At 32.1% G+C, this 42,751-nt stretch carries 47 protein-coding genes and 1 tRNA gene (2 of these 48 cut by a window edge); 13 read left to right on the forward strand and 35 right to left on the reverse strand.

Translation table 11 applies throughout. The features are described 5' to 3' along the window. The 4 genes from bsdE14_RS09495 to recQ all read right to left on the reverse strand — a co-directional run. Positions 1-269: the start of a hypothetical protein gene (locus bsdE14_RS09495; protein WP_264849694.1), read on the reverse strand. Its footprint begins 271 nt before the window's first position; 269 of the gene's 540 nt are visible here — the first part of the coding sequence; it begins with the start codon at positions 267-269; the stop codon falls past the left edge of the window. A 155-nt stretch (positions 270-424) separates the two neighbouring features. Further along, positions 425-904 (reverse strand): GNAT family N-acetyltransferase, encoded by a 480-nt coding sequence (locus tag bsdE14_RS09500; protein WP_264849695.1) that lies wholly within the window; start codon positions 902-904, stop codon positions 425-427. 244 nt (positions 905-1,148) lie between these two features. Continuing rightward, positions 1,149-1,224 (reverse strand) — tRNA-Thr (locus tag bsdE14_RS09505). Positions 1,225-1,441: 217 nt separating this feature from the next. Then, a complete protein-coding gene (gene recQ, locus bsdE14_RS09510; protein WP_264849696.1) occupies positions 1,442-3,568 on the reverse strand; it encodes a DNA helicase RecQ in 2,127 nt (708 codons plus the stop codon). A gap of 243 nt (positions 3,569-3,811) precedes the next feature. Here recQ and hsp18 point away from each other — a divergent pair, with 243 nt between their 5' ends. Next, positions 3,812-4,267 (forward strand): heat shock protein Hsp18, encoded by a 456-nt coding sequence (gene hsp18 / locus bsdE14_RS09515; protein WP_264849697.1) that lies wholly within the window; start codon positions 3,812-3,814, stop codon positions 4,265-4,267. A 38-nt stretch (positions 4,268-4,305) separates the two neighbouring features. On the opposite strand, the gene bsdE14_RS09520 is transcribed toward hsp18, so the two are convergent. The 6 genes from bsdE14_RS09520 to bsdE14_RS09545 all read right to left on the reverse strand — a co-directional run bounded on the left by bsdE14_RS09520 (position 4,306) and on the right by bsdE14_RS09545 (position 11,415). Further along, positions 4,306-5,646 carry a replicative DNA helicase gene (locus bsdE14_RS09520; protein ID WP_264849698.1) on the reverse strand — a complete coding sequence of 447 codons (1,341 nt, stop codon included), beginning with the start codon at positions 5,644-5,646 and terminating at the stop codon, positions 4,306-4,308. A gap of 18 nt (positions 5,647-5,664) precedes the next feature. After that, positions 5,665-7,560, reverse strand: a complete 1,896-nt coding sequence (gene lonC, locus bsdE14_RS09525) for a Lon family ATP-dependent protease (protein ID WP_264849699.1) — start codon at positions 7,558-7,560, stop codon at positions 5,665-5,667. 72 nt (positions 7,561-7,632) lie between these two features. Beyond that, entirely contained in the window at positions 7,633-8,076 is a 444-nt protein-coding gene (gene rplI / locus bsdE14_RS09530; RefSeq protein ID WP_264849700.1) for a 50S ribosomal protein L9, read from the reverse strand. Then, a complete protein-coding gene (locus tag bsdE14_RS09535; RefSeq protein ID WP_264849701.1) occupies positions 8,076-10,070 on the reverse strand; it encodes a DHH family phosphoesterase in 1,995 nt (664 codons plus the stop codon). Before bsdE14_RS09535 ends, rplI begins: the two co-directional genes overlap by 1 nt. 14 nt (positions 10,071-10,084) lie before the next feature. Next, complete coding sequence (locus bsdE14_RS09540; RefSeq protein WP_264849702.1) at positions 10,085-11,086, reverse strand: YybS family protein; 1,002 nt, start codon at positions 11,084-11,086, stop codon at positions 10,085-10,087. Between the two features lie 11 nt (positions 11,087-11,097). Further along, positions 11,098-11,415, reverse strand: coding sequence for a MazG-like family protein (locus tag bsdE14_RS09545; protein ID WP_264849703.1), 318 nt, complete (start codon positions 11,413-11,415; stop codon positions 11,098-11,100). Positions 11,416-11,858: 443 nt separating this feature from the next. Here bsdE14_RS09545 and bsdE14_RS09550 point away from each other — a divergent pair, with 443 nt between their 5' ends. Next, on the forward strand, positions 11,859-12,731 hold the full coding sequence (locus bsdE14_RS09550) for a cation diffusion facilitator family transporter (protein WP_264849704.1): 873 nt from the start codon (positions 11,859-11,861) through the stop codon (positions 12,729-12,731). 25 nt (positions 12,732-12,756) lie between these two features. On the opposite strand, the gene bsdE14_RS09555 is transcribed toward bsdE14_RS09550, so the two are convergent. The 12 genes from bsdE14_RS09555 to yedF all read right to left on the reverse strand — a co-directional run bounded on the left by bsdE14_RS09555 (position 12,757) and on the right by yedF (position 20,485). After that, positions 12,757-13,584: an ABC transporter permease gene (locus bsdE14_RS09555; RefSeq protein ID WP_264849705.1), complete on the reverse strand. Its 828-nt coding sequence runs from the start codon at positions 13,582-13,584 to the stop codon at positions 12,757-12,759. A gap of 11 nt (positions 13,585-13,595) precedes the next feature. After that, on the reverse strand, positions 13,596-14,420 hold the full coding sequence (locus bsdE14_RS09560) for an ABC transporter permease (protein ID WP_264849706.1): 825 nt from the start codon (positions 14,418-14,420) through the stop codon (positions 13,596-13,598). An 8-nt stretch (positions 14,421-14,428) separates the two neighbouring features. Then, complete coding sequence (locus bsdE14_RS09565) at positions 14,429-15,427, reverse strand: ABC transporter ATP-binding protein (RefSeq protein WP_264849708.1); 999 nt, start codon at positions 15,425-15,427, stop codon at positions 14,429-14,431. 24 nt (positions 15,428-15,451) lie between these two features. Then, positions 15,452-16,240, reverse strand: coding sequence for a polymer-forming cytoskeletal protein (locus bsdE14_RS09570; protein WP_264849709.1), 789 nt, complete (start codon positions 16,238-16,240; stop codon positions 15,452-15,454). Positions 16,241-16,288: 48 nt separating this feature from the next. Beyond that, entirely contained in the window at positions 16,289-16,909 is a 621-nt protein-coding gene (locus tag bsdE14_RS09575; protein ID WP_264849710.1) for a YhbD family protein, read from the reverse strand. 305 nt (positions 16,910-17,214) lie between these two features. Then, positions 17,215-17,481, reverse strand: a complete 267-nt coding sequence (gene rpsR / locus bsdE14_RS09580; protein WP_264849711.1) for a 30S ribosomal protein S18 — start codon at positions 17,479-17,481, stop codon at positions 17,215-17,217. Between the two features lie 20 nt (positions 17,482-17,501). Then, positions 17,502-17,936, reverse strand: coding sequence for a single-stranded DNA-binding protein (locus tag bsdE14_RS09585; protein ID WP_264849712.1), 435 nt, complete (start codon positions 17,934-17,936; stop codon positions 17,502-17,504). 12 nt (positions 17,937-17,948) lie between these two features. Next, positions 17,949-18,236, reverse strand: a complete 288-nt coding sequence (gene rpsF, locus bsdE14_RS09590) for a 30S ribosomal protein S6 (protein WP_264849713.1) — start codon at positions 18,234-18,236, stop codon at positions 17,949-17,951. A gap of 98 nt (positions 18,237-18,334) precedes the next feature. Continuing rightward, complete coding sequence (locus bsdE14_RS09595) at positions 18,335-18,538, reverse strand: DUF951 domain-containing protein (RefSeq protein WP_264849714.1); 204 nt, start codon at positions 18,536-18,538, stop codon at positions 18,335-18,337. Positions 18,539-18,540: 2 nt separating this feature from the next. Beyond that, positions 18,541-19,419 (reverse strand): mechanosensitive ion channel family protein, encoded by an 879-nt coding sequence (locus bsdE14_RS09600; RefSeq protein ID WP_264849715.1) that lies wholly within the window; start codon positions 19,417-19,419, stop codon positions 18,541-18,543. Positions 19,420-19,630: 211 nt separating this feature from the next. Continuing rightward, positions 19,631-19,882 carry a putative Se/S carrier protein gene (locus bsdE14_RS09605; RefSeq protein WP_264849716.1) on the reverse strand — a complete coding sequence of 84 codons (252 nt, stop codon included), beginning with the start codon at positions 19,880-19,882 and terminating at the stop codon, positions 19,631-19,633. A 24-nt stretch (positions 19,883-19,906) separates the two neighbouring features. Continuing rightward, a complete protein-coding gene (gene yedF, locus bsdE14_RS09610) occupies positions 19,907-20,485 on the reverse strand; it encodes a sulfurtransferase-like selenium metabolism protein YedF (protein WP_264849717.1) in 579 nt (192 codons plus the stop codon). Between the two features lie 184 nt (positions 20,486-20,669). Between yedF and bsdE14_RS09615 the strand changes: the two genes are divergently transcribed. From bsdE14_RS09615 to yyaC, 4 genes are all read left to right on the forward strand, one after another. After that, positions 20,670-21,323, forward strand: a complete 654-nt coding sequence (locus bsdE14_RS09615) for a LysE family translocator (RefSeq protein WP_264849718.1) — start codon at positions 20,670-20,672, stop codon at positions 21,321-21,323. 24 nt (positions 21,324-21,347) lie between these two features. Further along, the gene (locus bsdE14_RS09620; RefSeq protein ID WP_264849719.1) at positions 21,348-22,502 is read left to right on the forward strand and encodes an aminotransferase class V-fold PLP-dependent enzyme; all 1,155 of its coding nucleotides are present in this window, start codon (positions 21,348-21,350) and stop codon (positions 22,500-22,502) included. 5 nt (positions 22,503-22,507) lie between these two features. Continuing rightward, the gene (gene ytvI, locus bsdE14_RS09625) at positions 22,508-23,560 is read left to right on the forward strand and encodes a sporulation integral membrane protein YtvI (RefSeq protein ID WP_264849720.1); all 1,053 of its coding nucleotides are present in this window, start codon (positions 22,508-22,510) and stop codon (positions 23,558-23,560) included. A 66-nt stretch (positions 23,561-23,626) separates the two neighbouring features. Continuing rightward, positions 23,627-24,223, forward strand: coding sequence for a spore protease YyaC (gene yyaC / locus bsdE14_RS09630; protein WP_264849721.1), 597 nt, complete (start codon positions 23,627-23,629; stop codon positions 24,221-24,223). Positions 24,224-24,226: 3 nt separating this feature from the next. Here the strand turns inward: yyaC and bsdE14_RS09635 are convergent, their stop codons facing one another. From bsdE14_RS09635 to rpmH, 13 genes are all read right to left on the reverse strand, one after another. Further along, positions 24,227-24,478 carry a YkuS family protein gene (locus tag bsdE14_RS09635; protein ID WP_264849722.1) on the reverse strand — a complete coding sequence of 84 codons (252 nt, stop codon included), beginning with the start codon at positions 24,476-24,478 and terminating at the stop codon, positions 24,227-24,229. Positions 24,479-24,538: 60 nt separating this feature from the next. After that, positions 24,539-25,036 (reverse strand): DUF4446 family protein, encoded by a 498-nt coding sequence (locus tag bsdE14_RS09640; protein WP_264849723.1) that lies wholly within the window; start codon positions 25,034-25,036, stop codon positions 24,539-24,541. A gap of 64 nt (positions 25,037-25,100) precedes the next feature. Beyond that, entirely contained in the window at positions 25,101-25,943 is an 843-nt protein-coding gene (locus tag bsdE14_RS09645; RefSeq protein ID WP_264849724.1) for a ParB/RepB/Spo0J family partition protein, read from the reverse strand. Further along, on the reverse strand, positions 25,936-26,718 hold the full coding sequence (locus tag bsdE14_RS09650; protein ID WP_309298117.1) for a ParA family protein: 783 nt from the start codon (positions 26,716-26,718) through the stop codon (positions 25,936-25,938). The genes bsdE14_RS09645 and bsdE14_RS09650 overlap by 8 nt, the downstream gene beginning before the upstream one ends. A gap of 158 nt (positions 26,719-26,876) precedes the next feature. Further along, complete coding sequence (noc, locus tag bsdE14_RS09655; protein ID WP_264849725.1) at positions 26,877-27,656, reverse strand: nucleoid occlusion protein; 780 nt, start codon at positions 27,654-27,656, stop codon at positions 26,877-26,879. Between the two features lie 211 nt (positions 27,657-27,867). Next, the gene (gene rsmG, locus bsdE14_RS09660; protein ID WP_264849726.1) at positions 27,868-28,587 is read right to left on the reverse strand and encodes a 16S rRNA (guanine(527)-N(7))-methyltransferase RsmG; all 720 of its coding nucleotides are present in this window, start codon (positions 28,585-28,587) and stop codon (positions 27,868-27,870) included. Between the two features lie 65 nt (positions 28,588-28,652). After that, entirely contained in the window at positions 28,653-30,548 is a 1,896-nt protein-coding gene (mnmG, locus tag bsdE14_RS09665; protein WP_264849727.1) for a tRNA uridine-5-carboxymethylaminomethyl(34) synthesis enzyme MnmG, read from the reverse strand. An 8-nt stretch (positions 30,549-30,556) separates the two neighbouring features. After that, positions 30,557-31,936 carry a tRNA uridine-5-carboxymethylaminomethyl(34) synthesis GTPase MnmE gene (gene mnmE / locus bsdE14_RS09670; protein ID WP_264849728.1) on the reverse strand — a complete coding sequence of 460 codons (1,380 nt, stop codon included), beginning with the start codon at positions 31,934-31,936 and terminating at the stop codon, positions 30,557-30,559. 94 nt (positions 31,937-32,030) lie between these two features. Continuing rightward, entirely contained in the window at positions 32,031-32,657 is a 627-nt protein-coding gene (gene jag / locus bsdE14_RS09675; RefSeq protein WP_264849729.1) for an RNA-binding cell elongation regulator Jag/EloR, read from the reverse strand. Positions 32,658-32,709: 52 nt separating this feature from the next. Further along, complete coding sequence (locus bsdE14_RS09680; protein ID WP_264849730.1) at positions 32,710-33,381, reverse strand: membrane protein insertase YidC; 672 nt, start codon at positions 33,379-33,381, stop codon at positions 32,710-32,712. A gap of 20 nt (positions 33,382-33,401) precedes the next feature. Then, positions 33,402-33,650, reverse strand: a complete 249-nt coding sequence (gene yidD, locus bsdE14_RS09685) for a membrane protein insertion efficiency factor YidD (RefSeq protein ID WP_264849731.1) — start codon at positions 33,648-33,650, stop codon at positions 33,402-33,404. Then, entirely contained in the window at positions 33,622-33,993 is a 372-nt protein-coding gene (rnpA, locus tag bsdE14_RS09690) for a ribonuclease P protein component (RefSeq protein WP_264852254.1), read from the reverse strand. Before rnpA ends, yidD begins: the two co-directional genes overlap by 29 nt. 57 nt (positions 33,994-34,050) lie before the next feature. Beyond that, the gene (gene rpmH, locus bsdE14_RS09695) at positions 34,051-34,185 is read right to left on the reverse strand and encodes a 50S ribosomal protein L34 (protein ID WP_264849732.1); all 135 of its coding nucleotides are present in this window, start codon (positions 34,183-34,185) and stop codon (positions 34,051-34,053) included. Between the two features lie 573 nt (positions 34,186-34,758). Between rpmH and dnaA the strand changes: the two genes are divergently transcribed. From dnaA to gyrA, 7 genes are all read left to right on the forward strand, one after another. Then, a complete protein-coding gene (gene dnaA / locus bsdE14_RS09700) occupies positions 34,759-36,108 on the forward strand; it encodes a chromosomal replication initiator protein DnaA (protein ID WP_264849733.1) in 1,350 nt (449 codons plus the stop codon). Between the two features lie 259 nt (positions 36,109-36,367). Continuing rightward, positions 36,368-37,471 (forward strand): DNA polymerase III subunit beta, encoded by a 1,104-nt coding sequence (gene dnaN, locus bsdE14_RS09705; protein WP_264849734.1) that lies wholly within the window; start codon positions 36,368-36,370, stop codon positions 37,469-37,471. 90 nt (positions 37,472-37,561) lie between these two features. Beyond that, a complete protein-coding gene (gene yaaA / locus bsdE14_RS09710) occupies positions 37,562-37,768 on the forward strand; it encodes a S4 domain-containing protein YaaA (RefSeq protein ID WP_264849735.1) in 207 nt (68 codons plus the stop codon). 75 nt (positions 37,769-37,843) lie between these two features. Continuing rightward, positions 37,844-38,953 carry a DNA replication/repair protein RecF gene (gene recF / locus bsdE14_RS09715; protein WP_264849736.1) on the forward strand — a complete coding sequence of 370 codons (1,110 nt, stop codon included), beginning with the start codon at positions 37,844-37,846 and terminating at the stop codon, positions 38,951-38,953. 49 nt (positions 38,954-39,002) lie between these two features. Next, positions 39,003-39,266: an extracellular matrix regulator RemB gene (gene remB, locus bsdE14_RS09720; protein WP_264849737.1), complete on the forward strand. Its 264-nt coding sequence runs from the start codon at positions 39,003-39,005 to the stop codon at positions 39,264-39,266. 22 nt (positions 39,267-39,288) lie between these two features. Further along, a complete protein-coding gene (gene gyrB, locus bsdE14_RS09725) occupies positions 39,289-41,196 on the forward strand; it encodes a DNA topoisomerase (ATP-hydrolyzing) subunit B (protein ID WP_264849738.1) in 1,908 nt (635 codons plus the stop codon). Positions 41,197-41,217: 21 nt separating this feature from the next. After that, on the forward strand, positions 41,218-42,751 hold the 5' portion of the coding sequence (gene gyrA / locus bsdE14_RS09730; protein WP_264849739.1) for a DNA gyrase subunit A. The gene runs 980 nt beyond the window's last position; only the first 1,534 of its 2,514 coding nucleotides appear in the window; its start codon is at positions 41,218-41,220; the stop codon falls past the right edge of the window.

A 42,751-nucleotide genomic window follows, 5' to 3' on the forward strand; every position in this document is an offset into this window, starting at 1 on the left:
TCCACCTTAGTACCTTCAGTATTACTGCTAGTTTCCTTCTTGACTTCTTGCTCCTTCTTTGTTTCTTGCTCTTTCTTAGCTTCTTCGTCTTTTTTAGTATCTTCTACTTTAGTATTTTCTGCTTGAACAGTAGCCTTATCATTACTATTATTTTGACTTAAAACCTGACTGCTTCTTTTCTGTGATTCATTGTACTCATAAGCTGCAAATGCTGAGCCAGTAAAAACAAAAATTATTATGATTATTATCATTAGTTTTCTTTTTTTCATTGTAAAATCATCCTTTCGCTAATACTAGTTTATCAAAATTATAGCTAATATATCTATAAAATAAAATATATTTTTTATTAATATTCGTTCTTACATTATTAAATAACAAAAAAACATAATGGTTTTCCCACTATGTTTTAAAAACACTCAATTAATTAAATAGCTTTATCCATACGTCTAATTTCCTTTAGGAAATAAAAACTTATATCATTTTTATTTACAATTTTATATCCTAACTTCTCAAATAATTCGGTAGCTGTGGCATTATCAGCTGGAATAAATGAAGCCATGCTGTTGCAGCCCTCATATTTCACCCAGTTTTCTGCCTCAATTATTAATAACTTTCCTAAACCCTTATTTCTATAGTTAGAATCTATATACCATCCTTCAATATATCCAACACGGTCATTAACCATTCCGTCAAACTTTTTTATAGAAACTTCAATAAAACCAATAAGTTGTCCTTTATCCTCTGCTACAAAAATATTCCAGCCTAATTCACAATCAGAGCTTCCACCTTCTGAATCAACTTCTGTCCCATTCTCATTGTGTGCTTTGTTTTCTCTAGAAAATAATTTCATCCTTAATTTTTCACAGTTGTCTAAATCTGATTGTTCATATTCTCGTATTATCATCTTTACTAAAAACCCCCATTATTGATTTCACAATAATACACTTTATTATTTTAAAACTTTTAATTGTTATTCTTTTAAAACAAGTAAAGTTACAACAAAGCTCCTATACCTCCTAATCGTACTTTTTAAAAGAATATAACAAAAATATTATACACAATTTAAATATTTTAGCAAGCATAATTTAATTAAGTATTATTAAAGCAAAAATAAAGCTAGAAATAGCTTTATTTTAATACTATAAAATTGGAGCTGAAAAAGGGAATCGAACCCTCGACCTACGCATTACGAGTGCGTCGCTCTACCGACTGAGCTATTTCAGCTTAATCATATAGATGCATATATTAAATTTATATTTAAAATCCAAAATACATTGCTATAATTAAATACTTGAAGATTAGTTATGCTGCTTTATTTAATAATTTATGCTAATATCCTCTTCACCTCATCAATTCTACTACTATTACATAATTTATTCAATAGGCTTTCCATTAATTCTAATAATCTTCTAATTACAGCTCAAACCTTATGAAAATATTACTATTTATACTTTGCAATGACAGCTTTTATAGCCGCATAATCTACTTCTTCAGGTAGTGCTTCCTTAAGAGGCTTTAATTTTGCTGCACCAATTTCTTTAATTTTATCTAATATAAGCTTTTCATGCTCTTTAGGAATTAATCTATCTAAATCGACCTCATGTCCTTCTACTGAGCACTGTATTATATGATTTTGTATAGTAAGATTAGTAACATTTCTTTCCTTTGCTATGTCTTCTATGGATTTACCTTGTCTATATAAATCTAGAGAAATTATATGGCTAGGGGTTGCCTCTTCCTTCTTTCCCTTAGCTACTTTGCTCTTCTGCTCACTTTCCGTGTCTATAACAATGCTCTTGCGTTCCTTATACTTATTTACAGCTTCTAAAAATACTTCTCCATATTTTGCAAGCTTAGCTTCTCCTATACCCTTAATGTTCAACATATCCTCCAAACTGCTAGGCATATATTGACTTAGTTCCTTAAGTGTACTATCTGCAAAAATAATATAAGGCGGAACCTTTTCTCTCTCTGAAATTTCTTTTCTCAGTGCCCTTAACTCCTCAAATAGGGAATCCTGAGTTACAGTTTTTTGCTTCTTCTTTCTTACCTTTTGGAATACTTGTTCCTTTAGCTTTAAAACATCAATTGCCTTTTGCCTCAATCTAACCATTGGAAACTGTCCTTCAGTCATTATTAAGTATTCATCTGCTATAAGTACATTTATTAAATCCTTAATTTCTTGAACTGTGTAATTTTTCATTATTCCATAAGTAGATAATTCATCAAACCCAAGCTCATAAATTTTCTTATTTTTAGAGCCCCTAAGTACCTCTGCTATTAGTGTTGTTCCATAGCGTTCTTTCATTCTAAGTATGCAGGAGAATATCTTCTGAGCATCTATTGTAATATCAACCAGCTCTCTGTCATCATTACAGGTGCTGCAGTTGCCGCAGTTTTCCTTAACATTCTCTTCGCCAAAGTATTCTAATATATATTTTCTAAGGCACTTTGGTGTATGGCAATAGTCAACAACATTCTGCAGTCTTTTATATTCAAATCTCTTTCGTTCTTCATTCATCATGTTTTGTTCTATAAGATACTTTTGGAGAAGTACATCCTGCGCGCCGAAAAGTAAGATACACTCACTAGGTTCACCATCTCTTCCAGCACGACCAGCTTCTTGATAATAAGCCTCCATATTTTTAGGCATATTATAGTGGATTACATATCTTACATTAGATTTATCAATACCCATTCCAAAAGCATTAGTAGCTACCATAATCTTAATATCATCATATAAAAAAGCTTCTTGATTGTTTACTCTTTCCTCATCGGATAAACCTGCATGGTACTTGCCTACTGAAAAGCCTTTATCCTTAAGCCATTCATAGGTTGATTCTACCTCTTTTCTGGTGGCACCGTATATAATACCAGTTTCAGCTTTATTTTCTTGCAGGTATTGAAGTATATATTCTCTTTTATTCTCTCCTCTTATTACTGAAAAGGTTAGGTTTTCTCTATCAAAGCCAGTGGTAAATACCGCTGGGCAATTTAGCTGAAGTAATCTTATGATATCATATTTAACTTCTTCTGTTGCAGTAGCTGTAAAAGCTGTAACCACTGGCCTAGTGTCAAGTGCTTTTATGAATGAGGCTATTTGTCTATAGCTTGGTCTAAAATCATGCCCCCATTGTGAAACACAATGAGCTTCATCAATTGCTACTAGTGATATATTTAAAGTTTTTACAAGAGAACAAAACGCTTGTGACTCTAATCTTTCTGGAGCCACATAAATTAGTTTAAAATCCCCCTGGGCTGCATTAAAAATTCTTTCTTCTACTTCAATATTGCTTAAAGAACTATTTATATAAGTTGCTGGTACTTCAAGTTCGTTTAGTGTATCAACCTGGTCCTTCATCAAGGATATAAGTGGTGATATAACAAGAGTAACACCCTCAAATAAAAGTGCTGGCACTTGAAAGCAGATGGACTTTCCTGCTCCTGTGGGCATTATAGCTAAGGTATCTCTATTATTTAAAATACTTTCAATAACTTTTTCCTGTCCTGCTCTAAAGTTATCATATCCAAAATATTTTTTTAAAACAGCTTTTGCGTTCTCTATCATTTATTTTCTCTCTTTCCCTTGTTTTTCACATATAATTATATCCATTAAAAATTTTTTATTCAAATTGAAATATTACTTTTATTATTGGGATTAATCTTTTCTTAGTTAAAAATAAATATATAAATATTAAAATATATAAATATTTACTGTAAAAATCTAAATTTAACTAAAAACTCCTAGTTTAGATTTAACAATATTACTTAAAATAATATGTGTAGAGAAATAACTCAAGGAGGTTTTAATATGTTTGAAATGGCTCCTTTCAGAAGAAACAATAATTTAGCTAAAGGAAATGACTATTTTACCAAGCTATACACAAACTTCTTTGATGATGACTTTTTTAATTCTATGTCTGAATTTGATAACGCCACTGAAGGAAATTTGAGAATTGATTTAAAAGAAACTGATAATAACTATTTAGTTGAAGCTGACCTTCCTGGTGTTAAAAAAGATGCTATTGATATTGAGTATTCCAACAATTATCTAACCATAAATGCTAAGAGAGATGAAACTGCAGAAGATAAAGCCGAAAACTATGTAAGAAAGGAAAGACATTACGGAGAATATAAAAGAAGATTTTATGTGGATAACGTAGATGAAAACAAAGTTGATGCTTCCTTTACTGATGGTGTCCTTAAAATTACTCTACCAAAAGTTCATAATGAATCAGTTAATAGAAAAAAAATTAATATTCATTAAACGAAAGAGGTGCAGCCAAGGCTGCACCTCTTATGTACTTATTCTTGATGAATAACATCCAATCTTCCAAACTTACTGAACTGTCCAAGCCATGCAAGCTTTACAGTTCCAGTTGGACCATTTCTCTGCTTTGCTATTATACACTCAGCTACGCCTCTATCTTCTGATTCCTTATTATAGTACTCATCTCTATATAAGAACATAACTAAGTCAGCATCCTGCTCAATAGATCCAGATTCTCTAAGGTCTGACAGCATAGGTCTATGGTCTGCTCTCTGCTCAGGAGCACGAGAAAGCTGAGAAAGTGCTATAACAGGGCACTGCATTTCTTTTGCTAAAGCCTTTATAGATCTTGATATTTCTGAAACTTCCTGCTGCCTGCTTTCGCCTCCGCTTCCAGTACCAGCGGTCATAAGCTGAAGGTAGTCTATAAGTATCATGTCTATACCATGCTCCATTTTTATTCTTCTACATTTAGAACGCATTTCCATTACAGAAACACCGGCAGTATCATCAATAAATATCTTGGAACCTGCTAATGGTCCTGAAGCTTTAGCTATATTCTCCCAATCCCTATCGTCCAGATTACCTGTTCTAAGCTTAAGCATATCTACGTTAGCCTCTGCACATAAAAGCTTATAAGCAAGCTGCTCCTTTGACATTTCTAGAGAAAATATTACTATGCTCTTATTTGCTCTTAGCGCAGCATATTGGGCAAGGTTAAGTGCAAAAGTTGTCTTACCCATAGAAGGTCTGGCAGCTATAAGCACCATATCACCCTTTTGAAAACCTGAGGTCTTACCATCAAGCTCTGGAAAGCCTGATGGTACACCAGTAAGGTCTCCCTTATTGTTAAACATCTTCTCAATTTGAAGAAAGCCTCTTTCAAGCACTACATTCATAGGCTCAAAGTCACTGCTGCTCTTTTTCTCAGCAATATTAAAAATTCTTTTTTCAGCTAAATCCATTACGGAATCCACATTATCCTGCTTATTATAGCTCTCCTCAATTATTTCAGTTGAAGCTCTAATGAGCTTTCTAAGAGTAGCCTTGTCTTCTACAATCTTTATATATGAATTTAGATTAGCTGTTGTAATAACAGAAGTACAAATTTCACTAATATAAGTTAGTCCTCCTGCTGCCTCAAGCTTTTGAGAAGCATTCAATGCTTCTGTTAATGTTACAAGGTCTACTGGAATATCCTTTTGATAAAGCTCTAATACTACATTAAAAAGAATCTTGTGAGCATCTCTATAGAAATCCTCGCTTTTTAGAGCTTCCGCAGCTGAAGCTATGGCAGTTCTATCAATAAGCATGGCACCAATTACGCATTGCTCTGCTTCAATATTATGAGGTAAACTTCTGAGAGGAGTCTCCATTTAAATCCCTCCCTTAGCCTAAAATACTATTTTCATTAATTGTTCAATATTATCTACAGATTTAACTTCAATATCTGTAAGTCCACTTGGAACCTCTTTTAAGTTATCCTGTGGCACAATAACTGTCTTAATACCTTTTCTTCTGGCTCCATAAATCTTTTCAAATATTCCACCTACAGGCTTAACCTTCCCCCTCAAGGAAATCTCACCTGTTATTGCGATATCTTGTCTTAAAGGCTTTTCTAAAAGTGCACTTACTACACATACTGTAATTGCAGCACCAGCTGAAGGTCCATCTATTTTACCTCCACCTATTACATTTACATGTATATCATAGTCTTTAATATCCTTATCAGTTAACTTTCTGATTACTGAGGCAGCATTAAATACAGAATCCTTTGCCATACTGCCAGCAGTATCATTAAACCTAACCTGTCCAGTTCCATTTTCTTTAGCAGGGAAAACTGCTGCTTCTATCTCTAGAGTAGAACCTATATAACCACTAACTCCTAGTCCATATACATGTCCTATCTCTCTGCTGCTAGCTTCCTTAATATCCTCATAAGGTGTTAATCTGCTAATAGCTATTACTTCGTTTAAATCCTCATGAGTAAGCTTTATCTTATCATCAGCCTTATCTTCATTATTATAAAGTACATATCCATATACATCTGCAAGGATATTAACGGCTTTTCTTCCCTCTATGGTATATCTGCTTATTTCCTTAGCTAATCCTTCTTCTAGCTCAATATTGAGCTTATCAGCAGCATTTATTACTATTTGCTCTATGTCTACTGCTGAAAGAGGTTCAAAATATACTTCTGTGCACCTTGAGCGAAGTGCTGGGTTTATATCTCCTGGTTCTCTTGTGGTAGCACCAATAAGTACAAAATCTGCTGGTGCTCCATTGTCAAATAAATATTTTATATATTTAGGAATATTCTCGTCATCTGGGTCATAATAAGAAGATGTAAATTCTACTCTTTTATCTTCTAATACCTTTAAAAGCTTATTTTGAAGTATTTCGTCAAGTTCTCCAATTTCATCGATAAATAGTACCCCGCCATGAGCTTCTGTAACTAATCCTGGTTTTGGTTCTGGAACCCCTACCTCAGCCAAGTCTCTTTTGCTTCCTTGATATATAGGATCATGAACAGAACCTAGCAGTGGATTAGTAATCTCCCTTGGATCCCATCTCAAGGTAGTTCCATCAACCTCAACAAACTTTGCTGTTTCTAAAAAAGGAGTATGCTTTAATCTTTTAGCTTCCTCTAATGCAAGCCTAGCCGCAGTGGTTTTTCCTACCCCTGGAGGTCCATAAAGTATTATGTGCTGAGGATAAGGTGAAGCCATTTTTGATAATAGAGATTTAATAGCTCTTTCCTGTCCAACAATTTCACTAAAACACTCAGGCCTTAACTGAGACATAAGACTTTTCGTAAGCTTTCTAGAATCTAAAACCTCTAATTGAGCATACTTTTTAAGAGTCTTTGCATTTTCTGGACCCTTTTGCTTTCTAAGTATCCCCATTCTTATTTCATCTACATACTTTTCTTGCTTTTCAAGTAAGCTGGCTTCAACTTCCTTTTCCAGCTCATTTTGTATATATCTTTTAGCTGTAGCATCAACTATATACTTATTTGTACTTTCTATAGCCTCATGAATATTCTTTTCAGTTGGAATTTCACTAAGCCCTTTGCCATCACTAACTATTTTATTTAGAGCATAAATTCTCTTATATACATCTCCACTATGGATATAACCCTGAAGTTTGTACTTTATTATTCTTGACTTTACAGCCCCTTCATCAAGTACTCTATTTATAATTTCAAATAATACATCTATTTGTGACTCCAATGGTATAGTATCTAGTGCATCTTTATTTTCTAAATCGATTTTAAACTGTGACTTCACTGTTTTTCCCCCTCTAGTTTCTGTGGAGTATATACTATTTATCCTTGCTCTAAACTTAAGTCTGTTGACCTATTACTGTTCTAAAATAACAACTTTTATTTTAGTAGAAACTTCAGGATAAATCTTAACTTCCACTTCATATGTTCCTAATTGTCTGATTGTATCAGTTACAATTTTTTTCTTATCTATACTTACTTTATATTGTTTATTTAGCTCATCTGCTATATCTTTGCTTGTTATGGAACCAAATAGTCTTCCGTTATCTCCGGATTTACCTATAATTTTAACTTCTTTTCCTTTAAGCTCATCAGCAAGCTTTTGAGCAGCTTCCAGTTCTGCAAGCTTCTTTCTTCTATCTGCTTCCTTCTTTTGATTTAAAACATTCATATTTGCAGTTGTAGCTTCCTCTGCTAATTTTCTTGGAAACAAGAAATTTCTTGCATGCCCGTCTGAGGCATTTACTATATCACCTTTTTTACCTAAACCTTTTACATCTGCTAATAAAATTACTTTCATTATTTGTCACCTTCCCCTAAGTTTTTATCTATAGCTAATTGCAATTTATCTAATGCATCTTCAGTAGATACATTTTCAAGCTTTGCTCCAGCCATAGTCATGTGCCCGCCTCCGCCTAAAGCTTCCATCATAAGCTGCACATTTATGTCTCCAAGTGACCTTCCGCTGATAAATACCTCATTATCTATTTTAACAATAACAAAGGACGCTTGGATACCTGTAATATTTAGCAGCTCATCCGCTGCTTGTGCAGCTAATACAGTATCTTCAATTTCTGGAGGACATATTGCTATGGCTATGTTATTTTTTACCTTGGCAGCTTTTATAATTTCTGCTCTCTTTAGGTAAGTATTTAAGTCTTCAGAGAATAACCTCTTAATTTCTATAGTGTCTGCACCTAACCTTCTTAAAAATCCTGCTGCCTCGAAAGTTCTTACACCTGTTTTAAAATAAAAGTTCTTGGTATCTACACAAATGCCAGCAAGTAGTGCCTCTGCCTCTATAGGTTTTATTTTAGGATTCTCTATCATATATTGCAGCATTTCAGTAACCAGCTCTGAGGTTGAAGAAGCATAAGTCTCTATATAACTTAGCACTGCCCCCTCAATAAAATCTGGCGAACGCCTATGATGGTCTATTATTACTATCTTTTTGCATTCCTTAACCACATCGATATTTTGTACATAGCTTTTATTATGGACATCTACCACAATTAATAAACTATTCTCATCCATTATATCTCTGCAGTAATCTCCATCTACAAACACATTATCGTAATCTGGATCCTCTTTAAGCTTATTAAGTTGATATTCTATATTACTATTGTTTTTACCTTCTAAAATAATATAGCATTCCTTATTGAGAAGTCTTACAGCACTATAAATTCCAATAGAAGCCCCAAAGCAATCAGTATCAGGCATCTTATGTCCCATTATAAACACTTTACTGCTGCCCTTAATTAAATCCATAAGTGCATGGGATATAACCCTTGCTCTTACCTTAGTTCTCTTTTCCACTTCTTTAGTCTTTCCACCATAGAAAGAGAGCTTCTCAACATTTTTTACAACAACTTGATCACCACCTCGACCAAGTGCTAATTCCTTAGCAGAAGTGGCAAGTGCAAAATTCTCCTGTGGAGTTTTTCCTCCACGGCCTACTCCCATACTTATGGTTACTGCAAGTGTATTCCCATCATTGATTTCTCTTATTGTATCTAATATATCGAACTTCTTATCCATTTCTTTATTGATAGTTATTTCATGAGCAACAAGTACATATTTACTGCTTGAGTACTTTTTCAGCATTCCATTTATACTCTGCGCATAATTATTTATTGTTCTTTCTATATCAGCTATAAGCTGAGGTCTTTTATCTTCCTCAGTAGTCTTAACTACTTCATCTAAATTGTCTACCTCTAAAAGCATTATAACTTCTCTTGAATCCTCTATACTCTTTTCCAGTTTTACTTGTTCAGTAGTATCATAAAAATATAATAGAATTATCTTTTCAGTATCGCCCTTATTGTCGTCAGTATCAACTACACTTGAATGAATATCATAGTATTTATTTTTAAAATTAACATGTCTAAAAACACTCTTCTTTTCATCCAAAATATATCTTACATTTATATCTTTAATAGTATCATTTATACTTCTGCCAAGAATTTCCTCACCCTCAAGCATATTAGAGAAGTTTTGATTATACCAAGCTACATCGCCTTTAGTACCTACTATAACCAAAGGAAATGGAAGATTAACCAGAGTGCTTCTTGTAGCAATATCAAGCTTTGAGGAAAAATCCTCAATGAACCTATTCCATTCATCTTTTTTTACTTTAGAGTGTTTAATATTATACACAACGAGTACTGTATATAATGCCAGTGCTGCAAAGCCAACAATAAAGTGGCCATAGAAAAACATCACTAAAATGCCTAATGCAATAATCAGCATATATACTCTATTACTAGTGGTAAAATCATTATATTTATTATCCATCACATTTCCCCCAATTAAATTCCGAAAATCCTATTTGGGTTTATTTTTCTAAAATCCATAAGCATGTCAATTAATCCTACATAAAAGAATATTTGTGAAAAAACAGGATTAAGGGCTGTAAAAACTATTATTAAAATAATAATAGGTCTTTGAAGATTAAATTTATTTTTTAAGAAATATACTACAACAGACATCCCTATTATGAGAAATACAAGTTGCATAATATATGTTGCTGAATAAAATATATACTCACCTGCAGGAATACTCTTTTTCATAAGAATGATTCCTATTAAAACCGGCAGCAATATTATAACACCAACTCTGCTGTCTAAATATAACCTTGAAAATGATGTCATAGGCTTCATTTCATATTTGAATCTTTTTAATATAGCCTTTGAAAACACATAGTTAACATAAGCAGACATAAATGCTTGAATTATAAATCCTGCCCCTAGAAGCCTCATTATATTTTCAACAGAAAACATTGAAGTTAACATATCAAGCTGCTTTAGCTGGTCCTGTGTCATTCCAATATTCTTATACATATCTTTAAGCATATCACTGGACATTTTCATAGCAGTATTCATATCATTTATGCTTTTAGTAATAAATGAAGTAAAAGTAGTTTTTTGTATAAGTGCTATAGTTAATACTATAGTTAATACAGAAACTACTAAAGAAACCAAACTTAACAATAGTATAGTAGTTGAAGCTTTAGTTTCTTTTTTAATACAATATCCAAGAGTAATTCCGATTAATCCAAATGACAGGGCTGATAAAAGCGCCGTAACTGGATTAAACATCATAGCTGTTAATACTGTACTTACTACTATGGCTGTTATAGCAACTTTATATCCATGACGGATATAAAGTAAAGTAACAGGTACCGGAAGCATTAATGTTCCAACCACAGAGATAACTGGAACATACCCTGTAATAAGCATTAATATTACGATGATACCAGAAATTAAACCTGCCTCTACAATTGCTTTTGTGTTGTAAACTCTATTCTGCATTTTTTCCTCCGTTAATTTCTCTCTTTAAGGTGATTATATAATCTGCTTAGATGCCTCCCATTTTTCTCAATCTCATCTTCTGCAATTATGCCCACTTTTAAACTTTTTTTCGTATTTTCATCAACTTCAAGAAAGGAATAGCCTAATTTTTCTGCAAGTATATATAATATTATTATTGCCCCGGAAATGCAATCTAAAATTGCTTCCTGTGCAACATTACTACCTCTTGTTAATAATTGAAAGAACTCACCTATTGTAACAAGGAGCTGCGCCTTTAACTGCTCTATAACCTTTACATTAGACATTATGTTAAATTCTTCTCTCTTCATTTGAATATCCCCCTCTAAAGCCCTATAAATCTATTTTAGTTATTTTTGAATATTAATGCAACTATGTATTGCTTTAAATACCAAAAACTTGAAATTGTATAAAATATGTCTCTCACTTTTTACAATAATACTACAATTTTCTTTTTCTTTATTTTTAGATTATACAGCTAAATGGCTAATAATAATATACATCTTAAATAAAATGCACATAAAAAATATTATGCAAAGCCCTATACACTTGTATTTATCTATTATAAGAGCCTTCCTTGGTAATAAAAATCTCTATCTATTGATATTGAATTGCATATTTACCTATATTCATTTATCAATTGATAATTAATGTTCATATATAAATCGCTAAAATTGTTGAAAAATAGTGCTTTTCTTTTTATATAAAAGTGTGTTATATTATTAGTTGATAAAAAAATGAAGGAGATCTTAATATGGGTAAACATCAAGCGGCTTTATTGTCTATTTTTTCAAATTCTATACTCATTATATTTAAATTAATAGCCGGTATATTCATGGGTTCTATCAGTGTTATTTCTGAGGCCCTCCATTCTGGTATAGATTTATTAGCAAGCATTATAGCCTTTTTCTCAATCAGAGAAGCTTCGAAGGTTCCTGATGATGAACATCCCTTTGGCCACGGAAAATATGAAAACGTATCAGGTTTTGTTGAAGCGATTTTAATCTTTTTAGCAGCTATATTAATTATTTTCGAAGCTGTAAAAAAGATATTACATGGAGCTACTATTGAAAATACAGGTGCAGGTATTTTAGTAATGCTTGTTGCCACCTTAGCAAATTTTATTATATCAATGCTTCTTTTAAAAATAGCAAAGAAGACCGATTCAATAGCTCTTGAGGCAGACGGAATGCACCTTTTAACAGATGTTTTTACTTCCATGGGAGTACTTGTAGGTTTAGTTTTAGTTAGATTTACAGGATTAAAAATAATAGATCCAATAGCTGCTTTACTTGTAGCTATTCTAATAATAAAGACTTCAATAGACATGACTAAAAAGTCCATTGTTGACTTAGTAGATAGCAAACTTCCCGAGGAAGAAGTTAATAGAATAGTAGATATAATAAGCACTTATCCTCAAGTAAAAACCTATCACAAATTAAGAACTAGAAAAAGCGGACAAAGAAGAGAAGTTGATATTCATCTTAAGTTAGACGACTCCACCTCACTAACCGAGGCACACAGTCTCTGCAATGCTGTTGAACAAGATATCAAAGCTCTTTTCCCTGAATGCTATGTGCTCATACATATTGAGCCCTATAACAATTTAAACTATTCAGAAGTATAAAAAAACGGCACTAAGTGCCGTTTTTTTAATGTGTTCCTAATATTCCAAGTTCTCTACATTTCCTTTCTACCCTCATAAATATCCAATTTCCAATAATACAAAAGCCAAACATTGCAATTATTATAATTAAAAACTCATTTTTTAGTGGTAACAAGGAAGTTTGATTTATTAATATAGCTCTGCTGCTATCATAAATATAGGTAAGCGGAATTGCCATTGATATAAAGAAGAACCCTCTTGGCATTACTTTTACCGGAAAATACCCCCCCGAAAAAGCTGATATTAGAGAATTTGCTATATCTATTATTCCATTAGCTTCTTTAGCCAAAAGTACTAAAGCTCCTATAGCCATTCCAAGTCCCAGCATTCCTATTATTCCTGGTATAAGAAAGGCTATAGCCATAAGCATTCCATTAGTTATCCTAAAGCCAAAGGCAAAGTAACATACAACTCCGGTTAGAATTATTTCGAAGGTAGTGGCACAAAATTGAAATAAGCTTTTACTTATCATAAGTACTATCCTATTTACTGGAGCACTCCAATTTGACTCCAATACCCCCTGTCTCATCTCTTCCTTCATAGAAAACCCCATTACCCAGAACACTGTAGAAATATAAGAAGATATCATATATCCTATAACTAAAAAGCTCATGTAGTCTGAGTTGCCAGAATATTTTTCAAAGCCAATTAGTCTCCCTCCGTTGGAGAAGCTTTTACTCATAAAGTAAAAAGGAGTAAGCCATATCAAAGGATCAAACAGTGTCATTATAAAATTCACAGGATATCTAAAATATATTTTCATGCTTATTTTAAATCTTGCCCTAAAAACCCTTAAAATATTTTTTATATTCATAGCCACTCCCCCTAAAACCTTTCTAGCGACCCAGATTCTTTTACTTTGTTTTCTATAAGAATAAACGCTAGCCTGCCTAGTATCAAATAAATAACCCCTTCAATAATGCACATCAATATGTTGTTTGATGCTTCATATAGGCTTTCACCATTGACCATAATTTGTCTTGTTGCTTCAATTCCAAAAGTAAATGGAAGTCCTTTTGCTAAAACATTCATCCAGTGAGGCATTATACTTACAGGAAATGTTATGCCGCAGAGTATCATCATTAATCCTCTAGCCAAATTAACAGCAGCATTTGCTTCCTTAGCCCATAATATTAAGCTTGCAAACACTGAACCAAATCCATAAACCCCTGGCAGCATTATAATGAACATAAGCAGCCATAATGCAGCATTACCAGTAAAATGTACTCCATAAATAAACCTGTATTCTATTACAGATATTACCGTTATAATAATTGATTGAAAAATGCATATCATACCGCTGCCGATAAGCAAATCAAATTTATTTATTGGACACAGCCAATTAGACTCTAGTGTTCCCCTCATCTGTTCATCTCTAAGACTAGTACTAAAACTCCACATTGTAGTATTCACCCACATCCACGCCATAGTTCCCACAACTATAAAACCCACAAAGCTATTACTGCTTGTAATGTTCTCAAACCCTTTAAGTCCCGATCCATCAGGACCCACCATGCTTAAAGCACTTAAAATATACATTAGCGGAAAGATTAGCGGCCATATAATTAGCTGTATAATCCAGGTTGGGTATCTTACTAATTGGACAAATTCTTTCTTTGCAACAGCATATATTGCTCTTACTCTTCTCATGCTTTCACCTACTCTCTTAAGCTCTTTCCTGTTAGATGAATAAAAACATCCTCAAGTGAAGGTTCCAGCACATTAATATTTAAAATTTGGGACTTATTTTTAGATATGATGTCAATTATCTTTTGAATTATGGTGTCTCCATTGGTGTGATGTATTGTAAGTGTATAATTTCTCTTTTCAGAATCATAATCGCTTTTTACCTTTTCTATTTTTGGTATATCCTTTAATTCATTTATTAGTTTATCTTCAGCCTTATTTACCTCTATTTTTATGCATTTTACTTCATTTAAACTCTTCTTTAAGTTTTCTGGAGTATCTAGAGCTATGACCTTTCCCCCATCTACTATTGCAATCCTATCACATAAGAAGTCCGCTTCTTCCATATAGTGAGTAGTTAAAAGCACAGTTCGCCCTTCTCTCTTTATGTCTAGAATTATTTCCCTTAAGTTGAGAGCTGACTGTGGGTCTAAGCCTAAGGTTGGCTCATCCAGCAAAACTACAGGAGCATTAGGTATTAGCGCTTTACCTAATGCCACCTTTTGCTTCATTCCAGTAGAAAACTTTTCTACTAATACATCTGCTTTATCGGATAACTCAAGCCTATTAATTATATCCTCAGCCCGTTTCTTTCCTTCTTTTTTACTGCAGCCGTATAGAGATGCAAAGTACTCTAAGTTTTCTCTTGCAGTAAGTTTCCAGTACACGCTTCTATCCCCTGCCAGTACTGTTCCTATATTTGAGAGAGCTTCCATTGGTTTTTTATCTACATCTTTGCCCATTACTGTTATTTTTCCGCTGGTTGGTCTCAAAAGTCCCGTAATCATCTTAATTGTAGTAGTTTTTCCTGCCCCATTAGGACCTAGAAGCCCAAATATTTCACCCTTAAATATATCAAAACTTATACCATCAACAGCTTTGAATTCTTTCTTTTCTATAGTCCTTAAAAGTTTTTTCTTTCTAGTAATGAAAGACTTTCTAATATCTTTAACCTCTACTGCCTTTTCCAATTCCCATACCCCCAAAAGTGTTAATTACAATCTAACTTGGTTATTTACCTTTCCGTCACCTTCAATATTCAAGTTCTCTTTGTATTCAACTGTCTCTATTACACAGCCCTTTCCTACAACTACCCTATTACCCCTTACTATCTTAGCATTAGTATATTCTATATATATGTCATCGCCTTCAATAACATCAGTATTTAAACATCCGCAATGCCCCAAGAATAATGCTTTAAAAACCTTATTTAGAGCAAATAACCCATCATTTGATTCTCTTACCTTTATAGTTTCTCCGCCTATCTCTTTAGCAGTACATTTTCCTCCAACTCTTATATCGATATTTCCAGCATTAAGAAGTCCACCAATATTAAAACCACCCCTTGCACTAAAGGACTCTGACTCACAGTCACCTTTAACAGATATACTTCCTGATATTTCTACGCTATCCGCATTTACATTTCCATTTATATTAGAAGAGCCTGATACTCTTAACTCTCTAGCTTTTAAGTCCTTCTCAACATGAGCCGAACCAGATACCCCAAAGATCTTTACATTTACATTTCCATCAATATTTGATGATCCACTTACTTTAACTTCACCGCCAACTATATCTCCAACAACCTTTGATGATCCACTTGTTTTAAAATCTTCACACTTTAAGTTTCCTTCTAATCTACCTGATCCGCTTATATGAAATTCATTGCAGTCCACATCTCCATTTATTTTTCCAGATCCACTTATCTTTACCTCATCATATAATCCTCCGCCAGCTGAACCTGAACCAGATATCTTTAAATTTTGTCTTTGAATATTTTCCATAATATAACCCTCCTATTTTATACCTCTTAAATATTTTTTTAATTTGACTTATATCTTTAGCTTTAATTCTTCGATTGCTTTTCCTACATTAATGTTAATGACTAGCTTTGCTGCATCTTCTATGACTAACTCATAAGGATATAAAGTAATAATACATATAGAAATACCAAACTTCCTAAATAGAATTATTTCACAATCTCTAGCTTCGAATTTTTTATAGTTCTTTTCTATTGTATTTAAAATATTTTTACCTTCCTCTAGACTTACTTCTCCTGAACTCAAACAACTTTCCAAAAGACTTATGTATAAAATCTTTTCAAAAGAAAATACCTTTGTTTCACCATGAATACCTTCATAAATTTCTAGAGCCATTTGCGAAACAATGTTCCTCAATTTTAACTCATCTTTGCTTAGAAGCACATCAGCTAGTTGCGGAGAGAACATATCTGCAATATCATCTAAGGACAGGTCATCCTTCATATTTTTAATTTTATCTATTCTCTCTAGAATTTTATTTTTAGGAAAAAAAGTTTCCTGACCTGTAAATGTAGATTTTCTTATAAACCAATCATCAGGTATAAGGCTTTTCCTCTTCCATCTATATAACTGTCCATAAGATATATTCGCATAATCTAGTAAATCTTTTTTTGATATTAGCTCTTCATCCATACCTTACCCTCCTTCAGTTTTCTATAATAGGCAATTATAAATTATTGCATCTTTTGTATCTCACAGTATAAGTGTAACATAACACTGTTACGCTGTAAATATGTTTGTAAAAACTTTTATCCACAACTATGTGCATAACTATTCAGATATTGTGCATAAAAACAAGTATATGTTCTTAACTTACACTTTAAATTACTTATCCACAATCATTTTATTTATATTTATCCACAAAAAAATACCCACCGCAAGGTGAGTATTAATTAAAAAATAAAAAAGGTCCTGAAAATCAGAACCTTTGTTTATTACTATTCTGTAGTGAATGGTAATAGAGCTATGTTTCTTGCTCTCTTTATTGCATCTGTAAGCTCTCTTTGGTGTTTAGCGCAGTTACCAGAAATTCTTCTTGGAAGTATCTTTCCTCTTTCAGTAACATACTTTCTTAGTTTACTTACATCTTTATAATCTATAACAGCAGATTTATCAGCGCAAAATGCACAAACTTTTTTCTTAGTTCTTCTCATTTTTCCGCCGCCTCTTCTAGCTCCATCTTTTCTATCTTCTCTTCTATCCATGCTTATTCCCTCCTTACCTATTAGAATGGTATATCTCCATCATCAACTGGAGTCATATCGTCTCCAAAGATGTTATCATCCATAGATGATGGAAAATTGGCATTGTTTCCTGCAGCAGGTCTATTTCCTCCATTCATATTTCCCCATTCAAGGAATTGAACTTCTTCAGCAACTACTTCAGTAACGTACCTTTTGCTCCCGTCTTTTGCATCATAAGACCTAGTTTGAATTCTACCACTAACTGCAACAAGCTTTCCCTTGCCAACATAGTTAGCAGTATTTTCAGCTGGCTTACCCCAAACTACAACTGGAATAAAATCAGCTTCCCTTTGGCCTTCTTTAGAAAACTTTCTATCAACAGCCAAAGTAAAGGTGGCAACAGCAGTTCCGGTTCCTGGAGTAAACTTCAGTTCAGGATCCTTAGTTAATCTACCAATTAAAACTACTTTATTCACTTAAAACACCACCTATTTTTCTTCTTTAACTATAATGTGTCTTATAACACTATCAGAGATTCTGAACATTCTGTCTAGTTCTTTAGGTAATTCAGATTCAGCATTAAAGTTGATTAGTGTGTAGTATCCTTCATTAACCTTTGATATCTCGTAGGCAAGTTTTCTTCTGCCCCAGTTATCAACGTTCTCAACTACTCCACCACCATTTTCAATTACACCTTTAAACTTTTCAACGTTAGCCTTAACAGCTTCTTCGTCTAATGATGGGTGTAATATGAATATAGTTTCATACTTTCTCATTAGATTCACCTCCTCCCTTTGGACTATGGCTGTGATTTTCACAGCAGGGACTTACATCAAATTATTTTACTACATTTTAAATAATAAATCAAGTTTTTTTATTCTTCTGTAGGTATATTTTGTTTTACAATCTTTTTTATATCTTTTTCAAACTTACTTCTTTCAAGCATAACTATTCTTCCGCATCCACAGCATTTAATCTTTATATCTGCACCAAGTCTTACAATTTCCCAGTCCTTACTGCCGCAAGGATGCACTTTTTTCATTTCAACAATATCTCCAAGATATAATACTCTAGGCACTATTATTCCTCCTTTAATATTTTTGTCATTTGATACGGTATTCGAATTTTTTCTTTATTAAGTGCTTTTCTTATTTCTTTTCTAAGATCCATCTCACAATCCCATTGAGTCATTGGCTTTGCCTTTCCTACGACCCTTAATGTTATGCTATTTTCTTTTAGAGAAGATACTCCAGCAACCTTTGGTCCTTCTACCATATTTTCATTATTATCTTTGAACTTTTCACATACACCATTAAGTATTTCACTCACTTTATCTATATCCTCTTCATAAGGGATTTCCACCTCTACTAATACCCTTATATCCCCTCTTGAGTGATTTGTAACCTTTGTTATAAGTCCATTTGGTATTATATGAAGGTCTCCATTAAAATCCTTAATTTTTGTTACTCTAAGCTCTATACTTTCTACAATACCAGCTTTATCATCAATATTTATATAATCCCCAACTGCATATTGATCTTCAAACAAAATAAAAATTCCATTTATAATATCCTTAACAAGACTCTGTGCACCAAAACCTATTGCAACACCACCAATTCCTGCAAAGGTTAAACTTATAGCTCCAAAAATCTGAGTTAGTATACCAACTATTCCAAAGAAGTATACTGTATACCTAAGCATACTCTTTAAAAGAGCTTCTAAGGTTTTGCTTCTCTTCTCATTCAAGGTAAACTTCAAATTACTTTGTCTTTGTCCTTTCATAAACTTATGTATTATGCTGCTTCCCACTTTAACAAATAAATACATTAGAATAATTATTCCAGCAATTCTTATAAGCTTTGTTATGGCATAGGTGATTTGCTCTGTAGTTAGATTAAAGCTGCCTATACTTATTCCACCTTTGCTTGCATCAACATTTAGTGTAAAAAAATTTCCCATCCTATATTGTACCCTCCTGTATTCCTCCATAATGTGCTGCCTAACCATGTCAATTGCCATGGACTTTGTATTACATATAAGAGATTATCAATCCTTCATTCTCCAGTATTCCTCATTAAAATAGGCATGAAGCATTACAGTATAGCTATAATGTTACATGCCTCAAGAAACAGCTGATTTTACTATTTACTTCTATAAAACAATTAGATTCTTATAGTTCTACAGCCTTAAACTCTGAACCTTCCTTTAAATATACTACCTTTATTTTTATGCTCTCATCTTTTATTAGCTTTGCTACCGTAGGTAAATCAGCCTTATCGAACTTAAGGCTAATACCACAGCTCTTAGTAATATATGTTGGTGTAGGCATAACTATATTTTTAATGCTGTTTTGTTTTAAAATTGTCTCTGCATTCATTGCACTATGTGTATTTTCAAAAGTTATTAAATAATAATTGTCCATATTTTTATTGAATTCACTTCCCAGTTATAATTTTATTGTATTAGTAGCAGAGTTCATCGTCTCTACTATTGTATACATATTTGTAATTTCACCTATTGCTAATTTATCTTTTATTTCATAAAAGTCAAGACAGGTTCCACAAGAAAGTATATTAACGCCTCTTTCCTTTAGCTTATTGATACTTTGTAAAGAATCTGAACCTTCAACAGTAAGCTTAACTCCTGAATTTAGAAATAATATATCTGTTGGCAGCTTATTACTTTCGGATAATGCATATAAATAACTCTTCATAAGCATAGCCCCTAGCTTATCGTCACCTGAACCTAATTTATCTGATGAAACTAATATTACAAGATTGTTATTATCTAGCTCCATAACTTCACAGCCGCTGGACTTAGTAATGTTTATATAATATAACCCATCTCTTTCCTCTACACTATTTTCAAATCCATTGCTTTGAGAAAACTTAACAATGTTATTTTTAGCTACTTCATTGTCAACTATAACTTGGGCCTCTCCACTTTCTATAGAATCAAAGTATTTCTTTGTGTTTATAACTGGTTGAGGGCACTTTAATCCCTTGCAATCTAATAAATGACTCATATTATTTATCCTCCCATAATATAATATTAACTTGAATAGAGCTTAACTATTAATATACAATTATTATAGTATAGTTTATAATAGTAATATCCAATTTTTATAAATTAGATATTATAATATTAAATTTATAGCTCTAGATTCACATTAATATTATAACAGATTATTCTTTAATGAGGTTATAGGAATGCTAGAATTAATAAATATTTTAAAAGCTATTATATTTGGTTTTGCAACTGGTTTGGTAATATCTGTGCCACTTGGTCCAGCTGGAATTGAATCAGTAAAAAGAACTATTTCAATGGGCTATAGGGTGGGTTTTGTGGTATCACTGGGTGCTATAAGTGCTGATTTGGCTTATTTATTATTAATTAATGCAGGTCTTTCCAACTTGCTTGCAGCTAATAAAAGAACTGAAGCACTATTTTGGATTGTAGCTGGTATAATACTCACAATTATTGGATATGTTTCATATAAGAATAAAAAAGGTCATAAAAATTCTGCCCTTAACTTTTTTAAAAATGGTTCCTTAGGCTCTATGCCTTTTTTAACTGGTTTTTTAATTACTTTTACAAATCCAATGACTCCATCGCTTTGGCTAACTTTAAGCGGTACTGTTATCAGAGCTTGGTACTATGTTGATCTTTTTTCCTACTATGCCTTTATTTTTTCAATTTTAGTAGGTATGATTGCTTGGTTTGCACTGCTTAATTATTTTGCACTTAAAGGAAAACAAATACTTAAGCCTTCTTCAAATAAAGTTTCTTTTTTATTTGAGTACATAAATTTGATTATAGGTATCGGTTTTATTATATTTGGATTATTTAGACTTGTTATTTAACTAATAAGAATTTGGAGGTTACAAATGAAAGTTTATTTAGATAATGCTGCTACAACATACCCAAAGCCAAAACAAGTATACTCAGCTGTTATGAACTATATGACTAATATAGGAGCAAGCCCTGGCCGTGGAGGCTATAGTAATGCTTTAGAGGGCAATAGAGTAGTATTTAGGGGTAGAGAAAGCCTCATGAACTTTTTTAACTTTGACAAGCTTGAAAATGTTATTTTTACACCTAATATTACAGCTTCTTTAAATACACTAATAAAAAGTGTTGTGAAAAATGGTTGGCATGTAATTACTACATCAATGGAACATAATTCAGTGCTTAGACCTCTATCAACTTTACAAAAGACAAAAGGAATAGAACTTGATATTATCCCTTGTTCACCAGATGGCCTATTAGATGTGGAATTATTTAAGTCCAAAATTAAGTCAAACACCAGGCTTGTTGTAATGTCTCATGCTTCAAATGTTATTGGAACAATTCAACCACTTGAAAAAATTGGCGAAATTTGTAGAAAGCATAATATATACTTTATTATTGATACTGCTCAGACTGCAGGTGTTCTCCCTCTGGATTTCCATAAATTGGGTTGTAGTGCACTTGCCTTTACTGGCCATAAGAGTCTTTTAGCTCCTCCAGGTATTGGTGGTTTTTTAATTGACGATAAATTAAATGAGGAAGCAGAGGCTTTTATTGAAGGTGGTACCGGCAGTCTTTCTGAAAGTATTATACAACCAGATTTTTTGCCAGATAAGTTTGAGAGCGGTACAATGAATACACCTGCAATAGCCGGACTTATAGAAGGAATTAATTTCATTAATAATGAAGGTCTAGATTCTATTAGAGAGCATGAAGAATTTTTGTGCCAAAGCTTTATTGATTCACTTCTAAATATGAACGGTGTAGAACTTTATGGACTTAAAGATTCTAAGCAAAGAACGGCTACAGTTGCTTTGAATTTTGAACAAATAGATAATTCAGAATTAAGCTTTTTACTGGATTCTGAATATGGAATAATGACTAGACCTGGTTTACATTGCGCACCGCTAGCTCATCAAACTATTGGTACTTTCCCAAAGGGTGCTATAAGATTTAGCTTTGGTGCATTCAACGATATTAAAGATATAAATTATGCTATAGACAGCTTAAATAGGATTTTAAAAAGGATGTGATGTTATTGGATAACCTTTTAGAAAAACTGAATAAGCTTGCAGTTTTTTTTATAGCCTATACTATTATATTTTTAGTTTTCTTTAAAACATTGGGGTATACACTTCCCTTTGTTTTAGCTTTTTTATTTGCTCTGCTGCTTCATAAACCAACAAAGTATTTAATTGAAAAGTTTAAGTTTAGTAATTCTATTGCCTCACTACTTACTACATTTTTGTTTTTTTCTATAATTATTTCATTGCTATCTTGGGGAATTACATCATTAACTTCTGAAGCAATTCAGCTTGGTAAGAACACTCAATCTTACATAGTGCAAAATACTGATAATATTTCAAATTTCTTTGATAGAGCACAAAATTATTACAAAAATTTAGATCCAACAATTTTGAGTGCAATAGAATCAAATTTATCATCAACAGCTTCAAAAGCTTCAAAAACTGCTGTTGATATAACTACAAAGATGGTTTCTGGCACAGTTAGTTTTTTAGGATACATTCCTTATATTTTAATGTTAGTTTTATGTACCCTTTTGGCAACTTACTTTTTCACCAAAGATTTTACTAGTGCAAAAGATAAATTTTTAGATGTTATACCATCACATAAGTCTGATAAGCTGTTTTATGTTTTTAATGAATCAAAAAAAATGCTTGGTAATTACATGCTGTCATATATGCTTATTATTTCATTAACTTTTTTAGAAACCTTAATTGGCTTTGTTTTGCTGGATGTTAAATATGCCGTTATTCTTAGTATTCTATCAGCTATATTTGATATATTGCCTGTACTTGGAATAGGAACTATATACCTTCCACTAGCCTTAATTTATTTTCTGTCAAAAAATTATTTTGTTGCTATTTGGGTAGTCGTTTTGTATGTAGTAGTAACTATAGTTAGACAAATAGTTGAGCCAAAAATAGTTTCATCTTCCTTGGGAATTCATCCAGTACCCATACTTGCTGCAATCTTTATAGGATTAAAAGCAAATGGTGTTAGCGGTATGTTCTTCTGTATTTTTTTAGTTGTTTCCTACACCACTCTAAAAAAAGTAAATGTACTTTAATTTTTTGGCAATATATGTATAAATAACCTCCCGTTTGGATAAACTTCAAATAGGGAGGTTTTACTTATGTTAGATAAAGCAGTTATAGATTCTAGAGAGGCTGGATCTATTATTCAGCTAAGAGATATTCTTAGTAATGAATTATATCCAGTAATTAAAGATAAAAGACCTATAGTCATTCTTTGTATTGGAACAGATAGATCCACAGGCGATAGCTTAGGACCATTAGTTGGAGATAAGCTTAAATTTTTAGTGAGAGATAGGATAAGCCTATACGGTAATCTAGAATATCCTGTTCACGCTAAAAACTTATGTGACGTAATTAAGGAAATTAATCTTCAATATTCCAATCCTTACATAGTAGCAGTTGATGCATGTTTAGGAAGTTTACAAAACATAGGTAAGATCTTTGTTGAGAGCAAACCCCTTTCTCCAGGAGCTGCTATGAATAAAGATTTGCCTCAGGTAGGAGACTTAAGCATAACTGGAATAGTAAACATATCTGGAGCATTAGAATTTATGGTTCTGCAAAATACAAGACTTCATACAGTAATGATGCTTGCTGATGTTATATCTAAAGGTATCTATCACTGTGTCTTAAAAACAATTGGTGGTAAAAGAACGGAGTATAGCAAACATCAACTAGAAAACGTTGATATTTAGCATTTAGAATAGTGAACTGTATACCCTATTGTTTATTATATACTCAATTTCCTCTATGTTCTTACTTCCACAGTCAATTATAAGAGTTCCTTCTCTTCTAAAGCTGCCTTGTGGATTTAATTCTATAAGGCCACCATTTTTAAGATTGCATATAATTACGTCGCAAGGGGTATTATTGTTACTTACAACGTTATATCCTCTATTAATTAATTCACTTTTAATACTTTGTAATTCTTCAGATACACATATTATCATAAAAAAAACCTCCTTTGAGGGTACTATTCCCAAAAGGAAGTTTTTTTATTCCATTCTTTATTATTTGTTCATTGCTGTCTTTAATACTTCTTCTTCTTCTTCTGATAAATCATATCTTGAAATACCTTGGTCAATTGGTTTTGCATAAGTAGTACTTTCATTTCTTCCGTAGATACCAGTTATAATTGCACCACTATTTTCATCGTTTAATAGAGCTATTGAGAAGCTTAAATCACTTCCTACGTCTTCAAACGCTCTATATCTTACTATTGATACCTTCTGAATACATTCTTTAATTCTGTTATCCATACTGTCATAAACTTCTCTTAACTTATTTGAATCTTCTTTTACTTCATCAACTTTATCTAGATATTGAATTATAAGTTCTTCAATGTTTTTATTATTAACTCCTCTCATCAACCTTCTATACTTCTTTTCTAGTTTGTTGGTTGATTGTAGAAGTACTATAACTAAAATTAATAATATTACTACTAATAATGCAAGTCCTAGGGTTAAATATATTTGCAAACCTGAAATAGTATTTAATAAATTCTCCAACTTTCCCGACTCCTCTCTGCTGATGTTTCACGTGAAACAATTTTAGGATGAATTATATTGCTAACTATAAGCTTAGAATATCAAGTATTCTTTGCAAATCCTCTTCAGAATAATACTCAATTTCTATTTTTCCTTTGTTCTTTTTGTTAGTTAATGATACCCTTGTTCCAAAGTACACTTCTAATCTTTCTTTAATATCCTTATGATAAATATTTTCTTTTTCTTCAATTTTTTCTTTGCTTGGCTTTGATAGATCTCTAATTAGCTTTTCTACTTCTCTTACAGATAAACTTTCATCTATAATTGTTTGAGCTATCTTATATTGCAAATCATGATTTTCAATAGCTAGCAATGCTCTCCCATGACCTTCTGTAATAACTCCATCAATCAAGTATTCTTTAACCCTATCATCAAGATTTAGCAATCTCATGCAATTAGTAACAGCTGTTCTAGATTTACCTATTCTCTTAGATAATTCTTCCTGGGTTAAATTGAAATCTTCAATTAATTTTTTAAAAGCAACAGCTTCTTCAATAGGATTTAAGTCTTCTCTTTGAATATTCTCTATTAAAGAAACTTCCAAAACTGCTTTATCGCTTAAATCCATAATTACAGCAGGAATTTCTTTTAAATTTATACTTTTAGCAGCTCTCCATCTTCTTTCACCTGCTATTATAGTGTATGTATTACCATCCTTCTTTAAAACCACAGGTTGAATAACTCCGTGTTCTTTTATGGATTCAGCCAGCTGCATTATTTTTTCTTTATCAAAGTTTTTTCTTGGTTGATCTTCATTAGCTTTAATAAGGTTAATATCAATAGCAGCAATAGAATTATTCTCTTCTATTGTTTCCTCTTCAGGTATTAATGCTCCAAGTCCTTTTCCTAATCCATACTTTTTATTCACCCTTTGCCCACTCCTTTTGTCTACTTAAAAACTCCTTAGATAGTTTCTCATAGGCCTCTGCACCTTTACATTTATCATCATATAACATAATTGGAAGTCCAAAGCTTGGTGATTCTGCAAGTCTAATATTTCTTGGTATAGTTGTTTCATACACTTTATCTTTAAAATATTTTTTAACTTCTGAAACTACATCATTTGACAAATTAGTCCTTCCATCGTACATACTCATTATTACACCTTCAATTTCAAGTTCCTTGTTTAAGGATCTCTTTACTAACTGAATTGTATTAACTAGTTGACTTACCCCCTCCAATGCATAGAACTCACATTGTATTGGAATAAGAACCGTTTCACAAGCTGTAAGAGCATTAATAGTTAAGAATCCTAATGAAGGTGGACAATCGATAAAAATGAAATCAAAATCACTTTCTAGTTCTTTAATTTTATCTTTTAGTATAGTTTCTCTTTTGGATTTATTAATTAATTCAACCTCAGCTCCTGCCAACTCCATTGTTGATGGAACTATATAAAAGTTATCAACTAAGTCACACTTTTTAATTACTTCTTCTATCTTTACATCACTAGTAATCACATCGTATATCGATGCTTGCAGCTTCTTTTTATCAAAACCCAAACCACTCGTTGTATTACCTTGTGGATCCATATCTATAGCTAAAACTTTATAACCTTCCATGGCAAGATATGAACATAAATTTATATTTGTAGTTGTTTTACCAACTCCACCTTTTTGATTAAATACACATATAATTTTCAAAATTTCACCCCCTCAAGTAAAAAACGTCATATAACTATTATATATTTTAATTAGCAATAATTAAAGCATAAAAATCATAAAACCTGCTAGAAAATGCTTCTAAATAAAAAAATCCTAAGTATTTTACATACTTAGGACCTATGTTTCACGTGAAACAATTATTTTTTAGGGATTGTTACTGTAATTTGAATACTATCATCCAAATCCCTAGATGAATACTGTGCTTGAATACCATATTTATCAAATACCTGTTTTACAGTATTTATATATACTCTAGGAGCAAATATTCCTTTAATTCTCTTTTTGCCATCAGCAGCAACTTCTTGCTGACTAAGCTTTAACAATTCCTTATCAATAAGCTCTTCCGTCTTCTTTACATTTAAACCTCTAGCTACTACTATTTTTAATATCTTTAATTGAAGCTCATCACTAGGAAGTTTTAAAAGAGCTCTTGCATGTCTCTCTGTTAATTTATTTTCTAAAAGTATTAATCTTATTTCAGAACCCAACTTTAAAAGTCTTAGTTTATTAGCTATAGTCGATTGTTTTTTACCTATAATCTCAGCCAATTGCTCTTGTGTATATGAATGATCTTTTATTAAATTATAATAAGCTTCAGCTTCCTCTAAAAAATTCAAATCTTCTCTTTGCAAATTTTCAAGCAAAGCAATTGCAGCAGAATCTTTATCATTTATATCAATTATTATTGCAGGAACTTCCAAAAGTCCAGCCTTTTTTGCTGCTCTAAGTCTTCTTTCCCCAGCTACTAATTCGTATCTATCTCCAGTCATTTTCCTTACACTTAAAGGTTGAATAATTCCAAATGCCTTAATAGACTGAGCTAATTCATCAATAGTTTCATCATTAAAGTGCTTTCTTGGCTGGTAAACATTTGGTGAAATAAAATCAGTAGGTATATAACAAATATCATTTTGCATAGTAATCCTCATCCCTCTTGCATTTCCTATTTTTAACAATTCGTTAAAATTTCCTTATATTAACAATTTCTCTATATAGCTCTAAATTCCTTCTTTTTGTTCAATAATTCGTATGACAAATTGCTACATATATTAGCTATAAGAAAACTTAACAATACTAGTTTACTAAAAAAGAATATAAACTGCAAAGGTATTTTTCTTATATTCTTTTTTATTTTATTGGTTTCTTAGCTGCTGTTCCAGCCTTTCTTGGATAAACCTTTGGAGTCGCTTTTACTTTTTTCACTATAACCAAATTATGTTTTAAATCTGTATCCTCTATATCAACTTCAATAATATTTTCTATAGAACCTCCTAATATTTCAACAGCTTTTTTCCCCTCATTTATTTCCTCATCTACAGAAGGACCTTTCATTGCAACAAAATATCCTCCATTTTTAACAAAAGGAATGCATAATTCACTTAAAACAGACATATTCGCCACAGCTCGAGAAATTGCGACATCAAAATTCTCCCTATAATTATTTTCCCTAGCAAAATCTTCAGCTCTTCCGTGTATTGCTTTTATTCCTATTAACCCTAACCTATTTATTACCTCATTTAAAAAATTAACCCTCTTATTTAAAGAATCAAGTAATACCACTTCAAGATCTGGTCTCATTATTTTTAGTGGTATTCCAGGGAATCCAGCCCCTGTACCTATATCAATTAAATTCCTACAATTGTTAAGAGGTTCGAATCTGTAGGATTTTATAGAATCAATAAAATGCTTTTTTATAATTTCTTCATCCTCTGTTATAGCTGTAAGATTAACTTTTTCGTTCCATTCCTTAATCATATCTTTATAAATAATAAATTTATCATATTTATCTCTTTCAAAAGTGAGCCCTTCCTTATGGCAGGCAATATTCATCAAATTATAAAAGTCCATTTAACCCTCTCCTGTTTTATAAAGTAGTATAGAAGTAACAAAGTCACTTCCATACAAATAATATATTACTCTTCTTCCTGAGCTGTCTTAAATTTATACTTTTGCTCTAAATATATTAGTAGAACAGAAATATCAGCTGGTGAAACACCGGAAATTCTAGAAGCCTGCCCTATACTTATAGGCCTTATTTGATTTAATTTCAATTTGGCTTCGATTCTAAGGCCATTAACATCATCATATTGGATATCTTGAGGAATCATTTTCTTTTCAAACTTCTTAAATTGCTCTACTTGTTCCATCTGTTTTTGAATATAGCCTTCATATTTAGACATAATATTGACCTGTTCTTGGATATCCCTTCTAAGTTCTGGTCTCTCTGTATCTAAAGGTGCTACCATATAGTAATCTAATTCTGGTCTCTTAATTAGTTCATAAAGGCTTGTTGGCTTTTTAAGTTCAGCAGAATTTAAAGTAAATAAAAATTCATTTACCTCTCTCTTATTAGTTATTTGTAAGCTTTTAATTCTTTGGAGTTCATTATCAATAGCTTGTTTTCTTTCTAAAAAGCTTCTATATCTTTCTTCAGACACAAGACCCACTCTATACCCCATTTCTGTAAGTCTAAGATCTGCATTATCCTGCCTTAAAAGCAATCTATATTCAGACCTAGAAGTCATCATTCTATAAGGTTCAAGTGTCCCCTTTGTAACTAAATCATCTATTAAAACTCCAATATAAGCATCACTTCTACTTAAGATTAATGGTTCCTCCCCTTTTATCTTAAGTGCTGCATTTATACCTGCCACAATCCCTTGCGCTGCAGCTTCTTCATATCCCGAACTACCATTCATCTGTCCACAGCTAAACAAACCATTAATACTTTTAAGTTCAAGGGTAGGGTTTAATTGTGTTGGATCAAGACAATCGTATTCTATTGCATAGCCCGTTCTCATTATCCGAACATTTTCAAGTCCTGGTATAGTCTTTAGCATCTTTTCCTGCACATCCTCAGGAAGAGATGTAGACATTCCCTGTACATACATTTCTTCAGTATCTTCTCCCTCAGGCTCAACAAATACCTGATGTGCCAATTTATCTGGGAACCTCATTACTTTATCTTCTATGGAAGGACAATATCTAGGACCAACGCCTTCTATACTTCCGTTATACATTGGTGAACGGTTTATATTTTCTCTAATAACTCTATGAGTCTCCTCATTAGTATAAGTTAAATAACAAGACATCTGCTCTCTTTCTATATCCCTACTCATAAATGAAAATGGAACAATTTCATCATCTCCAGGCTGCTCTACCATCTTAGAAAAATCCACTGTTCTTCTGCTAACTCTAACTGGAGTTCCTGTCTTAAATCTTCTTAGTGAAAGCCCTTCGTCATGGAGGCTTTCAGATAACTCATTGGCTGGAAAAAGTCCATTAGGGCCGCTGCTGTAGCTTACATCACCAATAATTACCCTTCCCTTGAGATAAGTACCTGTAGCTAAAACAACTGCTTTGGCTGGAAAGTAAGCACCATTTTTAGTAAGTACTCCTTTAACTTTACCATCTTCAATATCTATATTAATTGCCTCAAGCTGTCTCAAATATAGTCCAGGCTGCATTTCAATAATATGCTTCATTCTAGCTTGATATTTCTTTTTATCAGCTTGAGCTCTTAATGAATGTACTGCTGGTCCCTTTGATGTATTTAACATTCTAGATTGAACATAACTATGATCAATATTAATTCCCATCTCTCCACCAAGGGCATCAATTTCTCTCACAAGATGTCCTTTTGAGGTACCACCGATATTAGGATTACATGGCATTAGTGCTACACTATCTAAATTTATAGATAAAAGCAATGTCTTGCATCCCATTCTTGCTGCAGCAAGTCCTGCCTCGCATCCAGCATGGCCTGCTCCTATAACAACTATATCAAATTCTTCTGCTATATATTTCATAAATACACCTACTTTCCAATACAAAATTCAGAGAAGATTTTATCTATTATATCTTCCTCAAGTGTTTCTCCAGTTATCTCCCCTAAACTTGACCAAGCATTTCTTACATCTATTGACGCCAGGTCTATAGCAAAGCCTGTTTCTAAAGTTCTTAGTGCAGCTTTGCAACTTTCCTCTGCTCTTATAAGTGCTTCTTTATGCCTTGTATTTGTTATCATTATGTCTTTTGATTTTACCTCACCGGAGAAAAATAATTCTTTTATACTAGTTTTCAATTTTTCTAGCCCTTCTCCAGTTCGAGCAGAGATATCAAGTACAAAATGAGGATTTAGTTCCTTAATATCCTCTCTATTAAGCTTATTATCTAAGTCACTTTTATTTAAAAGAACAATATACTTTCTGTCCTTAATATAATCAATAATTTCCTTATCTTCATCATCAAGTTCTCTACTTGCATCAAGCATAAGAATAATTAAATCAGCCTCATTAATCTTTTCCTTAGAACGTTCCACTCCTATTTTCTCTATAACATCCTCTGTTTCTCTTATTCCTGCAGTATCTATAATCTTAACAGGAACTCCCGCAATATTAATAAATTCTTCAATGACATCTCTAGTAGTTCCTGGTATGTCCGTAACTATAGCTCTTTTTTCCATTACTAGAGCATTTAGAAGAGATGATTTACCAACATTAGGCTTACCAACTATAACAGTATCTAATCCTTCTCTTAATATCTTCCCTTCACTAGCAGTATTAAGTAAAGCTTGGAAACTACCTATTAAAGTTTTAAGCTGAGAAATGGTTATTATTGAAGTTGTCTCTTCCAAATCTTCTTCAGGAAAATCAACAGTAGCTTCTATATGTGCAATTACACCTAAAAGCTTATTTCTAAGTTCTTTTATTTCCCTGGAAAGTCTTCCTTCAGATTGAGCTAATGCAGACTTCATACTTAATTCAGTTTTCGCCCTAATTATATCTATAACTGCTTCCGCTTGACTTAAATCAAGTCTTCCATTTAAAAAGGCTCTTTTAGTAAATTCACCTGGTTCGGCAGTTCTTGCACCAGCTTTTATAACTTCTTCAAGAACTCTGTTAGTAGCCAAAATACCACCATGACAATTAATTTCAACAGTGTCCTCTGCTGTAAAGCTTCTAGGGCCCTTCATAAAACTAACAATTACTTCATCAATAACTTCCTTAGATTCTCTGTCTATAATATGCCCGTATCTCATTGAGTAAGTTTTTATATCTCTAATACTTCTGTTGTTTTTGCCCACAAAAATGCTATCTACTATGTCTAATACTTTATTTCCTGATATCCTTATAATAGCAATTCCACTTTCACCCATACTGGTAGCAACTGCTGCAATAGTATCAAATTCTTTCATCATTTAACCTCTTTTGCGTATCTATTGTTTTATTTAAAAATATTATATCCTAAAAATTAAAAATGTTATATGCAAAAATTAAAAAAGAAAGCCCTTAGGCTTTCTTCAAATCTACAACTACTCTTCTATATGGTTCATCACCTTCGCTGTATGTCTCCACATAAGGATTTTCCTGTAGTGCAGAATGTATTATCCTTCTTTCATAAGGGTTCATAGGCTCTAATTTTATAAGCTTACCAGTTCTTCTAACTGTACTAGCCATCTTATCTGCAAGTCTCTTTAAAGTCTCTTCTCTCTTTTGTCTATAATTTTCAGTATCAAGTACTACTCTTCTATAGGCATAATTATTATCCTTATTCACAACAAGGCTAACCAAGTATTGAAGAGAATCTAAAGTCTCCCCCCTGTATCCAATTAAAATACCCATATCTGGACCAGTAAGGTTAATCTTAACTGCATCATTTTCTTCCTTTATTTTTATCTCAGCCTTCACATTCATAGAGTTTAGTACATCTCTTAAGAAGTTCTTTGCTTCATAAATAGAATCTCTTTTTACTGTTACTTTTATTCTAGCAGGTCTTGCTCCAATAAGCTTAAATAGTCCTTTACTTCCCTCATCAATAACCTCTACACTAACCTTATCTTCAGTAACTTTAAGCTCGTTAAGTGCACTTTTTAGAGCTTCTTCAACTGTCTTCCCCGTAATTTCAATTGTCTTCATACCCTACGACACCCACCTTCATAAATCTAATAAACCTTTATAAAAAAGTTTTCTAAGCTTTATTAACTTCAGTTCTTTCTCTATCTAGCCATTTTAAAAACTTTGTTTGACCTATTTGAATTAAGTTATTCATAACCCAATATAGTACAAGCGCAGATTTAAAGTTCCAGCTCATAAATCCCATAAAAATAGCCATTCCGATATTCATAGTACTAGTCTGCTTAGCTTGAGCGCTATCAGCATTAGCTGGAGCCATCATTAGCGATGATAAGTAAGTTGTTAAACCTGATAATATAGGTAATATCTTTAAAGCATCTGGTGAATATAAATCTTTAATCCATAGGAAAGAAACACCCTTTATAGCAGTTAAATTATTAAATACATAAAATAGTGCCCAAAGTATAGGAAGCTGTATTAACATAGGTAAACAGCCGCTCATAGGATTTGCTCCCTTTTCTTTGTAAAGCTTCATAATTTCAGCTTGTGCCTTTTGAGGATCATTTTTATATTTATCTTGTATCTTCTTAATTTCAGGTTGAACTGCTTGCATCGCAACCTGAGATCTAGTTTGTTTTATATTTAATGGTAAAAGTATTACTCTAATTATAATAGTGAAAAGTATTATAGCCAAACCATATGAATAGTTCGGATTAGTTATAAACGTACTTACACCACTATGAATGAACTGAAAAAATTGTCCTAGCGTGTTATTTAAGAATTGCAAGTTCGAAAACCTCCTAAAGTTTATTTAACCGGGTCATAGCCGCCTTTACTAAAAGGATTGCATCTTAAAATTCTCTTAACTGCCATGAGGCCTCCTTTTAAAGCACCATACTTATCAATAGCCTCTATAGCATATTCTGAACATGTTGGATGAAACCTGCATCCTACATTGCCATCAGAACTCATTGGAGAGAAAATATATATGTATCTTTTAAGCGGCGATAAAAATTTTCTATAAAATTTAATTAGTAGAATCAGAAACTTTTTCATTTTCATATAAACCTGCCTTTTTGAACAGATTCTTTAGAGCGCTTTCTATCTCAGTATAACTTTTATCTTTTGCAGCATTACGAGCAATGAAAACAAAGTCATACCCTGTCTTAAGACCTTCTCTATTAAGTCTATAGCTCTCACTAATCAATCTCTTAACTCTACTTCTAATTACACTTTTTCCAACTTTCTTGCTTACAGAAATTCCAACTCTATTTAAATTTAAACTTTTATTTTGATAGTTTTTATAAACATACAAAACCAAAAGCTGATTAGAAAAAGACTTTCCTCTTTTATATACCGCTCTGAACTCGATATTTTTCCTAATCTTTTCTTCCTTCATCAAAGTTCTTTTCTCCTTTTTTTCCTGCAATTGCAGAAAAAGGCCACTAAAGCGGCCTTATGCTGTCAATCTTTTTCTACCTTTTTGTCTTCTTCTTGCAAGAACTTTTCTTCCATTAGCAGTAGACATTCTTTTTCTGAAACCATGCTCTTTCTTTCTTTGCTTCTTTTTTGGTTGGTATGTCATGAACATTGTGCTACACCCCCTTTATTTTTTTCATGTATAGCAATTTACTTACTATCTATTATATCTCGTGAAACGAATTTTTAGGCAACACAAAATAAACGTCATTTAAAGTTTCACTATTAAATTATATATATACATTGAAATTATGTCAAGGTAGCCTTTATTGTTGATATTTTTTATATTTCTACACATTTTTTGTGGATAACTTCTTGAATAGCTACCAATGTTTTGTTATTATTAAAAAAGAAATGTGTATAATTTTTTTAAATTAAAGTTATCCACACCTGTTAATAACTTTGTGGATAACCTGTTTAATATGTTATAATATAATGGTTACTAGCTTATATTTTTTACTAATTATGCGGTTTTATTCACGGTGAATAATGTTAATATATATTTTTGTGTTCTTGTTAATAATTATAAGCACACTATTTCTATTAACATTATTATTGACATGTGAATATTTTTTTCAACATATGTCAACAAATTAAAATATGTTTATAATTTTGTTGATATGCTGTGGATTATATATTTTTCATTATAAAAATTATTTTTTGGATTTAGACTGGAGGATAAAATATGGATGGCGGACTCAAAGAACTATGGGAAAAAACCTTAAATATAATGAAGGGTGAACTTACTGAAGTCAGCTTTAATACTTGGATAAAAAGTGCTGTACCAGTTTCTTTAACCGACAATACAATTAAACTTAGCGTACCAAACAATTTTACAAAGGAAATATTAGAAACTAGGTATAAGGATCTAATAATTAATGCAATAAATATTATATCTTCAAAAAAATATAATATAGATTTCAGTATAATGACTGAAGAAACCATAGACATTGAAGATCCTAAATTAAAAAAGGACTCTAAAAATACTGTAGTTGTAAGTGATGAGATGTCTGCTACCTTAAATCCAAAGTACACTTTTGATTCTTTCGTTATAGGAAATAGTAATAGATTCGCACATGCCGCATCACTAGCAGTAGCTGAATCTCCAGCTAGAGCTTACAATCCTCTATTTATATATGGGGGAGTTGGACTAGGTAAAACACACTTAATGCACGCAATTGGCCACTATATTCTACAGAATAATCCAAAATCAAAAGTAGTTTATGTCTCCTCAGAAAAATTTACAAACGAACTTATAAACTCAATTAGAGACGATAAGAATGAAGATTTTAGAAATAAGTATAGAAATGTAGATGTACTTTTAATAGATGATGTTCAATTCATAGCAGGTAAAGAACGTACTCAAGAAGAGTTTTTCCATACTTTTAATGCCCTGCATGAAGCTGATAAGCAAATCATACTTTCAAGCGATAGGCCACCAAAAGAAATACCTACATTAGAAGATAGGTTAAGGTCACGTTTTGAATGGGGCTTAATAGCAGATATTCAACCACCTGATTTTGAAACTAGAATTGCTATTTTAAAGAAGAAAGCAGATGTAGAAAAATTAAATATATCTAATGATGTAATGGTATATATAGCAACGAAAATTAAATCGAACATAAGAGAACTAGAAGGAGCACTTATAAGAATAGTAGCTTACTCTTCTCTTACAAACAGGGAAATAAGCGTTGACCTAGCATCAGAGGCTCTAAAAGACATAATATCTAATAAACAAACTAAACAAATTACTATTGATTTAATTCAAGATGTAGTTTGCAGCTATTATAATATGCGAATAGAAGAATTGAAATCTCAGAGAAGAACAAGAAATGTGGCTTATCCTCGTCAGATTGCAATGTATCTCTGTAGAAAGCTCACCGATACATCTCTTCCAAAGATAGGAGAAGAGTTTGGAGGTAGAGATCATACTACTGTTATCCATGCATATGAAAAAATATCTGAGAGCATAAAACATGATGAAGCTCTTCAGGAAGCCATAAATGAAATAACAAAACGTATAAATCAAAAGTAATTAACATGTGTTATTAATATAAATATAATTCCTTGTGGATAAAATAACTCAAAAAATACTGACATAACAATGTGGATAAGTATTAGAAGTTTAGCAAACCTTATCCACAATTATTTTTGTCCAACTTTTCAACATTTTAAATAGCTAGGAGTAGTTATCCACATAATCACAGCCCCTATTACTATTACTACTATATTTTTAATATTATCTAACCTAATCTATACCTATAAAACCTTGTGGATAAAAAGGAGGATTTTAAATGAAATTTATATGCGGAAAAAGTACTTTACAAGAAGCAGTAGGTGTTGCACAAAAAGCAGTTACTGGTAAATCAACAATGAATATTCTAGAGGGAATTTTAATAATAGCTAAAGAAAATGAAATTACTCTAATTGGATCAGATATAGATTTAAGTATTGAAACTAAAATTAAAGCTGAAGTTATAGAAGAAGGTAGAGCAGTACTTGATTCTAAGCTTTTTGGTGAAATAATTAAGAAGTTACCAAATGATGAAGTTGAAATAACAACTGGTGATAACAACTCAGTAGAAATAATCTGCCAAAAATCAAAAGCAGTTTTAAAATATATGAGTGCTGATGACTTTCCAAGTCTTCCAAGCATTGATGAGAATATGTTATTTTCAATACCTCAAGGCATTTTAAAGAACATGATAAGAGGTACAATTTTTGCAACAGCTCAAGATGAAATAAGACCAATACTTACTGGAGTGCTGTTTGAAGTAAAAAATGGAAGACTTAATCTTGTTGCTTTAGATGGATTAAGATTAGCCTTAAAAAGCGAGGCTTTAGAAAACGATAATACTATTAGCTCAGTAATACCTGGAAAATCATTAGGGGAAGTTGCTAAAATTCTTGAGGATTCAGAAGAAAATGTTAATATAACCTTTACTGCTAACCATATTCTATTTAATCTTGGAAAAACAAAAGTAATATCAAGATTACTTGAAGGTGACTTTATAAAATATGACTCAATTATTCCTTATGAATATAATCTTAAGGTTATTGCTAAAAGAGATGAACTTTTGGATTGTATAGAAAGAGCCTCACTTATGGCCAAAGAAGGAAATACAAATCTGGTAAAACTAGATATTAAAGACGACATCATAGTTATAACATCGGATTCTCAATTGGGAAAAGCAAGAGAAGAGCTTAATATAATTATGCAAGGTGAGCCGCTTCAAATTGCATTCAATGCAAAATTCCTTATCGATGCCTTCAAAATCATGGAGGAAGAGGAAATAATATTGGAGCTTTCAAGCAGCGTAAGTCCTTGTATTGTAAAAAATAGGAATAATGATAATTGTACTTATTTAGTATTACCTGTAAGATTTTTAAGTAACTAGTAGTTTTTTATATAATTTGAGGAATAATAGAAAAATAGATATAATATTAAGAGGAGGAAAACTGTAGCTTTATAAGCTACAGTTAAAATTATGAAAGAGGTAAAAATTAACACTGAAATAATTAAATTAGATGCATTTTTGAAATGGGCTGGAATAGTGGGCCAAGGATCGGAAGCTAAAATGTATATACAAAATGGCGAAGTAAAATTAAATGGTAATGTTGAAACACAAAGGGGAAAAAAGCTTACAAAGGGAGATATTATTGAATTTGAAGGAGAAAGCTATAAAATTGTTTAATTAATAAAATTTGTATAGAACTTATATTCTCCATTATTAAGGTATTTTATGATATAATATAATATAGAGGTTTTTATGTATATTAAAAATTTGCAGCTTAAAGATTTTAGAAATTATGAAGAACTTAATATTGAGCTAAATAATGGAGTTAATGTTTTTATTGGTGATAATGCTCAAGGAAAAACCAATATTCTTGAAAGCATATATTATTGCAGTTTAGCTAAATCACATAGAACAAGTAAAGATAAAGAACTTGTAAATTGGGATAAGTCGGAAGCATATATAAAGGCTTACATAGCTAAAAGCAGATTAGATAAAAAAATTGAAATAAAAATTCGCAGGGACAGCAAAAAAGGCATAAATATTAATTCTATTAAAATAAGCAAGATTGCAGAATTAATAGGTATTTTTAATGCAGTTCTATTTTCTCCTGAGGACCTAAAAATAGTTAAGGAATCTCCTTTGTTTAGAAGAAAATTTCTTGATATGGAGCTCTGTAAGCTGAATAGTAAATATTATCATAGCTTGGTTCAGTACAATAAGGCTCTTAATGAAAGAAATATAACTTTAAAAAAATGGGGTTCCAATCTTGAAAGTGTCATTGAAGTATACAATACTCAGCTGGCAAAGTACGGAAGTTATATAATAAGAGAGAGAGTAAAGTATATTGAAATGCTAAATGAAAAGGGAAAGCTAATCCATAAGGAAATAACCTCTGGTAACGAAGAAATTCAATTTGATTATACAACTAATTTAAAAGACATTGGAAATATTGAGCAAGAGCTAAAAGAAGCTTTAGATAAAAACATCAAACATGATTTCGAAAAAAAAACAACATCATACGGACCACATAGGGATGACTTTTCAATACGTATAAATGGAATAGATACAAGAAATTATGGTTCACAAGGACAACAAAGAACAGCTGTATTAACTATAAAATTCTCATCCCTTGAAATAATCAAGGATGAGACAGGGGAATACCCTGTGTTGCTTTTAGATGATGTATTGTCTGAACTAGATTTGAATAGGCAAAAATATATATTAAATTCAATAAACAATGTTCAAACCATAGTTACATGTACAGGAATAGAAAATATAAAGAGTTACCTTGATGAACATGCAAAAATATTTATTGTTGAGCATGGTAGAATAACTGAAGAATACATGCTAAGTAATCAGTAAATTACCAATATTGGTTTTTGCAATAAGAAGAGGTGAAAGGAGGATATAGATGTTTTTACATTTAGGAGAAAATGTAGTAGTTCCTATAAAAGATGTTATTGGAATATTTGATATGGAAACATCTATGTATAGTTCTGATACTATTCAATTTTTGAGAATGGCAGAAGAGGATGGTTTTGTTGAAAGAATTACTAATGAAAAACCAAAATCTTTTATAATTGCCGAAGTTGATAAAAAAAGTAAGGTTTTCTTGTCCCCAATTTCTTCAGCTACTTTAGGAAAGAGAACCTCAATGATATACAATGAGCCTTAGGAAATAGTTAGGAGGATACTCAATGTCAGATAGAAAAGAAACTTATGATGAGAGTCAAATACAGGTATTAGAAGGTTTAGAAGCGGTTAGAAAAAGACCTGGAATGTATATAGGTAGTACTAGTTCTAGAGGACTTCATCATCTTGTTTATGAAATTGTTGATAATAGTATTGATGAAGCTTTAGCAGGATTCTGTAAAAATATACAAGTATTTATCCATAAGGATAATTCAGTAACAGTTATTGATGATGGTAGAGGTATGCCTGTTGGAATACACCCAAAAATGGGAAAGCCTACTGTAGAAGTAATAATGACTGTGCTTCATGCTGGTGGAAAATTTGGCGGTGGCGGATATAAGGTCTCTGGTGGACTTCACGGAGTTGGTGCCTCTGTAGTTAATGCACTTTCAGAAGTATGTGAAGTTACAGTTAAAAGAGAAGGACATATATGGCAGCAAAGATTTAAAAGGGGTAAGGTAGATAGTGATTTTGAAAAAATAGGTGATAGTGAAGATCACGGAACAAAGATATACTTTAAACCAGATGCAGAAATATTTGATGAAACAGAGTATGACTATGATACTCTTGCTCAAAGATTAAGAGAATTAGCATTTTTAAATAAAGGTATTAGTATAAGCTTAAGCGATGAGAGAGATGGAAAAAAAGAGTTCTTTTTCTATGAAGGTGGTATTAAGGCTTTTGTAACTTACCTAAATAGAAACAAGGAAGTACTTTATCCAGCTCCAATATACGTAGAAGGAAAAAGAGAAGATTGTGCTGTAGAGATTGCTCTTCAGTATAATGATTCATATACAGAAAATATATTTGCATTTGCAAACAATATAGATACAATCGAGGGTGGAACACACTTAGTTGGATTTAAGGCTGCTCTTACAAGGGTGTTTAATGATTATGGTAAAAAATTTGGATACCTTAAGGAATCTGATAGAAATTTATCTGGTGATGATATAAGAGAAGGTCTAACTGCTGTAGTTTCAGTAAAATTATCTGAACCACAGTTCGAAGGACAAACTAAGACCAAGCTTGGAAACAGTGAGGTTAGAGGAATCGTAGATAGTATAGTTGCAGAAGGTGTAGGAAGTTTCCTTGAAGAAAATCCTAATGTAGCTAAGATCGTAATAGATAAGGCCCTTCTTGCATCAAGAGCAAGAGAGGCAGCAAGAAAAGCTAGAGAAATGACTAGAAAATCTGTACTTGAAAGATCAACATTACCAGGAAAGCTAGCTGATTGCTCATCAAAAGACCCAGAGGAATGTGAAATTTATATAGTTGAGGGAGATTCTGCAGGAGGTTCTGCAAAGCAAGGTAGAAATAGAAGATTCCAAGCAATTCTTCCACTTCGTGGCAAAATTATGAATGTTGAAAAACAAAGACTAGATAAGATATTAGGCTACGAAGAAATTAAATCTATGACAACTGCATTTGGTGCTGGTATAGGTAAAGATTTTGACGTTTCAAAATTAAGGTATAACAGAATAATTATTATGACAGATGCTGACGTAGACGGAGCACATATTAGAACTTTACTTCTTACCTTCTTCTACAGATACATGAAAGATTTAATAGAACAAGGTCATGTATATGCAGCTCAACCTCCTCTTTACAAGGTTACAAAGAGTAGAAAAGATTATTATGTTTATTCTGATAAAGAGTTAGAAAGATTACTGCTTGAAATTGGCGGTAAGGATAACAACACTATGATACAAAGATATAAGGGTCTTGGAGAAATGGATGCTGAACAGCTTTGGGATACTACTATGGATCCAGAAAAGAGAACCCTTGTTCAATTCAATGTAGAGGATGCTATAGCTGCTGATGAAATTTTCACTATTCTTATGGGGGATAAAGTAGAGCCTCGTAGAGAATTTATAAAGGAAAATGCTAAGAAGGTAGTAAACCTTGACGTATAAAGAGATAAAGAGGTGTAACAGATGAATAATGAGGGTAAGGTTTTATCAGTAGATATAAAACAAGAAATGAAACGCTGCTATATAGATTATGCTATGAGTGTTATTGTTGGGCGTGCATTACCTGACGTTAGAGATGGACTTAAGCCTGTACATAGAAGAATACTTTATTCTATGCATGAGCTTGGTTTAACTCCAGATAAGGGATATAGAAAATGTGCCAAGGTTGTTGGAGACGTTCTAGGAAAATATCACCCACATGGTGATACAGCAGTTTATGATGCACTAGTTAGATTAGCTCAGGACTTTTCTATAAGATATACTCTTGTAGATGGGCATGGTAATTTTGGTTCTGTTGATGGTGACGGTGCTGCAGCAATGCGTTATACAGAAGCTAAGATGGATAAAATTACACTAGAGCTTTTAAGAGATATAAACAAGGATACTGTAGATTTTATTCCTAACTTTGATGGTGAGGAAAAAGAACCTGTAGTACTTCCATCAAGATTTCCAAACCTTTTAGTTAATGGATCAGCTGGTATAGCTGTAGGTATGGCTACTAATATTCCGCCACATAACCTAGGAGAGGTTATTGATGGTGTATTGATGCTTATAGAAAACCCTGAAACAACAGTAGTAGAGCTTATGACCCACATAAAAGGACCAGACTTTCCTACAGCTGGAATAATAATGGGCACAAATGGCATAAGAGAAGCATATGAAACTGGAAGAGGAAAAGTAATAGTAAGGGCTAAAACTGAGATAGAAGAAGAAAAAGGAAGACATAAAATAATTGTTAATGAGCTTCCTTATCAGGTTAATAAAGCTAAGCTTGTAGAAAATATAGCTGAACTTGTTAAAGATAAAAAGATAGAAGGAATATCAGATCTTAGAGATGAATCAGACCGTGAAGGTATGAGGATAGTTATAGAGCTTAAAAAAGATGCAAATGCAAATGTAATTTTAAATCAGCTTTATAAGCATACTAAGCTTCAAGATACCTTTGGTATAATTATGATTGCTCTAGTTAATGGTGAACCTGAAACTTTAAATTTAAAACAAGTTTTAGTTCATTACCTAGACTTCCAAAAAGAAGTTATAAGAAGAAGAACTAAATTTGAACTTGATAAGGCTGCAGCAAGAGCTCATATCTTAGAAGGTTTAAGAATAGCACTTGATCATATAGATGAGGTAATAAGCCTTATTAGGTCATCTAAAACAGCTGAAGAAGCAAGAAATGGGCTTATGTCAAGATTTGGACTTTCAGAGAAGCAAGCACAGGCTATTCTTGATATGAGATTGCAAAGACTTACAGGTTTAGAAAGAGAAAAGATTGAGAATGAATACAATGAATTAATGCAGCTTATAGCGAGACTTAAAGAAATACTAGATAAAGAAGAGTTAGTTTTAGGAATAATTAGAGATGAATTGTTAGAAATAAGAGCAAGGTTCGCTGATGAGAGAAGAACTGCTATTGTAAAGAATCATGATGAAATAGACATAGAAGATCTTATACAAGAACAAAATGTAGTTATAACGCTTACTCATGCAGGATATG

It is taken from the genome of Clostridium omnivorum (assembly GCF_026012015.1).
In the GTDB taxonomy this organism is placed as follows: Bacteria; Bacillota; Clostridia; order Clostridiales; family Clostridiaceae; genus Clostridium_AX; species Clostridium_AX omnivorum.

Bases quoted from the DNA above. Each gene is read 5' to 3' on its own strand.
- bsdE14_RS09500 (WP_264849695.1), bottom strand. From the start codon at position 904: ATGATAATACGAGAATATGAACAATCAGATTTAGACAACTGTGAAAAA.
- recQ (WP_264849696.1), bottom strand. From the start codon at position 3,568: ATGATAGAGAACGCAAAAGCTGTTTTAAAAAAATATTTTGGATATGAT.
- hsp18 (WP_264849697.1), top strand. From the start codon at position 3,812: ATGTTTGAAATGGCTCCTTTCAGAAGAAACAATAATTTAGCTAAAGGA.
- bsdE14_RS09520 (WP_264849698.1), bottom strand. From the start codon at position 5,646: ATGGAGACTCCTCTCAGAAGTTTACCTCATAATATTGAAGCAGAGCAA.
- rplI (WP_264849700.1), bottom strand. From the start codon at position 8,076: ATGAAAGTAATTTTATTAGCAGATGTAAAAGGTTTAGGTAAAAAAGGT.
- bsdE14_RS09535 (WP_264849701.1), bottom strand. From the start codon at position 10,070: ATGGATAATAAATATAATGATTTTACCACTAGTAATAGAGTATATATG.
- bsdE14_RS09540 (WP_264849702.1), bottom strand. From the start codon at position 11,086: ATGCAGAATAGAGTTTACAACACAAAAGCAATTGTAGAGGCAGGTTTA.
- bsdE14_RS09545 (WP_264849703.1), bottom strand. From the start codon at position 11,415: ATGAAGAGAGAAGAATTTAACATAATGTCTAATGTAAAGGTTATAGAG.
- bsdE14_RS09550 (WP_264849704.1), top strand. From the start codon at position 11,859: ATGGGTAAACATCAAGCGGCTTTATTGTCTATTTTTTCAAATTCTATA.
- bsdE14_RS09555 (WP_264849705.1), bottom strand. From the start codon at position 13,584: ATGAATATAAAAAATATTTTAAGGGTTTTTAGGGCAAGATTTAAAATA.
- bsdE14_RS09560 (WP_264849706.1), bottom strand. From the start codon at position 14,420: ATGAGAAGAGTAAGAGCAATATATGCTGTTGCAAAGAAAGAATTTGTC.
- bsdE14_RS09570 (WP_264849709.1), bottom strand. From the start codon at position 16,240: ATGGAAAATATTCAAAGACAAAATTTAAAGATATCTGGTTCAGGTTCA.
- bsdE14_RS09575 (WP_264849710.1), bottom strand. From the start codon at position 16,909: ATGGATGAAGAGCTAATATCAAAAAAAGATTTACTAGATTATGCGAAT.
- rpsR (WP_264849711.1), bottom strand. From the start codon at position 17,481: ATGGATAGAAGAGAAGATAGAAAAGATGGAGCTAGAAGAGGCGGCGGA.
- rpsF (WP_264849713.1), bottom strand. From the start codon at position 18,236: ATGAGAAAGTATGAAACTATATTCATATTACACCCATCATTAGACGAA.
- bsdE14_RS09600 (WP_264849715.1), bottom strand. From the start codon at position 19,419: ATGGGAAATTTTTTTACACTAAATGTTGATGCAAGCAAAGGTGGAATA.
- bsdE14_RS09605 (WP_264849716.1), bottom strand. From the start codon at position 19,882: ATGGACAATTATTATTTAATAACTTTTGAAAATACACATAGTGCAATG.
- yedF (WP_264849717.1), bottom strand. From the start codon at position 20,485: ATGAGTCATTTATTAGATTGCAAGGGATTAAAGTGCCCTCAACCAGTT.
- bsdE14_RS09615 (WP_264849718.1), top strand. From the start codon at position 20,670: ATGCTAGAATTAATAAATATTTTAAAAGCTATTATATTTGGTTTTGCA.
- bsdE14_RS09620 (WP_264849719.1), top strand. From the start codon at position 21,348: ATGAAAGTTTATTTAGATAATGCTGCTACAACATACCCAAAGCCAAAA.
- yyaC (WP_264849721.1), top strand. From the start codon at position 23,627: ATGTTAGATAAAGCAGTTATAGATTCTAGAGAGGCTGGATCTATTATT.
- bsdE14_RS09635 (WP_264849722.1), bottom strand. From the start codon at position 24,478: ATGATAATATGTGTATCTGAAGAATTACAAAGTATTAAAAGTGAATTA.
- noc (WP_264849725.1), bottom strand. From the start codon at position 27,656: ATGCAAAATGATATTTGTTATATACCTACTGATTTTATTTCACCAAAT.
- rsmG (WP_264849726.1), bottom strand. From the start codon at position 28,587: ATGGACTTTTATAATTTGATGAATATTGCCTGCCATAAGGAAGGGCTC.
- mnmG (WP_264849727.1), bottom strand. From the start codon at position 30,548: ATGAAATATATAGCAGAAGAATTTGATATAGTTGTTATAGGAGCAGGC.
- mnmE (WP_264849728.1), bottom strand. From the start codon at position 31,936: ATGAAAGAATTTGATACTATTGCAGCAGTTGCTACCAGTATGGGTGAA.
- jag (WP_264849729.1), bottom strand. From the start codon at position 32,657: ATGAAGACAATTGAAATTACGGGGAAGACAGTTGAAGAAGCTCTAAAA.
- yidD (WP_264849731.1), bottom strand. From the start codon at position 33,650: ATGAAAAAGTTTCTGATTCTACTAATTAAATTTTATAGAAAATTTTTA.
- rnpA (WP_264852254.1), bottom strand. From the start codon at position 33,993: ATGAAGGAAGAAAAGATTAGGAAAAATATCGAGTTCAGAGCGGTATAT.
- rpmH (WP_264849732.1), bottom strand. From the start codon at position 34,185: ATGTTCATGACATACCAACCAAAAAAGAAGCAAAGAAAGAAAGAGCAT.
- dnaA (WP_264849733.1), top strand. From the start codon at position 34,759: ATGGATGGCGGACTCAAAGAACTATGGGAAAAAACCTTAAATATAATG.
- dnaN (WP_264849734.1), top strand. From the start codon at position 36,368: ATGAAATTTATATGCGGAAAAAGTACTTTACAAGAAGCAGTAGGTGTT.
- yaaA (WP_264849735.1), top strand. From the start codon at position 37,562: ATGAAAGAGGTAAAAATTAACACTGAAATAATTAAATTAGATGCATTT.
- recF (WP_264849736.1), top strand. From the start codon at position 37,844: ATGTATATTAAAAATTTGCAGCTTAAAGATTTTAGAAATTATGAAGAA.
- remB (WP_264849737.1), top strand. From the start codon at position 39,003: ATGTTTTTACATTTAGGAGAAAATGTAGTAGTTCCTATAAAAGATGTT.
- gyrB (WP_264849738.1), top strand. From the start codon at position 39,289: ATGTCAGATAGAAAAGAAACTTATGATGAGAGTCAAATACAGGTATTA.